At 70.0% G+C, this 57671-nt stretch carries 54 protein-coding genes, 1 tRNA gene and 1 pseudogene (1 of these 56 running past the window's edge); 37 read left to right on the top strand and 19 right to left on the bottom strand.

Translation table 11 applies throughout. The features are described 5' to 3' along the window. The 3 genes and pseudogenes from AC30CM_RS18335 to AC30CM_RS18345 form a co-directional block, all read right to left on the bottom strand. Positions 1-387: pseudogene (locus AC30CM_RS18335) on the bottom strand (hypothetical protein); the annotation flags it as partial. Positions 388-563: 176 nt separating this feature from the next. Continuing rightward, entirely contained in the window at positions 564-1199 is a 636-nt protein-coding gene (rhtB, locus tag AC30CM_RS18340) for a homoserine/homoserine lactone efflux protein (protein WP_490118332.1), read from the bottom strand. Between the two features lie 57 nt (positions 1200-1256). Further along, positions 1257-1694: a nitroreductase family deazaflavin-dependent oxidoreductase gene (locus AC30CM_RS18345; RefSeq protein ID WP_490118333.1), complete on the bottom strand. Its 438-nt coding sequence runs from the start codon at positions 1692-1694 to the stop codon at positions 1257-1259. Positions 1695-1788: 94 nt separating this feature from the next. Between AC30CM_RS18345 and hisD the strand changes: the two genes are divergently transcribed. From hisD to hisI, 8 genes are read left to right on the top strand one after another with little or no spacing between them, the layout of a single operon-like run. Beyond that, positions 1789-3162: a histidinol dehydrogenase gene (gene hisD / locus AC30CM_RS18350; RefSeq protein WP_490118382.1), complete on the top strand. Its 1374-nt coding sequence runs from the start codon at positions 1789-1791 to the stop codon at positions 3160-3162. Then, a complete protein-coding gene (locus tag AC30CM_RS18355; RefSeq protein WP_490118334.1) occupies positions 3159-4304 on the top strand; it encodes a histidinol-phosphate transaminase in 1146 nt (381 codons plus the stop codon). The genes hisD and AC30CM_RS18355 overlap by 4 nt, the downstream gene beginning before the upstream one ends. Continuing rightward, positions 4301-4921: an imidazoleglycerol-phosphate dehydratase HisB gene (hisB, locus tag AC30CM_RS18360; protein ID WP_490118335.1), complete on the top strand. Its 621-nt coding sequence runs from the start codon at positions 4301-4303 to the stop codon at positions 4919-4921. The genes AC30CM_RS18355 and hisB overlap by 4 nt, the downstream gene beginning before the upstream one ends. Then, a complete protein-coding gene (gene hisH / locus AC30CM_RS18365; RefSeq protein WP_490118336.1) occupies positions 4918-5541 on the top strand; it encodes an imidazole glycerol phosphate synthase subunit HisH in 624 nt (207 codons plus the stop codon). Before hisB ends, hisH begins: the two co-directional genes overlap by 4 nt. A gap of 6 nt (positions 5542-5547) precedes the next feature. Next, positions 5548-6294 (top strand): bifunctional 1-(5-phosphoribosyl)-5-((5-phosphoribosylamino)methylideneamino)imidazole-4-carboxamide isomerase/phosphoribosylanthranilate isomerase PriA, encoded by a 747-nt coding sequence (gene priA / locus AC30CM_RS18370; protein WP_490118337.1) that lies wholly within the window; start codon positions 5548-5550, stop codon positions 6292-6294. A 3-nt stretch (positions 6295-6297) separates the two neighbouring features. After that, positions 6298-7116: an inositol monophosphatase family protein gene (locus tag AC30CM_RS18375; protein ID WP_490118338.1), complete on the top strand. Its 819-nt coding sequence runs from the start codon at positions 6298-6300 to the stop codon at positions 7114-7116. Then, positions 7113-7904, top strand: a complete 792-nt coding sequence (gene hisF, locus AC30CM_RS18380) for an imidazole glycerol phosphate synthase subunit HisF (protein ID WP_490118339.1) — start codon at positions 7113-7115, stop codon at positions 7902-7904. The genes AC30CM_RS18375 and hisF overlap by 4 nt, the downstream gene beginning before the upstream one ends. Beyond that, entirely contained in the window at positions 7901-8248 is a 348-nt protein-coding gene (hisI, locus tag AC30CM_RS18385) for a phosphoribosyl-AMP cyclohydrolase (RefSeq protein ID WP_490118340.1), read from the top strand. The genes hisF and hisI overlap by 4 nt, the downstream gene beginning before the upstream one ends. A gap of 40 nt (positions 8249-8288) precedes the next feature. Here hisI and AC30CM_RS18390 read toward each other — a convergent pair whose 3' ends face one another. Both AC30CM_RS18390 and AC30CM_RS18395 read right to left on the bottom strand, forming a co-directional pair. Continuing rightward, positions 8289-9083 (bottom strand): ABC transporter ATP-binding protein, encoded by a 795-nt coding sequence (locus AC30CM_RS18390; protein WP_490118341.1) that lies wholly within the window; start codon positions 9081-9083, stop codon positions 8289-8291. An 18-nt stretch (positions 9084-9101) separates the two neighbouring features. Further along, positions 9102-9566 carry a peroxiredoxin gene (locus tag AC30CM_RS18395; RefSeq protein ID WP_490118342.1) on the bottom strand — a complete coding sequence of 155 codons (465 nt, stop codon included), beginning with the start codon at positions 9564-9566 and terminating at the stop codon, positions 9102-9104. Between the two features lie 127 nt (positions 9567-9693). Here AC30CM_RS18395 and AC30CM_RS18400 point away from each other — a divergent pair, with 127 nt between their 5' ends. The 10 genes from AC30CM_RS18400 to AC30CM_RS18445 all read left to right on the top strand — a co-directional run bounded on the left by AC30CM_RS18400 (position 9694) and on the right by AC30CM_RS18445 (position 20402). After that, positions 9694-11205 (top strand): anthranilate synthase component I, encoded by a 1512-nt coding sequence (locus tag AC30CM_RS18400; RefSeq protein ID WP_490118383.1) that lies wholly within the window; start codon positions 9694-9696, stop codon positions 11203-11205. Continuing rightward, a complete protein-coding gene (locus AC30CM_RS18405; protein ID WP_490118343.1) occupies positions 11202-11801 on the top strand; it encodes a TIGR02234 family membrane protein in 600 nt (199 codons plus the stop codon). Before AC30CM_RS18400 ends, AC30CM_RS18405 begins: the two co-directional genes overlap by 4 nt. Before the next feature lie 82 nt (positions 11802-11883). Next, positions 11884-12702, top strand: coding sequence for an indole-3-glycerol phosphate synthase TrpC (gene trpC, locus AC30CM_RS18410; RefSeq protein WP_490118344.1), 819 nt, complete (start codon positions 11884-11886; stop codon positions 12700-12702). Between the two features lie 73 nt (positions 12703-12775). Continuing rightward, positions 12776-14044, top strand: coding sequence for a tryptophan synthase subunit beta (gene trpB / locus AC30CM_RS18415; protein ID WP_490118345.1), 1269 nt, complete (start codon positions 12776-12778; stop codon positions 14042-14044). Beyond that, complete coding sequence (gene trpA / locus AC30CM_RS18420) at positions 14041-14826, top strand: tryptophan synthase subunit alpha (protein WP_490118346.1); 786 nt, start codon at positions 14041-14043, stop codon at positions 14824-14826. The genes trpB and trpA overlap by 4 nt, the downstream gene beginning before the upstream one ends. Next, positions 14823-17087, top strand: a complete 2265-nt coding sequence (gene lgt, locus AC30CM_RS18425; RefSeq protein WP_490118347.1) for a prolipoprotein diacylglyceryl transferase — start codon at positions 14823-14825, stop codon at positions 17085-17087. The genes trpA and lgt overlap by 4 nt, the downstream gene beginning before the upstream one ends. A gap of 74 nt (positions 17088-17161) precedes the next feature. Then, entirely contained in the window at positions 17162-17560 is a 399-nt protein-coding gene (locus AC30CM_RS18430) for a TM2 domain-containing protein (RefSeq protein WP_490118348.1), read from the top strand. Beyond that, positions 17550-17972 (top strand): DUF2752 domain-containing protein, encoded by a 423-nt coding sequence (locus AC30CM_RS18435; RefSeq protein WP_490118349.1) that lies wholly within the window; start codon positions 17550-17552, stop codon positions 17970-17972. The genes AC30CM_RS18430 and AC30CM_RS18435 overlap by 11 nt, the downstream gene beginning before the upstream one ends. A gap of 109 nt (positions 17973-18081) precedes the next feature. Further along, a complete protein-coding gene (gene pyk, locus AC30CM_RS18440; protein WP_490118350.1) occupies positions 18082-19503 on the top strand; it encodes a pyruvate kinase in 1422 nt (473 codons plus the stop codon). A 17-nt stretch (positions 19504-19520) separates the two neighbouring features. Further along, on the top strand, positions 19521-20402 hold the full coding sequence (locus tag AC30CM_RS18445; RefSeq protein ID WP_490118351.1) for an acyl-CoA thioesterase II: 882 nt from the start codon (positions 19521-19523) through the stop codon (positions 20400-20402). Here the strand turns inward: AC30CM_RS18445 and AC30CM_RS18450 are convergent. From AC30CM_RS18450 to AC30CM_RS18475, 6 genes are all read right to left on the bottom strand, one after another. After that, complete coding sequence (locus AC30CM_RS18450; protein WP_490118352.1) at positions 20391-20915, bottom strand: DUF4190 domain-containing protein; 525 nt, start codon at positions 20913-20915, stop codon at positions 20391-20393. The two genes, AC30CM_RS18445 and AC30CM_RS18450, sit on opposite strands and share 12 nt — an antisense overlap. Then, a complete protein-coding gene (locus AC30CM_RS18455; protein WP_490118353.1) occupies positions 20912-22438 on the bottom strand; it encodes an amino acid ABC transporter ATP-binding/permease protein in 1527 nt (508 codons plus the stop codon). The genes AC30CM_RS18450 and AC30CM_RS18455 overlap by 4 nt, the downstream gene beginning before the upstream one ends. Continuing rightward, a complete protein-coding gene (cydD, locus tag AC30CM_RS18460) occupies positions 22425-24059 on the bottom strand; it encodes a thiol reductant ABC exporter subunit CydD (RefSeq protein ID WP_490118384.1) in 1635 nt (544 codons plus the stop codon). Before cydD ends, AC30CM_RS18455 begins: the two co-directional genes overlap by 14 nt. Before the next feature lie 23 nt (positions 24060-24082). Next, a complete protein-coding gene (cydB, locus tag AC30CM_RS18465) occupies positions 24083-25123 on the bottom strand; it encodes a cytochrome d ubiquinol oxidase subunit II (protein WP_490118354.1) in 1041 nt (346 codons plus the stop codon). Positions 25124-25133: 10 nt separating this feature from the next. Further along, positions 25134-26672 carry a cytochrome ubiquinol oxidase subunit I gene (locus AC30CM_RS18470; protein WP_490118355.1) on the bottom strand — a complete coding sequence of 513 codons (1539 nt, stop codon included), beginning with the start codon at positions 26670-26672 and terminating at the stop codon, positions 25134-25136. 139 nt (positions 26673-26811) lie between these two features. Then, the gene (locus AC30CM_RS18475; RefSeq protein ID WP_490118356.1) at positions 26812-27384 is read right to left on the bottom strand and encodes an HdeD family acid-resistance protein; all 573 of its coding nucleotides are present in this window, start codon (positions 27382-27384) and stop codon (positions 26812-26814) included. Positions 27385-27626: 242 nt separating this feature from the next. Here AC30CM_RS18475 and AC30CM_RS18480 point away from each other — a divergent pair, with 242 nt between their 5' ends. The 8 genes from AC30CM_RS18480 (at position 27627) to AC30CM_RS18515 (ending at position 38744) form a co-directional block, all read left to right on the top strand. Then, positions 27627-28472 carry an ABC transporter substrate-binding protein gene (locus AC30CM_RS18480; protein ID WP_490118385.1) on the top strand — a complete coding sequence of 282 codons (846 nt, stop codon included), beginning with the start codon at positions 27627-27629 and terminating at the stop codon, positions 28470-28472. Between the two features lie 9 nt (positions 28473-28481). Continuing rightward, complete coding sequence (locus tag AC30CM_RS18485) at positions 28482-29408, top strand: amino acid ABC transporter permease (RefSeq protein ID WP_490118357.1); 927 nt, start codon at positions 28482-28484, stop codon at positions 29406-29408. A gap of 32 nt (positions 29409-29440) precedes the next feature. Continuing rightward, complete coding sequence (locus AC30CM_RS18490) at positions 29441-30193, top strand: amino acid ABC transporter ATP-binding protein (RefSeq protein WP_490118386.1); 753 nt, start codon at positions 29441-29443, stop codon at positions 30191-30193. Positions 30194-30204: 11 nt separating this feature from the next. Further along, a complete protein-coding gene (gene macS / locus AC30CM_RS18495) occupies positions 30205-31335 on the top strand; it encodes a MacS family sensor histidine kinase (RefSeq protein WP_490118358.1) in 1131 nt (376 codons plus the stop codon). Between the two features lie 15 nt (positions 31336-31350). Beyond that, positions 31351-32010, top strand: coding sequence for a response regulator (locus tag AC30CM_RS18500; protein ID WP_490118359.1), 660 nt, complete (start codon positions 31351-31353; stop codon positions 32008-32010). Between the two features lie 98 nt (positions 32011-32108). Further along, complete coding sequence (locus AC30CM_RS18505; RefSeq protein WP_490118360.1) at positions 32109-33932, top strand: DUF2339 domain-containing protein; 1824 nt, start codon at positions 32109-32111, stop codon at positions 33930-33932. Positions 33933-34282: 350 nt separating this feature from the next. Continuing rightward, positions 34283-36154: a cellulase family glycosylhydrolase gene (locus tag AC30CM_RS18510; RefSeq protein ID WP_490118361.1), complete on the top strand. Its 1872-nt coding sequence runs from the start codon at positions 34283-34285 to the stop codon at positions 36152-36154. Between the two features lie 475 nt (positions 36155-36629). Then, entirely contained in the window at positions 36630-38744 is a 2115-nt protein-coding gene (locus AC30CM_RS18515) for a glycosyl hydrolase (protein ID WP_490118362.1), read from the top strand. 189 nt (positions 38745-38933) lie between these two features. Here AC30CM_RS18515 and AC30CM_RS18520 read toward each other — a convergent pair. Beyond that, positions 38934-39010: transfer RNA gene (locus AC30CM_RS18520), tRNA-Leu, on the bottom strand. A gap of 95 nt (positions 39011-39105) precedes the next feature. Between AC30CM_RS18520 and AC30CM_RS18525 the strand changes: the two genes are divergently transcribed. The 6 genes from AC30CM_RS18525 (at position 39106) to AC30CM_RS18550 (ending at position 45108) form a co-directional block, all read left to right on the top strand. Next, positions 39106-39720, top strand: a complete 615-nt coding sequence (locus AC30CM_RS18525; RefSeq protein WP_490118363.1) for an ANTAR domain-containing response regulator — start codon at positions 39106-39108, stop codon at positions 39718-39720. 176 nt (positions 39721-39896) lie between these two features. After that, positions 39897-41108 carry a branched-chain amino acid ABC transporter substrate-binding protein gene (locus AC30CM_RS18530; protein ID WP_490118364.1) on the top strand — a complete coding sequence of 404 codons (1212 nt, stop codon included), beginning with the start codon at positions 39897-39899 and terminating at the stop codon, positions 41106-41108. 95 nt (positions 41109-41203) lie between these two features. Then, the gene (locus AC30CM_RS18535; protein ID WP_490118365.1) at positions 41204-42253 is read left to right on the top strand and encodes a branched-chain amino acid ABC transporter permease; all 1050 of its coding nucleotides are present in this window, start codon (positions 41204-41206) and stop codon (positions 42251-42253) included. Next, positions 42250-43464: a branched-chain amino acid ABC transporter permease gene (locus AC30CM_RS18540; RefSeq protein ID WP_490118366.1), complete on the top strand. Its 1215-nt coding sequence runs from the start codon at positions 42250-42252 to the stop codon at positions 43462-43464. The genes AC30CM_RS18535 and AC30CM_RS18540 overlap by 4 nt, the downstream gene beginning before the upstream one ends. After that, entirely contained in the window at positions 43461-44342 is an 882-nt protein-coding gene (locus tag AC30CM_RS18545) for an ABC transporter ATP-binding protein (protein ID WP_490118367.1), read from the top strand. The genes AC30CM_RS18540 and AC30CM_RS18545 overlap by 4 nt, the downstream gene beginning before the upstream one ends. Further along, positions 44326-45108: an ABC transporter ATP-binding protein gene (locus AC30CM_RS18550; protein WP_490118368.1), complete on the top strand. Its 783-nt coding sequence runs from the start codon at positions 44326-44328 to the stop codon at positions 45106-45108. The genes AC30CM_RS18545 and AC30CM_RS18550 overlap by 17 nt, the downstream gene beginning before the upstream one ends. 15 nt (positions 45109-45123) lie before the next feature. Here the strand turns inward: AC30CM_RS18550 and AC30CM_RS18555 are convergent, their stop codons facing one another. The 3 genes from AC30CM_RS18555 to AC30CM_RS18565 are packed head-to-tail and all read right to left on the bottom strand — an operon-like array spanning position 45124 to position 47093. After that, on the bottom strand, positions 45124-46320 hold the full coding sequence (locus AC30CM_RS18555) for a lipid-transfer protein (RefSeq protein WP_490118369.1): 1197 nt from the start codon (positions 46318-46320) through the stop codon (positions 45124-45126). Then, the gene (locus tag AC30CM_RS18560; protein ID WP_490118370.1) at positions 46313-46765 is read right to left on the bottom strand and encodes a Zn-ribbon domain-containing OB-fold protein; all 453 of its coding nucleotides are present in this window, start codon (positions 46763-46765) and stop codon (positions 46313-46315) included. Before AC30CM_RS18560 ends, AC30CM_RS18555 begins: the two co-directional genes overlap by 8 nt. A gap of 43 nt (positions 46766-46808) precedes the next feature. Then, positions 46809-47093: a hypothetical protein gene (locus AC30CM_RS18565; protein ID WP_490118371.1), complete on the bottom strand. Its 285-nt coding sequence runs from the start codon at positions 47091-47093 to the stop codon at positions 46809-46811. Positions 47094-47145: 52 nt separating this feature from the next. Between AC30CM_RS18565 and polA the strand changes: the two genes are divergently transcribed. After that, a complete protein-coding gene (polA, locus tag AC30CM_RS18570) occupies positions 47146-49806 on the top strand; it encodes a DNA polymerase I (RefSeq protein WP_490118387.1) in 2661 nt (886 codons plus the stop codon). Positions 49807-49827: 21 nt separating this feature from the next. Here the strand turns inward: polA and AC30CM_RS18575 are convergent, their stop codons facing one another. Next, positions 49828-50475 (bottom strand): trimeric intracellular cation channel family protein, encoded by a 648-nt coding sequence (locus tag AC30CM_RS18575; RefSeq protein ID WP_490118372.1) that lies wholly within the window; start codon positions 50473-50475, stop codon positions 49828-49830. Positions 50476-50565: 90 nt separating this feature from the next. Further along, positions 50566-51744 carry a PrsW family intramembrane metalloprotease gene (locus AC30CM_RS18580; RefSeq protein ID WP_490118373.1) on the bottom strand — a complete coding sequence of 393 codons (1179 nt, stop codon included), beginning with the start codon at positions 51742-51744 and terminating at the stop codon, positions 50566-50568. Positions 51745-51974: 230 nt separating this feature from the next. Between AC30CM_RS18580 and rpsA the strand changes: the two genes are divergently transcribed. The 3 genes from rpsA (at position 51975) to coaE (ending at position 55961) form a co-directional block, all read left to right on the top strand. Next, positions 51975-53417 (top strand): 30S ribosomal protein S1, encoded by a 1443-nt coding sequence (gene rpsA / locus AC30CM_RS18585; protein ID WP_490118374.1) that lies wholly within the window; start codon positions 51975-51977, stop codon positions 53415-53417. 116 nt (positions 53418-53533) lie between these two features. Next, positions 53534-54766 carry a zinc metallochaperone AztD gene (gene aztD, locus AC30CM_RS18590; RefSeq protein WP_490118375.1) on the top strand — a complete coding sequence of 411 codons (1233 nt, stop codon included), beginning with the start codon at positions 53534-53536 and terminating at the stop codon, positions 54764-54766. 25 nt (positions 54767-54791) lie between these two features. Beyond that, the gene (gene coaE, locus AC30CM_RS18595; protein WP_490118376.1) at positions 54792-55961 is read left to right on the top strand and encodes a dephospho-CoA kinase; all 1170 of its coding nucleotides are present in this window, start codon (positions 54792-54794) and stop codon (positions 55959-55961) included. Positions 55962-55965: 4 nt separating this feature from the next. On the opposite strand, the gene AC30CM_RS18600 is transcribed toward coaE, so the two are convergent. Beyond that, complete coding sequence (locus tag AC30CM_RS18600) at positions 55966-56646, bottom strand: hypothetical protein (protein ID WP_490118377.1); 681 nt, start codon at positions 56644-56646, stop codon at positions 55966-55968. Between the two features lie 11 nt (positions 56647-56657). Beyond that, positions 56658-57164, bottom strand: a complete 507-nt coding sequence (locus tag AC30CM_RS18605; protein WP_490118388.1) for a ribonuclease FAU-1 family protein — start codon at positions 57162-57164, stop codon at positions 56658-56660. 102 nt (positions 57165-57266) lie between these two features. Here AC30CM_RS18605 and uvrB point away from each other — a divergent pair, with 102 nt between their 5' ends. Further along, positions 57267-57671 carry the start of an excinuclease ABC subunit UvrB gene (gene uvrB, locus AC30CM_RS18610; RefSeq protein ID WP_490118378.1) on the top strand. 1755 nt of this gene lie beyond the right edge of the window, so 405 of the gene's 2160 nt are visible here — the first part of the coding sequence; it begins with the start codon at positions 57267-57269; its stop codon lies off the right edge, out of view.

Below are 57671 nucleotides of genomic sequence, written 5' to 3' on the forward strand. Positions count from 1 at the left end.
CGCCGCCGACGGCGCACCGCCGCCACCCGTCGCGGCGGCAGCCGGGCGCGAGACCGCCGCCGGGGTGGCGATCAGCGCCACCGCCTCGGTGGGTCGCGCGCTCGACGTTCCCGAAGAGCCGGACGTGCCCGGTTCGACAATGACCGCGCCGGACGGGAACACGACGGCGCGGGCGCCCGCCGCGGGCGCGCTCGCGGCGATGCTGGTCGGCACCACGATGGCGGTCAGGGCGGGGCTGTAGGCCAGGGGCCGGGGCGCTGCCAGCGCGGGCGGGACCGTGCCCGTCTGCGGCGTCTGCTCGGTGGCCGCGCTGGTGCCTGCGGCGGCTAGGACGCCGACGGTCAGTGCGGCGGTGAGCATCGTGGCGCGGTGGGTGGCCTGAGGCATGCGGTGAGTTCTCCCTGGTCGCGAGTTTCGGTCGGAGGCGGCCAGTGCCTCATACCCTTCACTTCGTAAAACGTAAACACTCGTTCACATGGATCGTCAAGGGTTGCCAAAATTCACGCATGTGTCAGTTGCCGCTCGTCCGCGGTGCGGGAGGCGTGCCGGTGAGTTGGCTGGCGTCAGGTGGTCGCGGTGCGCCGGACCAGCGACAACGCCAGTGCGGCAACGACGAACAAGCCCGAGAACGTCCGGTTCACCGCGGTCTGCTGCCGCGGCGTCCGCATCCACTGCAGCAGCCGTGCGGCCAGGCCGGTGTAGCCGGTCATGACGATGACGTCGACGACGATCATCGTGGCCCCGATCGCCAGATACTGCGGCAGCAGGGGAGCGGTGGGGACGACGAACTGCGGCAGCACCGCCAGGAAGAACACCAGCCCCTTGGGGTTGGTGGCATTGACCAGGAAGCCGCGGGTGACCAGTGTCCGCCTGCTGCCGCTACCCGCGGGACCGAGCTCCTCGCCCATGTCGTGGGCGGCCGTGCGCCACTGCCGCACGGCCAGGTACACCAGGTAGGCCACGCCGATCCACTTCACGACGTTGAACGCCACGATCGAGCTGGTGACGATGGCGCCCAATCCCAGGGCCACGAGCGCCAGCTGCAGCATCAGTCCGAGCTCCAGGCCGAGGATGCTCCAGTATCCGCGACGCACCCCGTGCACCAGGCCGGTCGCCATCGACTGCACGGCGCCCGCACCGGGCGACAGCGCGATCAGGAACGCCGCGCCGACGAACGCCAACCACATCTGCCATGCCACCCGTGCAGTGTTTCAGGGGGCGCCGCCGGCCTCAATCGAATTCCGGTGACCCCGCGGTCAGGCGATGTCGGCGACGAACGTGCCCTGGCGCTTGGCCAGCAGCCGCGGAATCAGCGGCAGGGCGGCGTCGCGCGTCCCGGCGGGCAGCACGCGCGGGTTGACCAGGTGCAGCTCGGCGCGGCCCACGCGGATGCCGGCCTCGCCTGCGGCCAGCACGTTCTTGACCCAGTTCGTCTTGCCGTGCATCAGGCCGATGGCCAGCAGGCGGTCCTTGCGGTACGCCGTGACGATCGTCTCGAATTCGGTGCCGGTGCGGCGGCCGCGATGGGTGATCACCGCGAACCCCGGCATGCGCTTGGCCAACGGTCGCAGCAGCGGGTTGACGTACTTGATCTGGAGGTTCTCCAACCGCACCGGCATGAGCATGGGCACGCCGGGCGCGTGGTTCGGGTGGTCCTTCCTGGACTGCGACTTTCCTGGCTGCGATGCGGACATGACGGCTCCAAGATTCGATTTGTACTGCTCTGGGACAATAGTCGGCGTGGACCTCGGAGTTGACGGTACGGAGCGCACGCAGCCGACGCATTCGCTGATGGCACGCATCGATCTGCGCGGGCGACACCTGTCGACGGCCGAGTTGCGTGCGGTGCTGCCGCGCGGCGGCGTCGACGTCGACTCCGTGGTGCCCACCGTGCGTCCCATCGTCGACGACGTCCGCGCCCGCGGTGCCGAGGCGGCGCTCGAGTACGGCCAGCGGTTCGACGGGCTGCGCCCCGCCGCGGTCCGCGTCCCGGCCGCGAAACTGGCCGCCGCGCTCGACGCGCTACCTGCGGACGTGCGGGCCGCGCTCGAGGTGGCCATCACCCGGGCCCGCGCCGTGCACGCCGATCAGCGCCGCACCGACACCACGACCACGCTGGCACCCGGCGCCACCGTCACCGAACGGTGGGTACCGGTGGAGCGGGTGGGCCTCTACGTTCCCGGCGGCAATGCCGTCTACCCGTCCAGCGTCGTGATGAACGTCGTGCCCGCGCAGACGGCGGGCGTCGAATCGCTGGTGATCCTCAGCCCGCCGCAAGCCGATCCCGACGGGCCGTTCCACGGTCTGCCGCACCCCACGATCCTCGCCGCGGCCGCGCTGCTCGGCGTCACCGAGGTGTGGGCGGTCGGGGGTGCGCAGGGCATCGCGCTGGCGGCCTACGGCGGCGTCGACGTCGACGGCGCCGAGCTGGCCCCGGTCGACATGATCACCGGGCCGGGCAACATCTACGTCACCGCGGCCAAGCGGATCTGCCGCTCGCAGGTCGGGATCGACTCGGAGGCCGGCCCCACCGAGATCGCGGTCCTGGCCGACCATTCGGCCGACCCCGTGCACGTCGCCGCGGATCTGATCAGCCAGGCCGAACACGACGAGATGGCGGCCTCGGTGCTCGTCACCACGAGCGCCGAGCTTGCCGACGCCACCGACGTCGAGCTGTCCGCGCAGGTCGCGACCACGACGCACCGCGACCGGGTGACCGTGGCGCTGTCGGGCAAGCAGTCGGCCATCGTGCTGGTCGACGATCTGGACGCCGGCGTGCGCGTCGTGAACGCCTATGCCGCCGAACATCTCGAGATCCAGACGGTCGCCGCCGCCGACGTGGCCGCCCGCATCCGTTCGGCCGGCGCCATCTTCGTCGGGCCGTGGGCGCCGGTGAGCCTGGGCGACTACTGCGCCGGGTCCAATCACGTGCTGCCCACGGCGGGCTGCGCACGGCACTCCAGCGGGTTGTCGGTGCAGACGTTCCTGCGCGGGATCCACGTCGTCGACTACACCGAGGCCGCGCTGAAGGACGTGTCCGAACACGTCGTGACGCTGGCCAACGCCGAGAACCTGCCTGCGCACGGCGACGCCGTCCGCAGGCGCTTCGGACAGCTGCGGCGTGACGCCCGCGAGGATTCGGGAAGGGGCCAGACCACGTGAGCCGCAGCGGAATCACGCTGTCCGACCTACCGCTGCGCGACGATCTCCGGGGCAAGTCGCCCTACGGTGCGCCGCAGCTGGACGTGCCCGTGCGGCTCAACACCAACGAGAACCCGCACCCGCCCACGCAGGCACTCGTCGACGACGTCGCCGCGTCGGTCCGCGATGCCGCGCATGAGTTGCACCGCTACCCCGACCGGGACGCGGTGGCGCTGCGCACCGACCTCGCCGCGTACCTGACCCGGCAGACCGGGGTGCCGTTGGGCGTCGAGAACCTCTGGGCGGCAAACGGATCCAACGAGATCCTGCAGCAGCTGCTGCAGGCCTTCGGGGGGCCTGGGCGCAGTGCCATCGGCTTCGTGCCGTCCTACTCGATGCACCCGATCATCTCCGACGGCACCCAGACCGCGTGGTTGCAGGTGAACCGTGCCGAGGACTTCGGTCTCGACGTCGACGCCGCGGTGGCGGCGATCGTCGAGCGCAGACCCGACGTGGTGTTCCTGGCCAGCCCGAACAACCCGTCGGGGCAAAGCATCCCGCTCGACGAGCTGCGCCGCGTGCTCGAGGCCGCACCCGCGGTCGTGATCGTCGACGAGGCGTACGGCGAGTTCTCGTCGCAACCCAGCGCGGTGCACCTGCTCGCCGACTTCCCCGCCCAGCTCGTCGTGACGCGCACCATGAGCAAGGCCTTCGCGTTCGCAGGCGGCCGGCTGGGTTACCTGGCGGCCGACCCGGCGGTGATCGACGCGCTGCTGCTGGTGCGGCTGCCGTATCACCTGTCGGTGCTCACCCAGGTCGCCGCCCGCGCCGCCCTGCGCCACGCCGACGACACCCTGGGCAGCGTCGCCACGCTCGCCGCCGAACGTGACCGGGTCTCGAAGGCGTTGACCGACATGGGTTTTCGCGTCATCCCCAGCGACGCCAACTTCGTGCTGTTCGGCGGCTTCGCCGATGCGGCCGCCGCCTGGCAGCGCTACCTGGAGGCGGGCGTGCTGATCCGTGACGTCGGCATCCCCGGCTTCCTGCGCGCCACCACCGGCCTGGCCGCCGAGAACGACGCGTTCCTGCAGGCCAGCGCCCGCCTCGCCGAGACCGAACTCACCGAACTCACCGAACCCGGCCGTCCCGTAGGAGCCTCATGACCGCCCCGGCCCACCGCCGCGCCCGCGTCGAACGCGCGACCAAGGAATCGCAGATCGTCGTCGAGATCGACCTCGACGGCACCGGCGTCGTCGACATCGACACCGGCGTCCCGTTCTTCGACCACATGCTGACCTCACTCGGTAGCCACGCCAGCTTCGACCTCACCGTGCACGCCAAGGGCGACGTCGAGATCGAGGGCCACCACACCGTCGAGGACACCGCGATCGTGCTGGGCCAGGCCCTGGGGCAGGCGCTCGGCGACAAGAAGGGCATCCGCCGGTTCGGCGACGCGTTCATCCCGATGGACGAGACGCTGGCCCACGCCGCCGTGGACGTCTCGGGCAGGCCCTACTTCGTGCACACCGGTGAGCCGGAGTTCATGGTGCACTTCACGATTGCCGGTTCGTCGACGCCGTACCACACCGTGATCAACCGGCACGTGTTCGAGTCGATCGCCTACAACGCCCGCATCGCGCTGCACGTCCGCACGCTGTACGGCCGCGATCCGCACCACATCACCGAGGCCGAGTTCAAGGCGGTCGCGCGGGCGCTGCGTCAGGCCGTCGAACCCGATCCGCGCGTCGTCGGGGTGCCGTCGACGAAGGGCACCCTGTGAGCAAGCCGTCCGTCGTGGTCCTCGACTACGGCTCGGGCAACCTGCGGTCGGCCCAGCGCGCACTTCAACGCGTCGGGGCCGACGTCGAGGTGACCGCGGACGCGTCGGTCGCGGCGGACGCCGACGGCCTGGTGGTGCCCGGCGTCGGCGCCTACGAGGCGTGCATGGTGGGCCTGCGCGGCGTCGGTGGCGACGCCATCGTGGCCGATCGGCTGGCCCGGGGCCGTCCGGTGCTGGGCATCTGCGTGGGCATGCAGATCCTGTTCGCGCGCGGCGTCGAGTTCGGCGTGGAGTCCACCGGGTGCGGGCAGTGGCCCGGCGCCGTCACGCGTCTCGACGCGCCCGTGATCCCGCACATGGGGTGGAACGTCGTGGCCGCCCCGGACTCCTCGCGGCTGTTCGCGGGCATCGATCCCGCGACGCGGTTCTACTTCGTGCACTCCTACGCGGCCCAGACCTGGGAGGGTGCCCCGGGGGCGACGCTGACGTGGGCCACCCACCACGTGCCGTTCCTGGCGGCGGTGGAGGACGGCGCGCTGTCGGCCACGCAGTTCCACCCGGAGAAGAGCGGTGACGCCGGTGCGGCCCTGCTGACCAACTGGCTCGAACAACTAGGGTGATGCGACGTGCCGACCAAGACCCCCTTGATTCTGTTGCCCGCCGTGGACGTCGTCGACGGCAAGGCCGTACGCCTGGTCCAGGGCGTCGCCGGTAGCGAGACCGACTACGGTTCCGCGCACGACGCGGCGCTGGGCTGGCAGAGCGACGGCGCCGAATGGATCCACCTGGTGGACCTGGACGCGGCGTTCGGCCGCGGCTCCAACCGCGAGCTGCTGGCCGACGTGATCGGTCGACTCGACGTCGCGGTGGAACTGTCCGGCGGCATCCGCGACGACGAGTCGCTGACCGCGGCGCTGGCCACCGGCTGCGCGCGGGTGAACCTCGGCACCGCCGCGCTGGAGAACCCGCAGTGGTGTGCCCGCGTGATCGCCGAGCACGGCGACAAGGTGGCCGTGGGGCTCGACGTGCTCATCGTCGACGGTCAGCACCGGCTGCGCGGGCGCGGGTGGGAGACCGATGGCGGCGACCTATGGGAGGTGCTGGACCGTCTGGACCGCGAGGGCTGTTCGCGCTACGTCGTCACCGACGTCAGCAAGGACGGCACGTTGAACGGCCCGAACCTGGACCTGCTCGGCGGCGTCGCCGAGCGCACCAGCGCCCCCGTGATCGCCTCGGGCGGCGTCTCGAGCATCGCGGACCTGGAGGCCATCGCCACGCTCACCGACCGCGGCGTCGAGGGGTCGATCGTCGGCAAGGCGCTCTATGCGGGTCGGTTCACGCTGCCCGAGGCGCTGGCCGCGGTGAGCCGGTAGGAGATGGCCGCCGACGACACCGATCTCGACGCGCTGGTGGCCACGGCGTCGGTGATCCTCGACGAGGCCGTCGAGCCGTTCATCGCGGGCCATCGCGCGGACTCCGCGGTCGCCAAGAAGGGCAACGACTTCGCCACCGAGGTGGACCTGGCCATCGAGCGCCAGGTGGTCGAGGCCCTGCAGACCACGACCGGCATCGGCGTGCACGGCGAGGAGTTCGGCGGCGCCGACCTGGACTCGCACTTGGTGTGGGTGCTCGATCCCATCGACGGCACCTTCAACTACGCGGCGGGGCTGCCGACGGCGGCGATCCTGTTGGGGCTGCTGCGCGACGGCGAACCGGTCGCGGGCTTGACCTGGGTGCCGTTCACCGACCAGCGGTACACCGCCGTCGTGGGACGGCCGCTGTACGTCAACGCCGCCGAGCAGCCGGCGCTCGGTACCGCGCAGCTCGCCGAGTCGGTGGTGGGTCTGGGCACGTTCAACGTGGATTCGCGCGGCGAGTTCCCGGGGCGCTACCGAATCGCGACCATGGAGCGGCTCAGCCGCCGATGCTCCCGGATGCGGATGCAGGGCGCCACCGGCATCGATCTGGCGTACGTGGCCGCGGGGGTGCTGGGCGGGGCCATCAGTTTCGGCCACCACGTGTGGGACCACGCGGCGGGGGTCGCTCTGGTGCGTGCGGCCGGTGGCGTGGTGACCGACCTCGCGGGCAATCCGTGGACGCCGACGTCGCGGTCGGCGCTGGCGGGCGCACCGGGCGTGCACGAAGAGATCCTGGACATCGTCGCGTCGGTGGGCGCACCGGAGGACTATCGATGAACCACCACGCAGGCGACGGGTTGGCCGTCCGCGTCATCCCCTGCTTGGACGTCGACGCCGGCCGCGTCGTCAAGGGCGTCAACTTCGAGAACCTGCGCGACGCGGGCGATCCCGTGGAACTGGCCGCGGTGTACGACGCCGAGGGCGCCGACGAGCTGACGTTCCTCGACGTCACCGCGTCGTCGTCGGGGCGGGCCACGATGCTCGACGTGGTGCGCCGCACCGCCGAGCAGGTGTTCATCCCGCTGACGGTCGGCGGTGGCGTGCGCTCGGTGGACGACGTCGACATCCTGCTGCGCGCCGGTGCGGACAAGGTGTCGGTGAACACCGCGGCCATCGCGCGTCCCGAGTTGCTCGCCGAGCTGTCGCGGCGCTTCGGGTCGCAGTGCATCGTGCTGTCGGTGGACGCCCGCACGGTGCCGGAGGGGGAGCCGCCGACGCCGTCGGGCTGGGAGGTGACCACGCACGGCGGCCGCCGGGGGACCGGCATCGACGCCGTCGAATGGGCCAGGCGCGGTGCCGAACTCGGGGTGGGTGAGATCCTGCTCAACTCGATGGACGCCGACGGCACGAAGGCCGGCTTCGACCTGGGCATGCTGCGGGCGGTGCGGGCGGCGGTGCACGTCCCGGTGATCGCCAGCGGCGGCGCCGGTGCCGCCGGCGACTTCGCGCCCGCGGTGGACGCCGGTGCCGATGCGGTGTTGGCCGCCAGCGTGTTCCACTTCAAGGAGCTGACGATCGGGCAGGTGAAGGCCGCGATGGCGGCCGAGGGGATCGTGGTCAGGTGAGTTCCCTGGACGCGGGCATCGCGGCCCGACTCAAGCGCAATGCCGAGGGTCTGTTCACGGCCGTGGTGCAGGAGTCCGGATCCGGCGACGTGCTGATGGTGGCGTGGATGGACGACGCCGCGCTGGCCCGCACCCTGGAAACCCGTGAGGCCACCTACTTCTCGCGGTCACGCGGCGAGCAGTGGGTCAAGGGCGCCACCTCCGGTCACACGCAGCACGTGCGTTCGGTGCGACTCGACTGCGACGGTGACGCCGTGCTGCTGGTGGTCGACCAGGTGGGCGGGGCGTGCCACACCGGGGACCACACGTGCTTCGACGCCGACCAGCTGCTGGCGCCCGAGTAGCTGCCCAGACCAGGCGAGTTCCCCAGACCAGGAGAACTCCCTAGACCAGGCGGGACGCCTTCGCCCGCGCGGACCATCGGCCCTCGTCGAACCCGACCACGACGGGATGCTCGAACGCCGTGCTGACGTGCTCGGTGGTGACGACGTCGCGCGCGGCTCCCATGGCCACGGTGCGACCGTGGGCGATCAGCAGGGCGTGCGTGGTGCTGGTCGGTAGTTCCTCGAGGTGGTGGGTGACCAGGATCGACGCCATCTCCGGATGCGAATCGTCGAGCGCGTCGAGCGTTTCCAGGAGCTGCTCGCGCGCGGCGACGTCCAGCCCGGTGGTCGGCTCGTCCAGCAGGAGCAGGTCGGGGTCGGAGATCAGCGCGCGGGCGATCAGGGTGCGTCCCCGTTCGCCCTGCGACAGCGTCGGCCACACCGAGTCGGCTCGCGCGGACAGTCCGACGGTCGCGATCAACTGCTCGGCCAGCGCCACCTCGGCGGCACTGGGCGTCCAGCGCGCGGCGAGGTCGATGGTCGCGGTGATGCCGGTGAGCACCACCTCGCGCACCGTCAGCGGATACTGCAGCCGGTGACGGGGGTTGACGTGGCCGATCGAGCGGCGCAGCGCCGCCAGGTCGGTGCGGCCCATCTGCCGCTCCAGCACGCGCACCGTTCCGGTGGTCGGAAACGTCTGTGCCGCACAGAAGCCCAGCAGCGTGCTCTTGCCTGCGCCGTTGGGGCCCAGCAGGGCCCAGTGTTCACCGCTGTGCACCGTCAGCGAGATGCCGTCGATGATCTGCTTGCCGTCACGCCGGAACGTGACGTCGTCGATCTCCAACACGGGGGTCACGGGAAGAACTCCTCGAGGTCAGCGCGTGCGGAGCACCTGCAGCGCGCGGTCGGCATGGGCGTCCATGTTGAACTCGCTGGTGTACACCTCGAGCACGGTGCGGTCGGTGTCGATGACGAACGTGGTGCGCTTGACGGGCATGAACCTGCCGAGCACGCCGCGCTTCACGCCGAAGCGGGCCGCGACGGTGCCGTCGACGTCGGACAGCAGCGGATAGTCGAAGCGCTCCTTGGCCGCGAACGTCGCCTGCTTGTCGACGGCATCGGCGCTGATGCCGACCGTGCGCGCCCCGAGGGCGGCGAATTCGCCTGCCAGATCTCGGAAGTGGCAGGCCTCCTTGGTGCATCCGGGGGTCATGGCGGCCGGGTAGAAGAACAGCACCACCGGGCCGTCGGCGAGCAACTCGCCGAGACGCCGCGGCGTACCGGTCTGGTCCGGGAGTTCGAAGTCGTCGACGCGGGAACCACGCGCAAGGATCGCCATGGCCGCCCAGGCTACGCCGCACGGGGGATCCCGGCGTGCGGTGGCGGCCGCGCACCGGGACGGCGGGGAGAATCCGGGACGACGACGATCTGGGACAATGACGTCCGTGACGATCGGCACCCACCACGTGAACGAAGCGACCACCTCGCGGGAGGACTTCGCGGCGCTGGCCGCCGAGCACCGCGTCGTGCCGGTCATCCGCAAGGTGCTGGCCGACGGCGAGACCCCGCTCTCGGCGTATCGCAAGCTGGCCGCCAACCGGCCCGGCACGTTCCTGCTCGAGTCCGCGGAGAACGGCCGGTCCTGGTCGCGGTACTCGTTCATCGGTGCGGGGGCGCCGTCGGCGCTGACCGTGCGCGACGGGGAGGCCGTGTGGCTCGGCGTGACGCCGCAGGGTGCGCCCAGCGGCGGCGATCCACTGGTGGCGGTGCGGCAGACGCTCGACCTGCTGGCCACCGCGCCGCTGCCGGGGCTGCCGCCGCTGTCGAGCGGTCTCGTCGGGTTCTTCGCCTATGACCTGGTGCGCAGGCTGGAGCGGCTGCCCGAACTCGCCGTCGACGACCTGGGTCTGCCGGACCTGCTGCTGTTGCTGGCCACCGACATCGCCGCCGTCGACCACCACGAGGGCACCATCACGCTGATCGCCAACGCGGTCAACTGGAATGGCACCGACGAGCACGTCGACCAGGCGTACGACGACGCCGTGGCCCGCCTCGAGGTGATGACCGCGGCGTTGGCCGAGCCGCTCGGGTCCACGGTCGCGACGTTCAGCAGGCCGGCGCCGACGCACCGCTCGCAGCGGACCGTCGAGGAGTACACCGCGATCGTCGAGAAACTCGTCGGCGACATCGAGGCCGGCGAGGCGTTCCAGGTGGTGCCGTCGCAGCGGTTCGAGATGGACACCACGGCCGACCCGATCGACGTCTACCGCATGCTGCGGGTGACCAACCCGAGTCCCTACATGTACCTGCTCAACGTTCCCGACGCCGACGGCCGGCTGGCGTTCTCGATCGTCGGCTCCAGTCCCGAGGCGCTCGTCACCGTCAAGGACGGCAAGGCGACCACCCACCCCATCGCGGGGACGCGGTGGCGCGGCGACACCGAGGAAGAGGACGTGCTGCTGGAGAAGGAACTCCTCAGCGACGAGAAGGAGCGCTCCGAGCACCTCATGCTGGTCGACCTGGGCCGCAACGACCTGGGCCGGGTGTGCGTGCCGGGGTCGGTGCGGGTCGAGGACTACAGCCACATCGAGCGCTACAGCCACGTGATGCACCTGGTGTCGACGGTCACCGGTCGCCTGGCAGACGGCAAGACGGCGCTGGACGCGGTCACCGCCTGCTTCCCGGCGGGCACCCTGTCGGGGGCCCCGAAGGTGCGCGCCATGCAACTCATCGAGGAGGTCGAGGCCACGCGCCGCGGCCTGTACGGCGGGGTCCTCGGCTACCTCGACTTCGCGGGCAACGCCGACTTCGCCATCGCGATCCGCACCGCGCTGATGCGCGACGGCACCGCCTACGTGCAGGCCGGCGGGGGAGTCGTCGCCGACTCCAACGGCCCCTACGAGTACAACGAGTCCGCCAACAAGGCGCGCGCCGTCCTCGGTGCCATCGCCGCGGCCGAGACCCTCACCGAACCGTGACCCGGATCGCGCAGGCACTGCTCCTGCTGGCCGGTCTCGCCCTGTGGGGGGCGTCGCGGCTGCCGTGGGTGGACGTGTCGTCGGCCGACGGGCTCGGCCGGCCCAAGACCACGACGCTCTCCGGTGCCCAGTGGTCCACGGCGCTGGTGCCGATGGCCCTGTTGGTCGCCGCCGCGGCCATCGCGGTGCTCGCGGTGCGGGGCTGGCCCCTGCGGCTGCTGTCGGTGCTGGTCGCGATCGCCAGCGGCGGCATGGCCTACCTGGGCATCGCGGCCTGGGTGACACCCGACGTCGCCGTGCGCGCCGCCGATCTGGCGCAGGTGCCCGTCGCGGCGCTCGTCGGCACGCAGCGGTACCACTGGGGTGCTGCGCTCACCCTGGTCGCGGCGGTGTGCACGCTGGCGGGTGCGGTACTGCTGATTCGCGCGGCGACCAGGGGCGGCGCGACGTCCACCAAGTACGCGGCGCCGGCCGCCCGCCGCGAGGAGGCGGCGCGCGCCGACGGCCACGCGGCGATGAGCGAACGGATGATCTGGGACGCCCTCGACGAGGGCCGTGACCCGACGGCGGAGACGAGGGGCGGTGAGACCCGATGACGGCGTGGCGGCTACCCTTCGTGGAGGAAGATTCCCGTGTAGATCGGGTGACCGGCATCTCCCGGAAGGACGACGACGGCTCATGAGTACGGGCACCGTTCTCGACTCCATCATCGAAGGAGTCCGCGCCGACGTCGCCGCCCGCGAGGCCGCGTTGAGCTTGGCCGAGGTGAAGGAAAGGGCGAAGAAGGCCGCACCGCCGCTCGATGCGCTGGCCGCGTTGAGCGCCGACGGCATTGGCGTCATCGCCGAGGTCAAGCGCGCCAGCCCGTCGAAGGGCGCCCTGGCGTCCATCGCCGATCCCGCCGAATTGGCCAGGGCCTACGAGTCCGGCGGGGCGCGGGTGATCAGCGTGCTCACCGAGGAGCGCCGCTTCCACGGTTCGCTCGCCGATCTGGACGCGGTGCGTGCCGCGGTGTCGATTCCGGTGCTGCGCAAGGACTTCATCGTCGGCCCCTATCAGATCCACGAGGCGCGGGCCCACGGTGCGGACATGCTGCTGCTCATCGTGGCGGCGCTGGAGCAGCAGGCACTCGAGTCGATGATCGACCGCACCGAGTCGCTGGGCATGACGGCGCTGGTCGAGGTACACACCGAGGAGGAAGCCGACCGCGCCCTACAAGCAGGCGCGCGGGTCATCGGCGTGAACGCCCGCAACCTGAAGACCCTGGAGGTCGATCGCGACTGCTTCGCGCGCATCGCCCCGGGACTGCCGTCCAAGGTCATCCGGGTCGCCGAGTCCGGCGTCCGCGGTACCGCCGACCTGTTGGCCTATGCCGGTGCCGGGGCCGACGCGGTCCTGGTCGGCGAAGGCCTGGTCACCAGTGGCGACCCCCGCACCGCCGTCGCCGATCTGGTGACGGCGGGTACGCATCCGTCGTGCCCGAAACCGTCGCGCTGACGTCCCGCATGGGACGCCCCGAGAGCGCAGCACACCGTCCGATGAATCGCCCGCAGCGAAGAGAAGATTGATCATGGCCGACGTTTCCGGCCCGGAGCTGCCGCGTGCGAGCGCGGCCGTCGCCGAGCCCACCCTGCACGACCCCGACGCCCGCGGACACTTCGGCGCCTACGGCGGTCGGTTGGTTCCCGAGGCGCTGATGGCCGTCATCGAGGAGGTCACGGCCGCCTACGAGAAGGCCCGCACCGACCAGACGTTCCTCGACGAGCTGGACCGGCTGCAGCGCCACTACACCGGGCGGCCCTCGCCGCTGTACGAGGCCACCCGGCTGTCCGAACACGCGGGCGGCGCGCGGCTGTTCCTCAAGCGCGAGGACCTCAACCACACCGGCTCGCACAAGATCAACAACGTGCTCGGTCAGGCGCTGTTGGCCAAGCAGATGGGCAAGACGCGCATCATCGCCGAGACCGGCGCCGGCCAGCATGGCGTGGCCAGCGCCACGGCGTGTGCGCTGCTCGGGCTGGAGTGCGTCGTCTACATGGGCGCCGTCGACGTGGTCCGGCAGGGGCTCAACGTCGCCAGGATGCGTCTGCTCGGGGCCACGGTGGTCGCCGTCGAGTCGGGGTCGGCGACGCTCAAGGACGCCATCAACGAGACGTTCCGCGACTGGGTCACCAACGCCGACACCACCTACTACTGCTTCGGCACCGCCGCGGGCCCGCACCCGTTCCCCACGATGGTGCGCGACTTCCAGCGCGTCATCGGGCTGGAGGCCAGGGCGCAGATGCTCGAGCAGGTCGGCCGGCTGCCCGACGCGGTGACGGCGTGCATCGGCGGCGGCTCCAACGCCATCGGCGTGTTCCACGCGTTCATCGACGACCCGACGGTCCGCCTGGTCGGGTACGAGGCGGCCGGTGACGGCGTCGAGACCGGCAGGCACGCGGCCACGTTCACCGGGGGGACGCCGGGCGCGTTCCAGGGTTCGTTCTCCTACCTGCTGCAGGACGACGACGGTCAAACCATCGAATCGCATTCCATCTCAGCGGGATTGGACTACCCGGGAGTGGGTCCGGAGCACGCCTACCTCAAGGACGTGGGGCGCGCCGAGTACCTGCCGATCACCGATGCCGAGGCCATGAACGCCTTCGGGCTGCTGTGCCGCACCGAGGGGATCATCCCGGCCATCGAGTCCGCGCACGCGGTCGCGGGTGCGTTGAAGCTGGGCGCCGAGTTGGGTCCGGGCTCGCTGATCCTGATCAACATGTCCGGTCGTGGTGACAAGGACGTCGAGACCGCGGCCAAGTGGTTCGGCCTCATCGACGAGCAGGAGACCCCGAAGTGACGCTGTCGCAGACGTTCGCGCGCTGCCGCGAGCAGAACCGTTCGGCGCTCATCGGCTATCTGCCGACGGGTTACCCGGACGTCCAGACGTCCATCGACGCCATGGTCGCGATGGTCGAATCCGGTTGCGACATCGTCGAAGTCGGCGTCGCGTACTCCGACCCCGGCATGGACGGCCCCACCATCGCGGCCGCGACCGAGGTCGCGTTGCGCGGCGGCGTGCGGGTGCGAGACGCGTTGCGGGCCGTCGAGGCCATCAGCAACGCCGGCGGCACCGCCGTCGTCATGACCTACTGGAACCCGGTGTTGAAGTGGGGCGTCGACGCCTTCGCCCGGGATCTCGCTGCGGCGGGCGGTGCGGGTCTGATCACCCCGGACCTCATCCCCGAGGAGGCCGACGACTGGATCGCGGCGTCCGACGCCCTCGGCCTGGATCGCATCTTCCTCGTCGCGCCGTCGTCGACCCAGGAGCGGCTCGCGGCCACGGTCGCTGCCTCGCGCGGCTTCGTCTACGCGGCGTCCACGATGGGCGTCACCGGTGCGCGCGACGCGGTGTCGAACATGGCGCCCGAACTGGTCGCCCGCGTCAAGGCGATCTCCGACATCCCGGTCGGCGTCGGGCTGGGGGTGCGCTCCCGCGCGCAGGCCGCCGAGATCGGTGCCTACGCCGACGGCGTCATCGTCGGCTCGGCGCTGGTGACGGCGCTCGGCGAGGGTGTGCCCGCGGTGCGGGCCCTCACCGCCGAGCTGGCCGACGGCGTGCGGCAGCGGGTCACCGCATGACGACGACGCTGCTCGCCTACATCCCGAGCCCCGCCCAGGGCGTCTGGCACCTGGGGCCGCTGCCCATCCGGGCCTACGCGCTGTGCATCCTCGCCGGCATCGTCGCCGCGCTCGTCATCGGTGACCGGCGGTGGGTCGCCCGCGGCGGTGAGCCGGGTGTCATCTACGACATCGCGCTGTGGGCCGTGCCGTTCGGCTTGATCGGCGGGCGTGCCTACCACGTCATGACCGACTGGAGCACGTACTTCGGGCCCGGCGGCAAGGGTTTCGTCGCCGCGTTGCGCATCTGGGACGGCGGACTCGGCATCTGGGGTGCCGTGGCGCTCGGTGGCGTCGGAGCCTGGATCGCGTGCCGGCGCAGCGGCATCCCGCTGCCGGCCTTCGGCGACGCCATCGCCCCGGGGATCGTGCTGGCCCAGGCCATCGGCAGGCTCGGCAACTACTTCAACCAGGAACTGTACGGCCGTCCGACGGACCTGCCGTGGGGCCTGGAGATCTACGAGCGGGTGAATGCGGCCGGCTTCAAGGACTCCCTGAACGGGGTGTCCAACGGCCAGCTGGTCGCCATCGTGCACCCCACGTTCCTGTACGAGATGCTGTGGAACCTGCTGGTGTTCGCGGTGCTGCTGTACGTCGACCGGCGGTTCAAGATCGGCCACGGCCGGTTGTTCGCGCTGTACGTGGCGGCGTACTGCGTCGGCCGCTTCTGGGTCGAGTTGATGCGCAGCGACTACGCGACGACCTTCACCGGCATCCGGGTGAACAGCTTCACCTCGACGTTCGTGTTCGTCGGCGCCGTCGTCTACATCATGGCGGCCAAGAAGGGCCGCGAGGCCGCCGAGACGCTACGCGGCAAGGGCGCCGAAAGCGCCGGGGAACTCGTCGACGAGGTCGGTGAGGACGTCGTCGCGGCGTCGGCCACCAGCGGCATCGTCGCCGCGGCGGTCGTCGCGGGCCGCGAGGAGCGTGCCGCCTCGGGGGCGTCGGACGCGCGGTCGGCAGAGCCCGCGCCCGAGGGTGGCTTGGGCTCGGTGGACGGCGACGACGTCCTCGCGGCCGACGCGGAGGCCGGCGAGGTGCACGAGGCGACCGTCGACGGCGCTGCGGAGGCAGCGGCCGTCGCCGAGGAGGCGGCAGCCGCTGCCGACGATTCCCGCGCCGACGAGCAGCCTGAGTCCGAGTCCGAGTCCGAGCCCGCGTCCGAGGCGGCGGCGGAGGCGGAGGATCTGATCGAGCAGGTCGAGACGGCGCCGGCGGAGGACATCGCCGAGGCCGAGGAGTTCGCCGAGGCAGGCGAGGACGCCTCCGCGGACGAGGATGCCGAGGGACGGCCCGAGGACGGTCTGGGGTCGGTCGACGGTGACGAGGTCGAGGCGGCTGAGTCGGATGCCGCACGGGCGCACGCGGTGGCGGCCGAAGGTGCCGTCGAGGCGGAGGCTGCGGCCTCGGCGACGTCCTCCGCCGGCGCCCAGGAAGCGTCAGCCGACGTCGACGCGTCCGACGATGCCGACGCGTCCGACGATGCCGACGCGTCAGCCGATGCCGTAGCGGAAGCGGCACCCGAGGACGGTCTGGGGTCGGTCGACGGCGACGAGGTCGAGGCGGCCGAGTCGGATGCCGCCGAGGTGCACGAAGCCGCCATCGCGGGTGCGGCCGAGGCCGAGGTGGTCGCCGAAGAGGCGGCGGTCGCTGCCGGTGATCCCGAGGCCGAAGGCGAAGCCGGATCCGAATCCGAGCCGCATTCGGAAGCGGCGGCGGAGGCCGACGATCTGGTCGAGCAGGTCGAGACGGCGCCGTCGGAGGAGATCGCCGAGGCCGAGGAATTCGCCGAGGCCGCAGAGGACTCCGAGGACTCCGAGGAGTCCGGTGCCGATGCCGGGGACGCGGCCAGGCCGGAGGACGGTCTGGGTTCGGTCGACGGCGACGAGGTCGCAGCGGCCGAGTCGGATGCGGCGCGGGCACATGCCGTGGCTGCCGAGGGCGTGGTGGACGCCGAGTCCAGTGCGGAGTCCACGGCGGAGGCCAGTGCTGAGTCCACCGCGGAGGCCCCGGGGGAGGCCGCTGCGGAGAGCACTGCGGAAGTCGCTGCCGAGGAGGCGTCGACAGACGTCGACGCGTCAGCCGATGCCGACGCTTCCCAGACCGACGGTGCTGCCGAATCCGAGCCGACGCCCGAGCCCGAACCCGAGCCGAAGCCCGTTGCGACGCCGGAGGCCACATCCGCTCCGCGCCGCCGGTGGAACTTCGGACGCCGCCGCTGACCGCGAGCCCGCGTCATCGGCGGGGCCACGGGCGTTCGGCTGCCTGACGGTGTCCGTCTGGCATGCTGAACGCCATGACCGAACCGCAGTTTGGTGGCCGCGACGACTGGTCGGCGAACCCGCCGCCCCCGCCGCCCGGACAGGTCCCGCAGCAGGGCTTTCCCCCGCCTTACCCGCCGCCGGGGGCGTATTTCGACCCGACGGCGCCCTACGGTCGGCATCCCGTCACGGGCGAGCCCTACTCGGAGAAGTCCAAGGTGGTCGCCGGGCTGTTGCAGCTGCTCGGCGTCATCGGGCTGGTCGGCATCGGCCGCATGTACCTCGGTCAGACGGGGTTCGGCATCCTGCAGCTCGTGGTGGGCCTGGTGACCTGCGGCGTCGGCGCGCTCATCTGGGGCGTCATCGACGCGATCCTCATCCTCACCGATCGGGTCCGCGATCCTCAGGGCCGCCCGCTGCGTGATGGCACCTGATCCGGCGCGCTCCACGGCCGGCGGGCTCGGCGGACGGTTCGCCGTGCTCGGCACGGGCGCCGTCTTCGCGGGGGCGTTGGCCTACGTCGGCCTCGCCGACCCGCACCGGCCCGGCTTCCTCTTCCCGACCTGTCCGTTCAAGTCCCTGACGGGGTGGCAGTGCCCCGGGTGCGGTGGCCTGCGGATGACGCACGACGTGCTGCACGGCGACCTCGCGGCGGCCGTGACCGACAACGTCTTCGTCCTCGTCGGTTTGCCGGTGCTGGCCCTGTGGCTGGTTCTCCGGTGGCGCCGAGGTGAACGGCTGATGCCCGTTCCGGCGATCGTGATCCTGGTCATCTGCGTGGTGGCGTGGACGGTGGTGCGCAACCTGCCCGGGTTTCCGCTGGTCCCGACGTTCTCGGGAGGATGACCGCGGGCGTCGGGGACCGCTGCGGGACGCGCGGTGACCGCGTGCTGACAGCGACTCGGCAGGCCCGACGAATCGTCATCTGAATCGATCAGGACTATGCTCCTCAACCGTGAGTAGACGCGGAAAGATCGTCTGTACCCTTGGTCCGGCGACGGGCTCCGACGAGATGGTGAAGGCCCTCGTCGAAGCCGGCATGGACGTCGCCCGGCTCAACTTCAGCCACGGTGATCACGCCGACCACGAGACCAACTACCGATACGTCCGGCAGGCATCGGACGCCACCGGCCGCGCCGTCGGCGTGCTCGCCGATCTCCAGGGGCCGAAGATCCGGCTCGGGCGGTTCTCGACGGGTGCCACCCTGTGGACGTCGGGGGAGACGGTGCGAATCACCGTCGAGGACGTCATGGGCACGCACGATCGCGTGTCGACGACCTACAAGAACCTCGCCACGGACGCCGCACCCGGTGACCGCCTGCTCGTCGACGACGGCAACGTCGGTCTCGTGGTGGAGCACGTCGACGGCAACGACGTGGTGTGCACGGTCACCGAGGGTGGCCGCGTCAGCAACAACAAGGGCCTGTCGCTGCCCGGCATGAACGTGTCGGTGCCCGCCCTGTCCGAGAAGGACATCGACGACCTGAAGTTCGCCTTGAACCTGGGTGTCGACCTGATCGCGCTGTCGTTCGTGCGCTCACCCGCCGACATCGAGCTGGTGCACGAGATCATGGACGAGGTCGGTCGGCGCGTGCCGGTGATCGCGAAGTTGGAGAAGCCCGAGGCGGTGGCCAACCTCGAGGCCATCGTGTTGGCCTTCGACGCCATCATGGTCGCCCGCGGCGACCTAGGCGTGGAGCTGCCGCTCGAAGAGGTGCCGCTGGTGCAGAAGCGGGCCATCCAGATGGCCCGCGAGAACGCCAAGCCGGTGATCGTCGCGACGCAGATGCTGGAGTCGATGATCGAGCACTCGCGGCCCACCCGGGCCGAGGCGTCCGACGTGGCGAACGCCGTGCTCGACGGCGCCGACGCCGTGATGCTCTCGGGTGAGACGTCGGTGGGCAAGTACCCGCTCGAGGCGGTCCGCACGATGGCCCGCATCGTCAGCGCGGTCGAGGAGAACTCGACGGCGGCGCCGCCCCTGACCCACGTGCCGCGGACCAAGCGCGGCGTGATCTCCTATGCGGCGCGCGACATCGGCGAGCGTCTCGACGCCAAGGCCCTGGTGGCGTTCACGCAGTCCGGGGACACGGTCAAGCGGCTGGCCCGCCTGCATACGCCGCTGCCGCTGCTGGCGTTCACGCCGCTGCCCGAGGTGCGCAGTCAGCTCGCGCTGACCTGGGGGACCGAGACGTTCATCGTGCCGCACATCCAGACCACGGACGGCATGATCCGGCAGGTCGACGAGTCGCTGCTGTCGTTGGGCCGCTACAAGCGCGGCGACCTGGTGGTCATCGTCGCAGGCGCTCCGCCCGGCACAGTAGGCTCGACCAACCTGATCCACGTGCACCGGATCGGCGAAGACGACCACGCCTGACCCCTGAAGGAGGCCGAGTGTCGCCAGCGGAGACCCGCGACTTCGACGAGCTTCTGGCGATACTCGACCTCCGCGGTGTCGGTGACGACGCGTTCGTCGGCGGTCATCCCAGCAAGAACCCGATCCGGACCTTCGGCGGGCAGATGATGGCACAGGCGTTCGTGGCCGCCAGCCGCACCGTGCCCCGTCCGCTGCCGCCGAACGCGTTGTCGGCGCACTTCATCGCCGGTGGCGATCCCACTCGGGATCTGGACTTCGTGGTGCACCGGCTGCGCGACGAGCGGCGGTTCGCCAATCGCCGGGTCGACGTGATGCAGGACGGGCAGCTGCTGGTCTCGGCGTTCGTGTCGTTCCTGGCCGGCGGCCGCAGCCTGGAGCACGGCGTCGCGGCCCCCGACGTCCCTGCGCCGCACGGGCTTCCGAAGATCAACGACGTGCTCGCCGGGTACGAGGAGACCGTGCCGCTGTTCGTCGAGGCGCTCAAACCCATCGAGTGGCGCTACACCAACGATCCGGCGTGGGTGATGCGGGACAAGGGCGGCCGGCTGGACCACAATCGCGTCTGGATGAAGACCGAGCGGCCCATGCCCGACGATCCGGCGCTGCACCACGCCGCGCTGGTCTACTCCTCGGACACCACGGTGCTGGACTCGATCATCACCACTCACGGGCTGTCGTGGGGGTTCGACCGCATCTTCGCGGTGACCATCAATCACTCGGTGTGGTTCCACCGACCCTTCCGCTTCGACGAGTGGGTGCTGTACTCGACGACGTCACCGGTGGCGGCCGACTCCCGGGGCCTGGGCACCGGTCACTTCTTCGACGAGGCGGGCCAGGTCCTCGCGACGGTGGTGCAGGAGGGCATCGTCAAGCACTTCCCCGGCGGCTCAGCGAGCTGACGGCACGGTGCTGAACTGCTGGTCGAGACGATCGGTGAGCTGACGCACGCAGCCGTCGACGGCCTGGCTGTCGGACCCGGCGCGGGCCACGCAATCCAGGTAGTCGGAGCCACCCAGCTCGTCGAACATCGAGACCCACACCGCGATGAAGGCCGCCGACAGCACGACCGCGACGACGCCGAGGACCACCCCGGCCATCGCGACGCCACCGTTGGTGGCCTCGCCGCGGCGTACGCGGCGTCGGGCCGCCACGCCGACGATCACGGCGGCGACCCCCAGCACGATGCCGCCGATCACCGACCAGAACGCCAGCAGCGCGACGACCGCGAGCACCAGCGCGGTGATGCCGAGACCGTTGCGGGGTCCGACCGGGCCCGGCGAGTAGGGCATCCCGGGGTAGCCGGGAGGCCCGTATCCCTGCGGTGGGTAGCCAGGTGGGTATTGCGGTGCGTAACCAGGCGGGTAGTCGGGCGGCTGCTGGGGCGGGGGATATCCGCCCGGATATCCGGTCATGTCTGCCGAGCGTACCCGCCCGGACGTACCTCGATCACCCGACAGGCCAGCCCCTTCGGCAGGTGATGGGTGGCCACGACGACGGCACGGTCGGCCCCGAACGGCCCACGCGGACCGAGCAGTTCGGTGAGCAGCCGGTCGGCGTCCGCGGCGTCGAGGTGCTCGGTCGGTTCGTCCAGCAGCACGATCGGGAAGTCCGACACCAGCGCGCGGGCCAGGAGCAGGCGGCGTCGCTGTCCGCCGGAGACCGCGGCCGCGCCGCCGACGAGCACGGTGGCCAGTCCGTCGGGCAGGGTTGCGAGCCAATCGGACAGTCCCACGACGTCCAGGGCGGCGTGCAGTTCGTCGTCGGTGGCGTCGCCGCGCGCCACCAGCAGGTTGTCGCGCACCGTGGTGGCGAACACGTGGGCGTCCTCGGCGAAGAAGCCCGCGGTGAGCGGGGTTTGGTGGGCGTCGGCCACGGCCTGCAGCAGCGTGGTCTTGCCCGCGCCGCTGGGGCCCACGACGGCGATGCGGTCCCCGTCGGCCACCGCGATCTCTGCCGTGGCGGGGCGGCGGCGGCGGCCCGCGGGCGCCACGTCGAGCGCCCCGAGTTCGGCGAGTGCGATGCGGGCGCGGGTCAGCGCGACCCCGGCGCCGGGCAGCGCGGTGGTCGCCTCGAACGCCGACAGCGGTAGCAGCAGCAGGATCGCGGCCGTGGTGGGCGCCAGGGCGGGGGTGACCACGAGGGCGGCGATCGCTGCTCCCAGCACGCTGGCGCCGATGGCCAGGGTGGGGACGGCGGCGGCTGCGGCGGCGGGCAGCGCGGCACGGTCCTGGGCCGCGCCCCACTCACCTTGCCGCCGTTCGGCTTCCGCGATGACGGCGTCGAGACGGCCGGCGACGCGGAGTTCGGGGCCGTGGTCGAGGGCCAGCATGACCGCCGTGTCGCGGCGGCCGCGCAGCTCGGCGGCCACGGTCTCCTCGGCGGTGGCGGCGCGGGCCGCCAGCCACGGCGCCACGACGCCCGCCGCCACCAGACAGGTCGCCAGAACGGCTGCCGCAGCGGGGGAGATGACGGCGATGGTCACCACCGAGGCCACCGAGAGGACGGTGGCCACCGCGATGGGCAGCACCGCGCGCACCACGACGTCGGCCAGCTCGTCGACCGACGCGCCCAGCCGTGCGACGAGTTCGCCTGAGTGCCAGCGCAGCACCGCATCGGGCGGCGCCGCGGCCAGCCGGGCGTAGAGACCGGTGCGGGCGTTCCCGGCGGCGTCCAGCGCGGTGTGGTGTGTGGCCAGACGTTCGCAGTAGCCGAGCACGGCGCGCGAAATGCCCAGGGCGCGAACGGATACCGCGGCGACCGCGAGGTCCAGCACGGGCGGCATCTGCCACGCCCTGGCGATCAACCATGCCGCGACGCCGGCGAGGGCCAGCGCGCAGCCCAGGGACCCCACGCCTAGTGCGACCGCCGCAGCCAGGCGGCCGCGCCGCGGCCGCAGCAGCGCCGTGGCGGCGCGTACCGCCTCACGGGTGGACAAGGGACGCACCCTCGGTCTCGGCGACGGGACCCCGCGACCCGACGACGTCGATCACGCGGTCGGCGATGGCCAGCACCGCCGCGCGGTGGGCCACGACGACCACCGTCGCGCCCGCGGCGGCGCGTCGCCGAATCGCCTCGAGCACACGGGTTTCCGTCTCGGCGTCCAGGTGCGACGTCGGCTCGTCGAGCAGGAGTACCGGAGCGGGGGAACCGAGTGCCCGCGCCAATCCCAGGCGTTGGCGCTGGCCCAGCGACAAGCCCGTGCCGCCCCGCCCGAGCACGGTGTCGCACCCTTCGGGCAGGGTGGCCAGCACGTCGTCGAAACCCGATGCGGCGCAGGCAGCGTCGAGATCGGTCAGCGGGCCGAAGGTCTCGAGGTTGTCGCGCACCGTACCCGGCACCAGGACCGGTCGCTGCGCGAGCCAGGCGACGCTGGTCCACCAGCGGTCGAGGTCGAGGGTGCTCACGTCGATGCCGCCCACCGTGACGCGCCCCGCCGTCGGGGCCACCAGCCCCAGGATGGCCTGCAGTGCCGTGCTCTTGCCCGCGCCGTTCGGTCCCGTGAGCACGGTGACCTCGCCGGGTGCGGCGACGGCGGACAGGTCGTGCGGGGCGGCGCCGTCGCGGCTGGCGACCGTCACCCCGGCAAGTACGATCGGGGCGCCGTGGGCGGTCACCGTCGCCGCACCACCGGCCGGTGCGGGCAGCTCGTCCAGCAACGCCCGTGCCGCCGCCGCGGCGGTCTTGCCGTCCTGGGCGGCGTGGAACTCCACGCCGACGCGGCGCAGCGGCCAGAACGCCTCGGGCGCCAGCAGCAGCGCGGTGAGGGCATCGGCCAGCGCGACCTCGCCGAACACCAGGCGCAGCCCGACGCCGACGGCGACCAGCGCGACGCCGAGCGTGGCCAGCAGCTCCAGCACGAAGGACGACAGGAACGCGATGCGTAGTGTCGCCATGGCCGACCGCCGGTGGGCCCTGCCGAGTTCGGCGATGCGGGGGGCGGCGCCCGCGGCGCGGCCGACACCGCGCAGCGTCGGGATTCCGGCGACAAGGTCGAGCAGGCGTGCCTGCAGCGTGCCCATGGCCGCCAGGGACGCGGCGGAGCGTTCCTTGGTGACCATTCCGATGAGGATCATGAAGACGGGGATCAAGGGCAACGCGATGACGACGACGAGCGCGGATCGCGGGTCGTAGCAGGCCATCAGGACCACCGCGGCCGGCGTCACCAGCGCGGCCAGCACGACGGCGGGCAGGAAGCGCGTGAAGTAGGGGCGCACCGCGTCGATGCCGCGCGTCACCAGCACGGCGGCGTCGTCGTGCACGTCGGCGAGCCGACGCGGTGGCAGTCCGGTCACGCCGGTCAGGACGCGCCGGTCGAGGTCGGCGATGACGGCCGTCGCCCCGCGCTGGCCGAGCCTGGCCTGCACCCACTGGGCGCCGCCGCGGACGGCCCACAGGACGGCGAGCACCGCCAGCTGGGGCGCCCACCGCGCCGGGGTGCGGGTCGCGGGGTAAGTGATGATGCCCGCGGCCAGGTGGGCGGTCAGGACGGCTGCCGCGAGCGCGCACGCCGCGACGACGACCCCGCAGCACACGGTCGCGGCGACGTGGCGGCGCACGGCGGGGGAGTCGCGCAGCGGGTTCACGGCATGCGGGTGGACAGCCCGATGGGGTCGGGGATGCGTTCAGCGGTGATGCGCTTGCGGAACACCCAGTAGGTCCAGGCCTGGTAGCCGATCACCAGCGGTGTCGCCAGCAGCGCCGCCCACGTCATGATCTTCAGCGTGTACGGCGACGAGGAGGCGTTGGCCACCGTCAGGCTGAAGGCGGGGTCGATGGTCGACGGGATGACGTCGGGGTACAGCGAGCCGAAGAGCAGCACGACGACGGCGGCGACGACCGTGGTGGTGCAGACGAACGTCCATCCGTCGCGCAGATCACCCCAGACCAGCAGCACGGCGGCCAGTTGGGCCACCACGGCGGCGCCGAGCACGAGCCACGTCCAGTCCTTGCCGTAGGCCAGCTGGGTCCATGCCCCGAACCCGGCGACGACGACGGTGACCGGCAGCCCCAGCAGCGCTGCGAACCGGTTGGCCTCGTCACGCACCCGACCGTCGGTCTTGAGTCGGATGAACACGGCCCCGTGGAAGGCGAACAGGCCGGCGGTGGCCAGGCCGCCCAGCAGGGTGTAGGCGTTGAGCACGTCGCCGAGCCCGAGGCGGATCTGCTCGTCGGCGTCCACCGGGAGACCGCGCACGATCGCCGCGAACGCGACGCCCCAGAGCACCGCGGGCAACCACGATCCCGCCGCGATCGCGGTGTCCGCCCACGCCCGCCATCTCGGATCGTCGATCTTGCCGCGCCATTCGATGGCGCAGACGCGCACGATCATGCCGAACAGGATGGCCAGCAGCGGCAGGTAGAGGCCGGAGAACAGGGTGGCGTACATCGCGGGGAACGCCGCGAACATCGCGCCACCGGCGGTGATGAGCCACACCTCGTTGCCGTCCCACACCGGTCCGATGGTGTTCAGCACGGCCCGCTGGGAGCGTTCGGGGTCGGCGGCCGGTCCGCGGCCGAACCACCGCATCAGCATGCCGACGCCGAAGTCGAAACCCTCGAGCACGAAGAAGCCGAGGAACAGTGCGGCGAGGAGGACGAACCAGAAGTCCTGGATGTTCACGGCGTGCTCCTCAGTACGCGAACGACAGGGGCGCGACGTCGTCGTCGGCCGGTGGTGTGGGGGGTGCCGGTTCGGCGTCGTGTTCCAGCGGGCCCTCCACGACGTAGCGGCGCAGCAGCCAGAACCAGATGACGGCCAGCACGGCGTAGACGCCGGTGAACAGCACCAGGGAGGTCCAGACCAGGCCGGCGCCGTGGTGGGAGACGCCCTCGGCGACGGTCAGCCGCACGTCGGGGTCGCCCGTCGGATTGGGGACCACCACCCAGGGTTGCCTGCCCATCTCGGTGAACACCCAGCCCGCGCTGTTGGCCAGGAACGGCGTGGGCAGCGTGAGCAGCGCGAATCGGGACAGCCAGCGCTGCTGCGGGATGCGGCCGCCGCGGGTGAGCCACAGGGTGACGAGCGCGAACAGCGTCGGCACGGCCATCAGGCCGATCATGGCGCGGAAGGACCAGTAGGTGACGAACAGGTTGGGCCGGTAGTCGCCGGGGCCGAACTTCTGCTCGTAGGACTGCTGGAGGTCTCCCACGCCCTGCAGCGTCACCCCGGAGAACTTGCCCTCGGCGAGGAAGGGCAGCACGTAGGGCACTTCGATGACGTGCGTGACGCTGTCGCAGTTGTTGTGGGTGCCGACCGTGAGCACCGAGAACGCGGGATCGGTTGCGGTGTGGCACAGCGACTCTGCCGACGCCATCTTCATGGGCTGTTGGACGAACATCAGCTTGCCCTGGACGTCGCCGGTGAAGAACAGCCCGAGGGAGGCGGCCAGCGCCACCAGGCACCCGAGGATGGCGGCGGGGCGATACATGGTGCGGGCGTCGGAGTCTGCGGTGTGCACGGTGTCCCCGGAAGCGACGGTGTCCCCGGAAGCGCCGGTGTCCCCGGAAGCGCCGGTGCCCCCGGCCGACGACCGGGCGGGTGCGCTGCGCACCAGCCACCACACGCACACGGCGGCGACGAACGTGCCTGCGACGAAGAACGCGCCCATGACCGCGTGCCCGAATGCGGCGACGGCGGTGTTGTTGGTGAACAGCGCGACGATGCTGGTGAGTTCGGCCCGACCGGTCTGCGGGTTCACCACCGCGCCCACCGGATGCTGCATCCAGGAGTTGGCGGCGATGATGAAGAACGCCGACGCGTTGACGCCGAACGCGACGATCCAGATGCAGGCGAGGTGGACGAGCCGCGGCAACCGGGTCCAGCCGAAGATCCACAGCCCGATGAACGTGGACTCGAAGAAGAACGCGACCAGGCCCTCCATGGCCAGCGGGGCGCCGAAGACGTCGCCGACGAAGCGGGAGTATTCGCTCCAGTTCATGCCGAACTGGAATTCCTGCACGATCCCGGTGGCGACGCCGAGGGCGAAGTTGATGAGGAACAGCTTGCCGAAGAACTTGGTGAGCCGATACCAGGCGGGGTTGCCGGTGATCACCCACACCGTCTGCATGACGGCGATCAGGGGTGCCAGACCGATGGTCAACGGGACGAAGATGAAGTGGTAGACGGTGGTGATGCCGAATTGCCACCGTGATACGTCGAGCGCGTCCATGAGCTCCATCCCCCGGGCTGCGGGTCGTGACCGGCGATCTACTACCGATCTACGACAAAGTGTAGTAGTTCGAGGTCGCCCGACCAATGGGATGAGACCAGCAGCACGTCCCTAGCCGGCGTCGCGTGGTGCCACACCCCTACGGCGCCGGCGCCGGGGCCAGCTGCTTGGTCGCCCGCCGGATCGCGAAGGCCGATGCCACCTCCATGACGCCGATCACGATGAGCGAGGCGCCGGCCAGCAGGGCCAGCGTCTGCATCGACGACAACGGCCACGCCAGCACGATCACGCCGGCGAGGAGGCTGACGATGCCGGTGAACACGTTCCAGCCGCGTCCGGGCAGGGTCGGGTCGCTGATCGCGGAAACCGTTGTGGCGACGCCGCGGAAGACGAACCCGATCGCGATCCAGATCGCCATCAGCAGCACGGCCTCGTACAGGTGCCGGAAGGCCAGCACGGCGAGGATGAGCGAGGCGGCGCCGCTGATGAACAGCAGGATGCGCCCGCCGGCGGAGACGTCGAGGCTGAAGGCGAACACCACTTGGGCCACGCCGGCGATCAGGAGGTACGCACCGAAGAAGATGGCGGCCACGGCGATGGAGATGTTGGGCCACGCGACCGCGGCCACGCCGAGCGCGACGGCCAACACGCCCGAGAGCAGAGCCGATTTCCACAGGTGGGGTAAAAGGGTAGGCGCCGCAGGGGAACTCATGGTCGAAAGTGTGGCACAGGCCTCGCGCGCGGGGCGGTTTTCGGCAGGTCCATGCCGATAACGCCGTCGCCGCCTCCGGAAGGTCGTTAATGTCTCGTTACCGGCCATGCGTGCTGGCTCCACGGTCGTTAACCTGCTCCGCTGGAGGGGACCCAAGACGGCCCTAGGTTAGAGAGAAGAGGCAACTCGTGTCAGGTGGGAAGTTCCTGCGTCTCGTTGCGGTGTTTGCCGCGTCGGGCGCAATGATCGTTTCCGGGTGTTCGTCGAGCAACGACAGCGCCGGGCCGTCGACGAGCACCACCGCCGCCAGTGCGAGCAAGGTGGACGAGATCGCGAACACGGTGCCCGAGGACATCAAGTCGTCCGGCAAGCTCATCGTCGGCGTCAACATTCCTTACGCTCCCAACGAGTTCAAGGACGAGAGCGGCAAGATCGTCGGCTTCGACGTCGATCTCATGAACGCCATCGCAGCAACGCTGGGACTGCAGGCCGAGTACCGCGAGGCGGACTTCGCCAAGATCATCCCGTCGATCCAGGGCGGACAGTTCAACGTCGGCATGTCGTCGTTCACCGACACCAAGGAACGCGAGCAGTCGGTCGACTTCGTGACCTACTTCTCGGCCGGCACCAGCTGGGCGCAGAAGTCGGGCGGCGACATCGATCCGAACAATGCCTGCGGCAAGAAGGTCGCGGTGCAGGCGACCACGGTGCAGGAGACCGAGGAGCTGCCCGCCAAGAGCAAGGCGTGCACCGACGCCGGGAAGCCGGCGATCACCATCCTGCCGTTCGACGGGCAGGACGCCGCTGCCAACGCCGTCGTCCTCGGCCAGGCCGACGCCATGTCCGCCGACTCGCCGGTGACCGCCTATGCCATCAAGCAGAGCAACGGCAAGCTCGTCGCCGCCGGTGAGATCTTCGATTCCGCACCGTACGGCTGGCCCGTCGCGAAGGGCTCACCGTTGGCGCAGTCGCTGCAGAAGGCGCTGGAGCATCTCATCCAGACCGGCGACTACAAGACCATCGCGACCAACTGGGGCGTCGAGAACGGGATGATCGACAAGCCCGTCATCAACGGCGCGATCAGCTGACGCTCGTCCATGACCGCTGACGCACCGTCGCCGCGCGACCACCCCGCCGCCATCGACGCCGTTCCGCTTCGGCACCCGTGGCGGTGGGTGGCGGCGGGCGTCATCGTCATCCTCGTCGCCCTGTTCGTCTACGGGGCCGCGACCAACCCGGCCTACGGGTGGAAGACCTACGGCGAGTACCTGTTCAACGAACGCATCCTGCAGGGTGTCGGCAACACCCTGCAGCTCACCGTCTACTCGATGGTCATCGCCATCGTGCTGGGCGTGATCCTGTCGGTGATGCGGCTGTCGCCCAACCCGGTCTTCCGCTCGGTGTCGTGGGTGTACCTGTGGATCTTCCGCGGCACGCCGGTGTACGTGCAGCTGGCGTTCTGGGGTCTGATCCCGGTGATCTACTCCAAGATCCAGCTGGGCATCCCGTTCGGGCCCACGTTCTTCACGCTCGATCTGCAGTCGCTGTCCATCCCGTTCCTGCTCGCGATGATCGGCCTGGCCCTCAACGAGTCCGCCTACATGGCCGAGATCATCCGCGCGGGCATCAGCTCGGTGCCGGAGGGGCAGCTGGAGGCGTCGACGGCGCTGGGGATGGGATGGGGCATGGCGATGCGGCGCACGGTGCTGCCGCAGGCGATGCGCGTGATCATCCCGCCCACCGGCAACGAGGTCATCAGCATGCTCAAGACCACGTCGCTGGTGACGGCGGTACCGTACGCGTTCGACGTGTACAGCATCGCCACCCGCGAGATCGCGGCCCGCATCTTCGACCCGGTGCCGCTGCTGCTGGTCGCGTCCACGTGGTACCTCGCGGTGACCAGCCTGCTGATGGTGGGCCAGTTCTACCTCGAGCGCCATTACGCCCGGGGCTCGTCGCGCAAGCTCACCACCAAGCAGCTCGAGGCGCTGGCGAAGGCGCAGATGGGAGAGGCGCACCCGTGACGTCACAGCAGCCCTCGTCCGGGACCACGCCCATGGTGCGTGCCGAACAGGTGTGCAAGAACTTCGGCGCCCTGCAGGTGCTCAAGGGCGTGACGCTGGAGGTGGGTCGCGGCCAGGTGCTGTGCATCGTCGGGCCGTCCGGTTCCGGCAAGTCGACGTTCCTGCGCTGCATCAACCACCTCGAGCAGGTCAACGCCGGCAGGCTCTACGTCGACGGTGACCTGGTGGGCTACCGCGAGCGGGGCGGCAAGCTGCACGAGATGAAGCCGAAGGAGGCGGCCGTCCAGCGTCGCGACATCGGCATGGTGTTCCAGCACTTCAACCTATTTCCGCATCGCACGGTCCTCGAGAACGTCATCGAGGCACCCACCCAGGTCAAGCGGATCAAGCGTGACGCGGCGGTACGGAAGGCCAAGGAGCTGCTGGATCGCGTGGGGCTGGCGGCCAAGGCGGAGGCCTACCCGGCGCAGCTGTCCGGTGGACAGCAGCAGCGCGTGGCCATCGCCAGGGCGCTGGCCATGGAGCCCAAGCTGATGCTGTTCGACGAGCCGACGTCGGCGCTGGACCCCGAGTTGGTGGGCGAGGTGCTCGCCGTGATGAAGAAGCTCGCCACCGAGGGCATGACCATGCTGGTGGTCACCCACGAGATGGGCTTCGCCCGCGAGGTCGCCGACGAGCTGGTGTTCATGGACGGCGGTGTCGTCGTGGAGCGCGGCGATCCGCGCGAGGTGATGAGCAACCCGAAACACGAACGGACCAAGGCCTTCCTGTCCAAGGTGATGTGACTCCTGGCGTCGTGAACGAGCCCGACCCCACCACGCCGCTGTGGCGGGCCGCCCAGGGTTTCCGTCTGCTCAGCTGTCTGTACGCACTGTACTTCCAGATCGCGGTCAATCCCGACCTGGAGCGGCGTGGTCTGGCGTGGGCGCTGTTCGGCGTCCTGCTGGCGTGCAGCGCGGGGTTCGCGGTGGCCTATCTGCGTGGCTTCGGCAGGCGCTCGGCGTGGGTCGGCGCGGAGGTGGCGGTCGTGGTCGCTTTGATGCTCTCGACCGACGTGGTGGCCTCGGATCGGTGGGTGCTCGACAACCAGTCGTGGCCCACGACGCTGTGGGCCACGAATGCCACCATCTCCGCGGCCATCCTGCGCGGCCCCGTCGTCGGAATGGTCGCGGGTGCGGTCGTGATGGCCGCGAGCGCGACGCTGAAGGGCTACGTCAGCCTCGACGTGGGACGCAACGCGACCATCGTCATCGAACTGGCGGTGGGTCTGGCCGTGGGCATGGCGGCCCTCACCGCGCGGCGCGCCCACGCGGAGTTACAACGTGCCATCCGGCTGGCCGCCGCCACCGAGGAACGTGAGCGGCTGTCCCGCGAGGTCCACGACGGGGCCATCCAGGTGCTCGCGCTGGTGGCCCGCCGAGGACGTGAGATCGGCGGGCCCACGGCCGAACTCGCCGAACTGGCGGGTGAGCAGGAGCGGGCGCTGCGGCGGCTGGTGAGCGCGGTCGACGCGGGGCCCGCCGCGGCCGGCTCGGAGGTGGACGTGGCCGGTCTGCTGCGCGCGCGTGCCTCCGACCGGGTGTCGGTGAGTCTGCCGCCGACACCCGTGCCACTCGACGCCGCCGTCGCGGCGGAACTCGTTGCGGCGGTGTCGAATGCCTTGAACAACACCGCGGCCCACGCCGGCCCGAGCGCGCGCGCCTACGTCTTGCTGGAGGATCTCGGCGACGCCGTCGTGGTCAGCGTCCGTGACGACGGTCCCGGCATCCCCGCCGGTAGGCTCGAGCAGGCGGCGGCCGATGGCCGGCTGGGGGTGTCGACGTCCATCGTGGGACGGCTGGAATGGCTCGGCGGGTCGGCCCGGCTGACGACGTCGCCGGGGGCGGGCACCGAGTGGGAACTCACGGTTCCCCGGACGGCGAGATGAGTGAGGGTGGGTCCGATGGACGGCGGTGACCACGGCTGCACGGTGATGGTGGTCGACGACCACCCGATCTGGCGTGACGCGGTGGCCAGGGATCTGCAGGAGCAGGGGTTCGAGGTGGTCGCTACCGCCGATGGCGTCGAGTCCGCACGCCGGCGTGCGCACGTCGTCACACCGGACGTGGTGGTGATGGACATGCGCCTGGCCGACGGCACGGGTGCGACGGCCACCGCGGCCGTCCTCGCGGTGTCGCCGGCCAGCCGGGTGCTGGTGCTGTCGGCGTCCGACGAGCGTGACGACGTCCTCGAGGCGGTCAAGGCGGGCGCCACCGGCTATCTGGTCAAGAGCGCCTCCAAAGGTGAACTGGCCGAGGCGGTTCGGGCCACCGCCGACGGCCGCGCGGTGTTCACGCCCGGTCTCGCCGGTCTGGTGCTGGGGGAGTACCGCCGCATCGCCCGCACCCCCGAGGCGGGCCCGCAGACCCCGCGGTTGACCGAGCGCGAGACCGAGGTGTTGCGCTACGTGGCCAAGGGGCTGACCGCACGGCAGATCGCCGAGCGGCTGTCGCTGAGTCACCGCACCGTGGAGAACCACGTGCAGGCGACCTTCCGCAAGCTGCAGGTGGCCAATCGTGTCGAACTCGCCCGCTACGCCATCGAACACGGCCTCGACGAGTAGGCGCGCGCCGCCTGCGGATCTCACCCGCCCATCCGACCCGCCCATCTCGGGTAGTCCTACTCATCCGCGCGACGCCGTCGCGCTGTCACGATGGCCGCATGACCGACCGCATGACCGAATCGGAACGGGCGCTCCTCGGCAGGGTGACCAACGACGTCGCGGTGATGGCGAGCTACGTGGCGCGGGCGTCGTCGGATCTGCGTGACCTCAACCGCCTGCTGGCGGAGCGCCGGGTCGAGCCGCTTCCGTCACCTCCGCCCTGGCCCGTCGCCCCGCAGCCCGCGGCGGCCCCGGCGCCACCCGCTGCGCCATCCCAGCGACCGGCGACGACGGCCAGCGGCCCGGCCCCGGCCCCGCCGAAGTCGGAAGGGTGGGTCGGCAAGGCGCTCGCCGTGGCCGGGGTGGCCGTCACGCTCGTCGGCGTGGTCCTGCTCGTCGTGCTGGCAGCTCAGGCGGGGCTGCTGTCCCCGGGCGTACGGGTCGCGGCTGGCGCCCTGCTCGCCGCGGGCCTGGTGGCCTCGGGTGCCCGGTTGCAGGGGCGACCCGGCGGGCGGGTGGGTGCCATCGCCCTGGCCGCGACGGGGATCGCGGCGGGTTACGTCGACGTCGTCGCGGTCACCGCGGTGTACGCCTGGGTGCCCGCGGCGGTGGGCCTGCTGCTGTCCGCCGCGGTCGCGGGCGCGGGGCTGACCCTGTCTCGCCGCTGGCACTCCGAGCGTCTCGGACTGCTGGTGTTGGTTCCCCTGGTGGTGCTGGTCCCCGTGGTCACCGGCGGCATCGATCTGCTGGCCGTCGGCTTCTCGCTGGCCCTGTCGGCGGTGACGCTGCCGGTGCAGCTCGGCCGCGACTGGGTGGCGCTGCACGGCGCGCGCACGGCCGTGGCGACGGTGCCGCTGCTGGTGGCGGTGGTCGCCGTCGACCCCGCGCACTCCGGGTGGATCGCGGCGGCCTGCGCCATCGGCGCGCTGTTGGCCCTCGTCAGCGCGCTTCTCGTGCTGCCCCACGGTCGGCACACCGTCGGCGTGGCCCTGCTGGCGGTCGTCGGCACCGCGCCCGTCCTGGGGTTGGCGACGGCCACGGATCGCAGCACGGCCGCGATCCTTGCCGCCGCGTTGTCGGCCGTGGTGCTGGGTTTGGTCCTGTTGGGACGCCGACTGCCGGGTGTCGACGAACCCGTGCGTCGCGTGTGGGCGGCGTGGGCGGCGGCGGCGGTGCTGGTGGCCGTCGTGGTGGCGTTCGACGGCGCGGTGGCCGCGCCGGTGCTCCTGGCCCTGGGCTGCGCGACGGCAGTGGTCGGCGCGTCGAGCAACGTGGCCCGTGGTGCGTCGATGACGTTCGCGGCGCTGGGGATGGTCTACTACGTCGACCTCGCGCCCGTGTCGGCGCTGCTCCATCCGACGGTCCCGTCGCCGGCCCATGCCGTGTCGATCCTGGTGAGCAGCGTGCTGGCGGCGGCGTACGTGGCGCTGACGGTGCGGGTGCGGTGGGCGCAGCGCGACGCCGACGAGGACGTGACGCGCCTTGCCGTCGCCGTCGCCGGATGCGGCCTGCTCTACGCCGTGACGACGAGCGCGGTGACCGCGGGCGTGCTCATCGGCGGCCGGGATGGCGGGTTCTACGCCGGGCACGTCGCGGCCACCGTCGTGTGGCTGGCAGTCGCGGGCGTGGCGCTGCGCGTGGCCGTGGTACTGCCGCGGGCTCGGCGGGCGCTGCCGGTCGCCGCCGGCATGACCCTGGTCGCCGCCGCGGTGGCGAAGGTGTTCCTGTTCGACCTCGCGACGCTCGCCGGGATCTTCCGCGTGGTGGTGTTCATCGTGGTGGGTCTCGGACTGCTGGGCATGGGTGCCTGGTACGCGCGCACGTTGGCCAACGGCACCGACTCCGGCGAGTCCGACGCGGGTGACGCCGTCGTCGATCGCTGACTCATGTCGCAATTGACTGGCATGCAGATAACTTCGTTTGCCTTCCTGTGCGATGGCAATGAGTTGACAGGTGTCTGTTGCCGTTGCTGCACACCTGCGACATATTGCCGCCCGCGACAGAATCCGTCGCGCCTGGTGACCGGCAACGCGCGTGAAGTGCAGCGCCAACGGCGTCCGGGCGGTGCACGTTGCTCAGACGGATCGCTGGCGCGGCCTGACAAAGCGAAGCTGACACACCCCGTACTGGTTGCCTGAGCAATCAGGAATTTCGTGGACCGAATTTGCTGACGACGCGCTACCTTGAGCACGTCACGCCAAGATCACGGCGCGCGGACGCAAGGGGAACGACGATGACGAAGACGGCGATCGCGATGCTCCGCGGATTCGCGCTCCGGGTGGTGCTGGCGGTGCTTCCCGTGGCCATGATGGCGGCCATGGTGGGTGCGCACGCCCTCGGCGGTACCCCTTCGATCCGGTCGGTCACCGTAGACGTGCGGCCAGTCGCCGAGATCAACGTCGCGAACACGACGGTCGGCGTCGCGGATTCGAGCCTCTACTTCCTCACGCCCGCGGAGATCGACCGACAACTCGACGAACTCCAGGGACTCGGCGTGCAGAACGTCCGGGTGTTCGTCCCGTGGTCGTTCGTCCAACCGACCGCAGGCACCTACGACTGGTCGACCATGGACACGATCATGAAGGCCGCCGCGGCCAGGAACATGGGCGTTCTCGCCGAGATCAACAGCACGCCGGCGTGGGCGGCGCCGTCGGGCACGCTGCCCGGCGCGGGCCAACCCGACCTCACTGCCTTCCGCCAGTTCGTCGGCGCCTTCGCCACCAAGTACTCCGACGTCGTATCGGCCTACGAGATCTGGAACGAGCCCAACTACGTGGCGTTCCACCAGCCGGTGTCACCCGAGGCCTACACGCAGTTGCTCCAGGCGGCCTATCCCGAGATCAAGAGCATCGACCCCACCGCGACGGTGGTCGCGGCGGGGCTGGGCGCCGTTCTGAGTTTCGGCGGCATCACGCTGGATCCCGTCGAGTACGTGAAGCGGATGTATCAGGCGGGCGCGGCCCCGTACTTCGACGCGTTGGCCTTCCATCCCTACCAGGAGACGCTGCCGTTCTCGCAGGGTGAGTCATATCCGCTGTCACCGTTGGCGCAGCTCGAGGCCATCAAGGCGTTGATGGATCAATACGATGCGGCCCCGGGGGCGACGGTCAGCGACAAGCTGGTGTGGGTCACCGAGTACGGCCTGCCGACGGCGAACGTGACGCAGCAGCAGCAGGCGAGCTTCATCCAGGACTTCCTGCAGAAGTGGTCGACGCTGTCGTGGGCCGGACCGGCGTTCGTCTACACCACTCGCGACCAGTACCCGGTTGGTAGCCAGAACTCCCAAAACCCCGAGTACACGTACGGCATCTTCAACAACGACTGGACGCCGAAGCTCGCGGCCGAGGTGATTCGGCAGTGGATCGCGGCCCATCCCACCCAGACGCTGCCACAGCAACCGCCGGTCGACCCGGTGGCCCAGTTCCTGCAGGCCGTGGCTCAACAGCTTGCCAACGCCGTGGCGCAGGCGTTGGCGCAGGCGCTGGCGAACTGGGCGGCCGCCCTTGCCAATCCGGCCCCGGTGACCACCGCCACCGCATCCCCCCAGGTCGCCGAGACGGCGGTGGCGGCACGCGTCGTCGCGGCGCCCGCGCTCGAGACGGCCACCGTCGCCACTGGGGGAGAGGGGGCCACCGCGGCGCCTGCGCCCGCCGCCGAGCACGCCGCCGAACCGGCCTCGCGCCCCGTCGCGGTCGAGACGACCGTGACGTCGCCGCCCGTGTCGCAGCCGGCGGTGGAGGGTGCCGGGAGTGCGGATGCTTCCGTTGCAGTGCAGCAGGATTCACCATCGTCGACGCCGGCCGTGACCGCCGGCGCGACCCCTTCCGAGCCGCAGGGGACTGTCGGGCAGACGCCGGCGCAGACGCCGTCGACCCCCAAGGCCGGCGACGCCACGCCCAAGGCGTCCGAGACGGCCCCCGCCGCGGCAGACACCGCAGGACGTCCGAAGGGCGACTCGTCGGCATCCGACGTTGCCAAGGCGGCACCCGAGCGGCAGCGTCCGTCGGCGAGCGAGCGGCCGGGTCCCGTTGGCGGGGGCAAACCGGACCAGGAGAAGGGCCCGGAGCGCGGCGACGCCGCGGACAAAAAGGGCAATTCGGACTAGACCATTGCGGCTTCAAGCAGTCGCAAATCGGCGCGATGGGCGTTCAAGATCGGCCGAAACCGTGCCGGCATTCGTTTGCCCGCCGCCTGACGCCAATATGTCGCCCTCGGTGTCAAAAATCGTGTCTGAGTTTGACAGATTTTAATCACAGCTGTGTCATTACTTGCTGAAACAGCACGGATTGGTAACGATTTCGACTGCTCTCACAACGTACTGCCAGCCAGATCAGCGCTTTGAACTGCAAAAAGTGTAGCGACGAGCGATTGTCGCTATCTTCATGCCATTGGTATTTATAGTTTTGGTATTTCGCCGTGAATGGCGTTTCGCGCACATCGACAGTCGCCAGCTAACGGCGCAATTCAAACCATTTCCCTGTTATCGTTTCGGGTTTCCGAATTTGCTGACGGCGGGGTAAATTCAGCGCACCGATTGACGGAACCGATAATTCTTCAGCCCTAGCAAGGGGGTACTCCACATGACCACACGCACGCGTCGTCTGCTGGGACAGGTCGCGACGCGCAGCGTCATCGCTGCCCTCCCGGTCGCCATGGCTAGCGCTTACGTGAGCGGCTTCGCTCACCAGGTGCCGCAGCCGCCTCGACTGGTCGCCGAGGCCGACTACTCACTGGTCGCCGAGATCGTGCAGAAGCCGACGACCGTCGGCTTCGCCGATTCGCACCTGACGGCCGCGTCGACGCAGGCCGAGGTCGACAAGGCGCTCGACGACATGTTGGCCATGGGCGTCACCAACATTCGGGTGTTCGTGCCGTGGGGCATCGTCGAACAGCAAGAGGGCACGTACAACTGGGGCGCGGTCGACATGATCATGAAGGCCGCCCAGCAGCGCAACATGGGCGTGCTGGCTGAGGTCAACGGGACGCCGCGGTGGGCGAGCACCAACCCGGACGACATCCGGACGATCCTGTATCCCGGCTCCGACATTCCCGACCTCGACAAGTTCGCCAACTTCATGAAGGTGTTCGTCGGCAAGTACTCCAGTGTGGTGTCGGCGTACGAGATCTGGAACGAACCGAACGCGTCGATGTTCTACAGCACGATCAGTCCCGAGGCCTACGCGGACATGCTGAAGAAGATCTACCCGATCATCAAGGATGCGACCACCGGCCTCGACAAGACCGCGACCGTCATCGCCGGCGGCTTGGGTGCGGTGCAGAACTCGCTGATCACGATGGATCCGGTGTCGTGGGTGCAGCGGATGTTGGCCGCCGGCGCGGGCAACTTCTTCGACGCTCTGGCGTTCCACCCGTACGAGCAGCAGGGGCCCATCAGCACGTGGCTGTGCCCCGGTTGCGCGCCCGGCATGCTGACCCCGTCGCAGCAGCTCAACGCCCTCAAGAACCTGTTGGGCGGCAAGATGATCTGGCTCACCGAGTACAACCTGCCCACCGTCCCGGACAAGTTCACCGATGCGCAACAGGCGGCGTGGATCAAGGACCTGCTCGACTGGTGGCAGAACTTCGGCGCCACGGCCGGCCCCGTCTTCCTCTACACCACGATGAAGGACCTGGTGCCGGGGGCCAATCAGCTGGGCAACGACGAGTTCTACTACGGGCTCTGGAATCTCGACGGCACCGCCAAGGCCGCCGTGCAGGTGATCACCGACTGGATCAAGCAGTGGACGACGCCGCCGGTGGTGACGCCGGGGCAGCCCGTGGTGAACCCGATCGCCGCGTTCTTCGAGTCCATCTCGAAGGCGGTCGCCTCGTTCGCCCAGGCGTTCTCGAACATCTTCAACCCCGGGGCGATCATCCAGTCGTTCGTCGAGTCGATCCAGCGGCTGTTCGGCATCGCGCCCGCCAAGCCCGCGGTGGTCACGACGACGTCGACCGCGACCGCGTCGCTGGCAGCTCCCGAGGCCAATTCGGATGTGGCTGCGGAGAAGTCGGCCACCGAGGCGTCGGCCGTGGAGGTGACGCTGAAGGCCGGTGAGATCACCAAGCTGGTGCCTTCGGCCGCATTGGAGCTGACCCCGGCCGTGCTCACGCCCGAGGTCGTCACCCCGGAGGTCACCGCGCCTGCGGTCGAGGCGCCGGTCACCGAGCCGGTCCAGACGGAGCCGACGACGCCGGCCGAGTCGACGCCGGCCGAATCCACGCCTGCGGAGCCGTCGGCAGGCTCGGGCACCGATGCCTCGACGTCGACACCCGCCAAGGGCGACGCTGAGGGCTCGGGGTCGACGGGCTCGGGTTCCACCGGTTCCGGTTCGACGGGCTCGGGTTCGACGGGCTCGGGTTCGACGGGCTCGGGTTCGACGGGCTCCGGTTCGACGGGTTCTGCCGGCACGGGCACCGGGTCGAGCGACACCGGGTCGAAGGACGGCGCGACGGGATCCTCGAGCGACTCGACCACGTCCAAGGACGCGAAGTCGTCGTCGGCGACGTCATCGGGCGCCAAGACGGCGGGTTCCGCCAAGCCCGGCGTGAAGTCGAGCGCGACGTCGGGGACCAGCACGGCGTCGACCAAGGCCGAGCCGAAGGTCAAGGCCGGTGCCGACGGCGGCGCGGAGAAGGACAAGACGGCGACGAAGAGCACGGCAGGAGCTTCGTCGGGCGCAGGATCGGAGCACTGACCGATCCTTCGAGGGGTACCGCCGCGATTCCCGTGAGGGGGTCGCGGCGGTGCCATGTCCAGGGGACGTGCGGCGCTGAAAAACGTGCGGTCCCCGGGGCGTCGAGACGTGGTTGCGCGTCAGCGTTCGTGGACGGCGCGTGGGCGGACGACGGCCCGACGGAGGTCGGTCGCTGCGGCGATCCGCGTGTGGTGCCCTCGGTGAGATTCGAACTCACACTGCACGGGTTTTGAATCCGTTTCCTCTGCCAGTTGGGATACGAGGGCCAGCGTCGTGCGGTCTCCCACCATAGAGGATGCCCGCGCGGGCGCGAAACGGCCCCGCACTCGCTGAACTGCGGCGGACGCGGGATGATGTCGGGATGACCGCATCACCGTCGGATGCCGACACCCCCGCACGCCGTGTAGTCATCGCCGAGGACGAGGCGCTGATCCGCCTCGACCTCGCCGAGATGCTGCGCGAGGAGGGGTACGACGTCGTCGGGCAGGCCGGTGACGGTCAGGAGGCCGTCGAACTCGCCGAGAGCCTCAAACCCGACCTCGTGATCATGGACGTGAAGATGCCGCGTCGCGACGGCATCGACGCCGCCGCCGAGATCGCCTCCAAGCGCATCGCGCCCATCGTCGTGCTCACCGCGTTCTCGCAACGCGAACTCGTCGAGCGGGCCCGCGACGCCGGCGCCATGGCCTATCTGGTCAAGCCGTTCTCGGTCACCGACCTCATCCCGGCCATCGAGCTGGCCGTCAGCCGATTCAGCGAGATCACCGAGCTGGAAGCCGAAGTCGCCTCACTGTCCGACCGTCTCGAGACCCGCAAGCTGGTCGAACGGGCCAAGGGTTTGCTGCAGGAGAAGCAGGGCATGACGGAGCCCGAGGCGTTCAAGTGGATTCAGCGCGCGGCCATGGACCGCCGCACCACGATGAAGCGCGTCGCCGAGGTGGTCCTGGAGACCCTCGACGCGCCCGAGGGTACGTAACGGCTTCGTTTCGAACGCCGCGGTTTACCCGCGTCGTTCAGCCGACACCCGGCTCGCATTTCCCAACAGCACGCACCGCGGCCACGCGTTGGCTATGTTCTACCGGAAGCCTCGCCGCCGCCTCGGGTGGTTGCGACGCCGCTGTCAGAACACAATCGACGACCCGGAGGTGAAACGTGCACGGTCGCGTCGCACGCAGTGCATTTGCTCTCGGCAGCGCGGGCATGCTGGCGTTGGCCATTGCCGGCTGCAGCCAGCCCGCACCGCAGGAGAACGCCTCGCAGTCCGATCTCAAGATCGTCGAGCAGGTACAGATCGACCAGAACGGTGGCGAGGTCAAGGCCGCCGAGGGAACCACGCCGGCCGATCCCGCCGGTGACGGCAAGGCCACCTGTCCGCCCGTGTCGATCGCCATGGCCGGTGCCTTGAACGGCCCCGACGCCGCACTCGGCATCAACATCGTCAACGGCGTGCAGCTGGCCATCGACAAGCACAACGCCGCCAATCCCGGCTGCCAGGTGCAGCTGAAGAAGTTCGACACCGAGGGCGACCCCCAGAAGGCCACCGCCATCGCCCCGCAGATCGTCGACGACCAGTACACCATCGGGCTCGTCGGGCCGGCGTTCTCGGGCGAGACCAAGGCCACGGGCACGGTGTTCGACCAGGCAGGCCTGGTCGCGGTCACCGCGTCGGCCACCAACCCCACGCTCTCCGAGCAGGGCTGGAAGACCTTCTTCCGCGGTCTGGCCAACGACGCCGTGCAGGGCCCGTCGGTGGCCAACTACATGAAGAACACCTTGGGCTACAAGAAGGTCTGCGTCGTCGACGACAGCACCGACTACGGCCTGGGGCTGGCCACCGCGGTGCGCGAGACCCTTGGCGCCGTGGCCGACTCGCAGTGCAACATCTCGGTCAAGAAGGGCGACAAGGACTTCTCGGCCGCCGTCACCCAGCTCAAGGGCGCCGCACCGGACGCCGTGTTCTACGGCGGCTACTACTCGGAGGCGGCGCCGCTGGTGCAGCAGCTGCGCGACGGTGGTGTGACGTCCACCTTCGTCAGCGCCGACGGCACCAAGGACCCGGAGTTCGTCAAGCAGGCCGGCGAGGCCTCCAAGGACGCGCTGCTGTCGTGCCCGTGTGGCCCGGCGACCGGGTCGTTCGCCGAGGAGTACAAGACCAAGTTCAACGCCGATCCGGGCACCTACAGCACCGAGGGTTACGACCTGGGCACGATCCTGCTGAAGGGCATCGACTCGGGAGCCATCACCCGGCCGGCGCTGTTGGACTTCGTCCGCAACTACAACGGTCAGGGCGTGGCCCGCAACTACCAGTGGTCGCCCACCGGCGAGCTGACCACCAACCTCATCTGGATGTTCAAGGTCCAGTAGGGAATTCGACGACGACGACGCGTCCGGGACACCCCAGTTCCGGACGCGTCCTCGTTCCGTAGCCGATTCCGCGCACTGCAAGGAGCCATCTGGCGATGCCGACCGAGTGCCTTGGCCACGTAGCCGGCCAGTTCACGTGTCAAGCCGCGAACATCAACTTCAACGTCGACAACCTGCTGGGCGGATTCTGGCAGTTCACCATCGACGGGCTGTCGTGGGGCGCGATCTATGCGCTGGTGGCCGTCGGTTACACGCTGGTGTTCGGCGTACTGCGACTGATCAACTTCGCGCACTCCGAGATCTTCATGCTCGGCATGTTCGGCGCCTACTTCTGCCTGGACGTCATCCTGGGATTCACCCCGAGCGGCAACGCCTACAACCTCGGAATCGGTTTGACGGTGCTCTATCTGGCCATCGCGATGGTGTTCGCGATGCTGGTGTCGGGGTCGGCGGCGGTGGGCCTGGAGTTCATCGCCTATCGGCCGCTGCGCAAGCGTGGCGCGCGGCCGCTGACGTTCCTCATCACCGCCATCGGCATGTCGTTCGTGCTGCAGGAATTCGTGCACTTCATCCTGCCCCACCTCATCGACGGCTACGGCGGGTCCAACGCGCAGCAGCCAATCGTGCTGGTGCAGCCCAAGTCCCAGTTCACGATCTTCGGTGCGGTGGTGTCGAACGTGACCATCGTGATCGTGATCGCGGCGCTGGTGCTGGCCGTGCTCACCGACATGGCCATCAACCGCACCAAGTTCGGGCGCGGCATCAGGGCGGTGGCGCAGGACCCCACCACCGCCACGCTCATGGGCGTGTCCCGTGAACGCATCATCATGACCACGTTCCTCATCGGCGGCCTGCTCGCCGGCGCGGCGGCGCTGTTGTACACGCTGAAGGTGCCCCAGGGCATCATCTACTCCGGCGGCTTCCTGTTGGGCATCAAGGCGTTCTCCGCCGCCGTGCTCGGCGGCATCGGCAACCTGCGCGGCGCACTGCTGGGCGGCTTGCTGCTCGGCATCATGGAGAACTACGGGCAGGCGCTGTTCGGCACGCAGTGGCGTGACGTGGTGGCGTTCGTCCTGCTGGTCCTGGTGCTGTTGGTGAGACCGACCGGCATCCTCGGCGAGAGTCTCGGGAAGGCGAGAGCATGAGCCAACACGACGACACGACCGGCACCGAAGCGCCGTCGCCGCAGGGCGCGTCGCGACTGCTCGCCCCGGGTGACGTGCTGCGGCAGTGGTGGGCGGAGTTGGCCCGCCCGGTGAAGTGGGTCTTCGGCATCGTGCTGTTCGCCATCCTGGCGCTGCTGCCGCTGTACACCCCCGGCTTCCTGAACACCCCGGGCATCAGTTTCGGCGGCACCATGGCGCAGTTCGCGATGATCGCGATCATCGCCATCGGTCTGAACGTCGTGGTGGGCCAGACGGGTCTGCTGGACCTCGGCTACGTCGGTTTCTACGCGGTGGGCGCCTACACCGTCGCGCTCATCACCAGCCCCGACAGCCCGTGGAATCTCATGGGGGCCAACGCCTTCTTCAGCTCCGACTGGGCGTGGCTGTCCTGTGTGCCGCTGGCCATGGCGGTCACGGCGCTGGCGGGGTTGATCCTCGGCACCCCGACGCTGCGGTTGCGCGGCGACTACCTGGCGATCGTGACGCTCGGGTTCGGTGAGATCATCCGACTGCTCGCCGACAACCTGTCCGACGTCACCAACGGTCCGCGCGGCCTGAACCAGATCGCCTATCCGCACGTGGGGGAGCGGGACGGCCTGCCCGACGGCGTGTTCTCCAACGGCAACTCCGCGGGGACGGCGAACTACGGCACGTGGTGGTTCTGGCTCGGGCTGGTGCTCATCGTCGCGATCCTGCTGCTGGTCGGCAACCTCGAGCGCAGCCGCGTGGGACGCGCGTGGGTGGCCATCCGCGAGGACGAGGACGCCGCAGAGGTCATGGGCGTCAACACGTTCAAGTTCAAGCTGTGGGCCTTCGTCATCGGCGCCGCGATCGGCGGACTGTCCGGCGCGCTGTACGCGGGCCAGGTGCAGTACGTCGCACCGCCCACCTTCAACATCATCAACTCGATGCTGTTCCTGTGCGCGGTGGTGCTCGGCGGTCAGGGCAACAAGCTGGGCGTCATCTTCGGCGCGTTCATCATCGTCTACCTGCCCAACCGCCTGCTGGGCGTGGAGTTCCTGGGCGTCAACCTCGGCGATCTGAAGTACCTGTTCTTCGGCATGGCGCTGGTGGTGTTGATGATCTTCCGGCCGCAGGGCCTGTTCCCGGTGCGCCAGCAACTACTGGCCTACGGGCAGTCCGCCAAGAAGCTGTTGCGCAGCGCCGACGACACGAAGGCGGCGGCATGACCGAGCATCCCGCAGGCGCAGAGCCGCTCCCCTCCGGCGACGCCGAGCCGGCGATCGACGAGGAACTCGCGGCGCTGCACCGCGACGTCGCGGTCGCCGAGGGCGAGACGCTGCTGCAGACCCGCGATCTCACCGTCAAGTTCGGCGGTCTCACCGCGTTGGACTCGGTGACGTTCGACATCCGGCGCGGCGAGATCCTCGGCCTCATCGGTCCCAACGGAGCCGGGAAGACCACGTGCTTCAACGCGATCACCGGGGTCTACCGACCCACGTCGGGCAGCGTGACGTTCGACGGGGCGCCGCTGGGCAAGATCAAGCGTCACCAGATCACGCGCCGGGGCATCGCGCGGACGTTCCAGAACATCCGGCTGTGGGGTGAGATGACGGCCCTGGAGAACGTCGTGGTGGGAACCGATGCCCGGCACGTGACGTCGGTTCCGGGCGCGCTGATCCGCTCGCCGAGGCACCGCAGGGAGGAGCGCGACGCCATCGAGCGGGCGGCGGCACTGCTGCAGTTCGTGGGCATCGCGCACCGTGGCGGTGAGAAGGCCAAGAACCTGCCCTACGGCGATCAGCGGCGTCTCGAGATCGCCCGCGCGTTGGCCACCGAGCCGAAGCTGCTGTGCCTCGACGAGCCCGCGGCCGGGTTCAATCCGAGCGAGAAGTCGGCGTTGATCGAACTGATCCAGGCCATCCGCGACGACGGGTACACCGTGCTGCTCATCGAGCACGACATGCGTCTGGTCATGGGTGTCACCGACCGGATCGTCGTGCTGGAGTTCGGTCGCAAGATCGCCGACGGTCTGCCCTCGGACATCCGCGAGGATCCGAAGGTGATCGCCGCCTACCTGGGAGTGCCCGATGACGAACTCGCCTGAGCCGGCCCCCACCACGTCGGCGACGCCCCCGTCGTCCGATGAGCGCCCGGTGCTGTTGGAGGTGCGCGACGCGGTGGTGCACTACGGCCGGATCCAGGCGCTGCACGGCGTCTCGCTCGTGGTGCGTGAGGGTGAGCTGGTCACGCTGCTGGGCAGCAACGGTGCGGGCAAGACCACGATGATGCGGGCCATCTCGGGCCTGAGGCCGCTGACCTCGGGCTCGGTGTGGTTCGACGGGCAGGACGTCTCCCGCGTGAAGGCGCACCGCCGCGTCACCGACGGACTCATCCAGGCGCCGGAGGGACGCGGGGTGTTCCCGGGCATGACGGTGGTCGAGAACCTCGAGATGGGTTGCTACGGCCGCAAGTTCGCCAGTCGCGCCGAACACCGCGAGCGGTTGGACTGGGTGCTCGAGACGTTCCCGCGGCTGGCGGAGCGGCGCAGTCAGGTCGGCGGCACGCTGTCGGGGGGCGAGCAGCAGATGCTGGCCATCGGGCGGGCACTCATGGCGCGGCCGCGGGTGCTGCTGCTCGACGAACCGTCGATGGGCTTGGCGCCCATGGTGATCTCGCAGATCTTCCGCATCATCTCGGAGATCAACCAGTCGGGCACTACGGTGCTGCTGGTCGAGCAGAACGCCCAGCAGGCGTTGAGCCGCTCCGACCGTGCCTACATCCTCGAGACGGGTCGGGTGACGCGCCACGGCGTCGCGCGTGATCTGTTGGCCGACGACAGCATCCGCGCCGCGTACCTCGGCGTGGCCTGACGGTCGGCCGCGGCGCTAGCGGGCGACGACCACCGACGATCCGTGCCCGAACAGACCCTGGTTGGCGGTGACGCCCACCGTGGCGCCCTCGACCTGCCGTCCGGTCGCCTGCCCGCGCAGCTGCCAGGTGAGTTCGCACACCTGTGCGATGGCCTGCGCCGGAATGGCTTCGCCGAAGCACGCCAGCCCGCCGGAGGGGTTGACGGGCACGCGGCCGCCGATGGTGGTGGCGCCGCTGCGCAGCAGCTGCTCGGCCTCGCCCTTGGCGCACAGGCCGAGGTGTTCGTACCAGTCGAGTTCCAGTGCCGTGGACAGGTCGTAGACCTCGGCAAGGCTGACGTCCTCGGGGCCGATGCCGGCCTCGGCGTACGCGGCGTCCAGGATCTGGTCCTTGAACACCCGGTCGGGTGCAGGCACCACCGCGGTGGAATCGGTGGCGATGTCGGGGAGCTCGGGCAGGTGCTGGGGGTAGCGCGGCGTGACGGTGGACACCGCCCGCACCGACGGCACGCCCTCCAGCGACCCCAGGTGCCGCCGAGCGAACTCCTTGCTGGCGACGATCAGCGCGGCTGCGCCGTCGGACGTCGCGCAGATGTCGAGCTGGCGCAGCGGGTCGGCCACCACGGGACTGGCCAGCACGTCGTCGACCGCAGACTCCTTGCGGTAGCGCGCATTCGGGTTCAGCAGACCGTGCCGCGAGTTCTTCACCTTGACGGCGGCGAAGTCTTCGACGGTGGCGCCGTAGAGGTCCATCCGGCGTCGCGCCAGCAGGGCGAAGTAGACCGGGTTCATGGCGCCGATGAGGTGGAAGCGCTGCCAGTCGGGGTCGTTCTTGCGCTCGCCGCCGACCGGGGCGAACGCGCCCTTGGGCGTGGTGTCGGCACCGATCACCAGGGCCACGTCGCAGAACCCGGCGAGGATCTGGGCGCGGGCGCTCTGCAACGCCTGTGAGCCGCTGGCGCACGCCGCGTAGCTCGAGCTCACCGGGACGCCGTTCCAGCCCAGCTTCTGGGCGAAGGTGGAGCCGGCGATGAACCCGGGGTAGCCGTTGCGGATGGTGTCGGCTCCGGCGACCAGCTGGATCTGCCGCCAGTCCAGTCCGGCCTCGGCCAGGGCGGCGCGGGCGGCGACGACGCCGTACTCGGTGAAGTCGCGGCCCCACTTGCCCCAGGGGTGCATGCCGGCGCCCAGGATGTACAACGGATCACTCATCGCAGAGCCTCCACGCGTAGGTCAGACGTTGGACGCCGTGGTCGTCGACGTACAGCGGCATGGTGGTCAGCTCCATGGTGGCGCCCACGCGCAGGTCCTCGGCCAAGGTGCCGTCGACCACCTTGCCCAACACGATCAGGCCTTCGTCGGCCAGTTCCACCGCGGCGATCGCGAAGGGTTCGAACGGGTCCCGGGCCGGGTAGGGCGCCGGCGGTGGATAGCGGTTCTCGGTGTAGCTCCACACCGTGCCGCGGCGCGACAGCGCGACGGCCTCAAGTGTGTCGCCGTCGCATCCCGGGTTCGGGCAGCCGTTGGCCCGGGGCGGGAAGACGTAGGTGGCGCACTGCGGGCACTTCGCGCCGATCAGGTGCGGAGATCCGCTCTCGTCGTGGTCCCACCAGCCCTCGATCGCGGGCGCGCTGGTGGTGTCGGTATCGCCTGGCACCCGGTCAGCGTAAACGATCCGGACGACGAAACTGCAACGTGTTCTACTCGGCGTAGCCCGGCAGGATCCACTCGGCCGGTGCGCGGCCACGAATGCGGGCAGCGATCCTGGCGGCGGCCGTCGTGGCGTCGCGCCGGGACCCGCACGCGCTGCGGACGTCGCCGGTGATGCGGGGGCGGCTGGTCCGCGCGTGGCGCACGCGCAGGGGCCGATGGACCCCGCCGCCCGGGTGCTCGTCGACATGGCCCGCAGGCGGCTGCGGCTCGGGAGCGGCCCGCCGAGCCGCGTCGGTGCCCCCGAATAGAGTGAGGACCGTGAGCCCTGCCAAGACCGCGCCGCAGACCGCCGACACCGAGGCCGCCCAGGCCAAGCCCACGTTGATGCTGCTGGACGGCAACTCGCTGGCGTTTCGCGCGTTCTTCGCACTGCCCGCGGAGAACTTCAAGACCCAGGGCGGCCTGACCACGAATGCGGTCTACGGCTTCACCGCCATGCTGATCAACCTGCTGCGCGACGAGCAGCCGACGCACGTGGCGGCGGCGTTCGACGTGTCGCGGCAGACGTTCCGCAAGGACAAGTACCCGGAGTACAAGGAGGGCCGCTCGGCCACGCCCGACGAGTTCCGCGGCCAGATCGACATCACCAAGGAGGTGCTCGGCGCCCTGGGCATCACGGTGCTCGCCGAGCCCGGCTTCGAGGCCGACGACATCATCGCCACGCTGGCCACGCAGGCCGAGGAGCAGGGCTACCGCGTGCTGGTGGTCACCGGTGACCGCGACTCCCTGCAGCTGGTGAGCGCCGACGTGACGGTGCTGTACCCACGCAAGGGTGTCAGCGAGCTCACGCGGTTCACCCCCGAGGCGGTGGTGGAGAAGTACGGCCTGACGCCCACGCAGTACCCGGACTTCGCGGCGTTGCGCGGCGACCCGAGCGACAACCTGCCGGGCATACCCGGGGTGGGGGAGAAGACGGCGTCGAAGTGGATCGTCGAGTACGGCTCGCTCGAGGAACTCGTCGCCAACGTCGACAAGGTCAAGGGTAAGGTCGGAGATGCCCTGCGCGCCAACCTTTCTCACGTCATCCTCAACCGCGAGCTGACCGATCTGGTGAAGGACGTGCCGCTGGCGCAGACGCCGGACACGCTGCGCATGCAACCGTGGAACCGCGACCAGATCCACCGGCTCTTCGACGACCTGGAATTCCGCGTGCTGCGGGACCGGCTGTTCGACACGCTGGCGTCGGCGGACCCGGAGGTCGACGCCGGCTTCGACGTTCGCGGCGGCGTGCTGGAGCCGGGCACGCTCGCGGCGTGGCTCGCCGAGCACGGCCGCGGCGAACGCTCCGGCGTGGCCGTGGTCGGTACGCACCTGGCGTTCGACGGCGACGCCACCGCGCTGGCCATCGTCGCCGCCGACGGCGAGGGCTGCTACCTGGACACCACGACGCTGACCCCCGACGACGAGGCGGCGCTGGCCTCCTGGCTCGCCGATCCGGGCCCACCCAAGGCGCTGCACGAGGCCAAGTTGGCCATGCACGATCTCGAAGGCCGCGGTTGGCAGCTGCGGGGCGTCACGTCGGACACCGCGCTGGCCGCCTACCTGGTGCGGCCCGGGCAACGCAGCTTCTCCCTCGACGACCTGTCGGTGCGCTACCTGCGCCGGGAGCTGCGCGCCGAAGACCCCAAGCAGCAACAACTCTCGCTACTCGACGACTCCGACGGCGTCGACGATCAGGCGGTGCAGACGCTGCTGCTGCGGGCGTCGGCCGTGATGGACCTCGCCGATGCCCTCGACGAGGAGCTGGCCCGCATCGACTCGTCGTCGTTGCTGGGTCAGATGGAGTTGCCGGTGCAGCGGGCGCTGGCCGAGATGGAGACGGCGGGCATCGCCGTCGACCGGACCTTGCTGGGCGAGCTGCAGAGCCGCTTCGCCGACCAGATCCGCGACGCCGCCGAGTCGGCCTACGAGGTCATCGGCAAGCAGATCAACCTCGGCTCGCCGAAGCAGCTGCAGGTGGTGCTGTTTGACGAACTCGAGATGCCGAAGACCAAGCGCACCAAGACCGGCTACACGACCGATGCCGACGCGCTGCAGACGCTGTACGACAAGACCGAGCACCCGTTCCTGCAGCATCTGCTGGCCCACCGCGACGCGACGCGGCTCAAGGTCACCGTCGACGGGTTGCTCAACGCGGTGGCCTCCGACGGTCGCATCCACACCACGTTCAACCAGACCATCGCGGCCACGGGCCGACTCTCCTCCACCGAGCCGAACCTGCAGAACATCCCGATCCGCACCGAGGCCGGCCGCCAGATCCGCGACGCGTTCGTCGTCGGCGACGGCTACGCCGAGCTCATGACGGCCGACTACAGCCAGATCGAGATGCGCATCATGGCGCACCTGTCGGGGGACGCGGGCCTGATCGAGGCCTTCAACACCGGTGAGGACCTGCACAGCTTCGTCGCCTCCCGAGCGTTCGATGTCCCGATCGACGAGGTCACCGCCGAGCTGCGGCGACGTGTCAAGGCCATGTCGTACGGGCTGGCGTACGGGTTGAGCGCCTACGGTCTGTCGGCTCAGCTGAAGATCAGCACCGAAGAGGCCAAACAGCAGATGGAGCAGTACTTCGACCGGTTCGGCGGCATCCGCGACTACCTGCGCGACGTCGTGGACCAGGCGCGCAAGGACGGCTACACCTCGACGGTGTTCGGCCGCAGGCGCTATCTGCCCGAACTGGACAGCAGCAACCGCAACGTCCGCGAAGCGGCCGAGCGCGCCGCCCTGAACGCCCCCATCCAAGGCAGCGCCGCCGACATCATCAAGGTCGCGATGATCAACGTCGACGCCGCGATCAAGGAGGCGGGTCTGCGATCGCGCATCCTGCTGCAGGTGCACGACGAGCTGCTGTTCGAGGTCGCCGACGGCGAGCGAGACGCGCTGGAGCAGCTCGTCCGCCGGCAGATGGGCGGCGCATACCCGCTGGACGTGCCGCTGGAGGTCTCGGTGGGTTACGGCCGGTCCTGGGACGCCGCCGCGCACTGAGGCCTGCGACGCCCCGACGGTTCAGTGCGGGGCACCGACGCGGGTGCGGTGTTCGTGGGAGATCAGCTCCCGAGGTCCGGTGGGCAGCCGCCAGTGGAACGTGATGGCTGCCAGCCGCAGCAGGGTTGCCACCAGCGAGCCCACGACGACGCCCAGCCATTGCGAGCCCGCGTGGTCGACGAGCACGTAGATCACCGAGCCCAGGATGGCGGGCGCCGCGTACATGTCGTCGGGTCCCATCACCATGGGTACGTCGCGGGCAACCACGTCGCGCAGGACGCTGCCCGCGACGGCCGTCACCATGCCCAGCAGGGCGGCGGCGAACCAGCTGGCGCCGTGGTCGACGGAGATGGCCGCACCCGACGTGGCGAAGAAGCCCATGCCGAGCGCGTCGAGGATCAGGACCAGCTGCGTCAGACGGATCACGACCTTGGCGAACACCGTGGTGACGATCGACACGGCGACGCACAGCGTGACGTCGGGCCACCGCTGCAGCGACGTCGGTGGATCGAGACCCAGCAGCACGTCGCGCATGACGCCACCACCGATGCCGGTGAGCACGCCGAGCACGGCGATCCCGAACAGGTCGAAGCCCTTGCGCACGCCCACCACGGCCCCGGAGGCCGCCAGGACGGCGATACCCGCGTAGTTGACGATGTGTTGGAGCACATCGCCGGACGGTACGGCCGTCGTCTGCCAACGGCCTGACAGACCGCTGTCAGGGTTGGCCGCTCCGCGGCGTCTCCGCCGCGGTCGGCCTCACACCGGAATGCGGTATGTCGCAAGCCATTGCAGTGCGGGCGCGGCGGCGCGGGCGGCGTGCACGGCAGAGAGTTCCTCGACCAACAGGGCCTGCACCCGGGCGTCGGAGAATCCCCGGTCGATGCGGTCGCGCACGAAGGCCAGCTCGACCACCTGCGCGGCGAACGTCCGGACCCGCTTGGCGGGATCCTTGCCGTGATGGCGGCGCACCTCGGCGATGGCCAGCTTCCGCGTGCGCAGCGCTCCGAGCCAGCTCGCCTCGTTGGCGGTGATGATGCCGGCGGCGACCATCCCGGGCAGCTTCTGCGCCACCACGTGCTGTTCCCGTCGCCGTCCGTGCAGTGCGAGCCCGATGCCGAGGACGAAGATCGGCACCATCCAGAGCACGTACACGCCGACGTAGGCGCCGACGCCGAGCAGCGACGACCCGTTCCACAGGCCGTGCATGACGACGGCGCCCAGATAGCCGAGCACGACGAGGCCGACCCGGGACGGCCGGCTGCGGTGCTGCATGGCCGCCCACACGCCGATCGCGGTCATCGTCGTGAACAGCGGGTGGGCGAACGGGGCCATGATCAGCCGCATGGCCGCGGTGACCAGCGAGTCGCCCACCGAGGATCCGTCGCCGATGTACAGGATGTCCTCCAGCCAGGCGAACCCGGCGGCCGTCAAACCCGCGTACACCAGGCAATCGGTGAGCGAGTTCATCTCGTGCCGGCGCCGGCCGGTCAGCATGAGCAGCAGGAAGGCGCCCTTGGCGGCCTCCTCGATGACCGGGGCCCCCACGACGAGCGAGACCCAACTCACCCCGCCCGTCTGCGCGGCTCCCGGGTTGACGTAGGTGTCGAGCCACACGCCCAGCACGATCGACGCGACGACGGCCACCGAGGCGCCCCACAGGAACGCCAGGACGAGCAGTCGGGGTGGTTCGGGTTCCCAGCGGTCCAGCCACACGTAGGTCAGCACCACCACGGCGATGGCCACCGTGGAGGTGACGAACCCGATCGCGGTGCCCACGGGGTTCACCGCCGTCAGTCCGATCACGATGAGTCCGGTGAGCAGCCCCAGCAGGACGAGCACGGCGATCGGTGCCCCGACCTCGTGCACGCGGCGTCGGAATGCGGGCGTCGGGGGCCGAGGCGGCTGGGGCGGGTGCGTCGCCGGTGGGGGGTGCACGACCAGTAACCTAGCGTCGTCGGGGCTGCGAAACGCCGCCTGAGGGGACCGGGTTTGTCCTGCGTCTACCAAGGCGAGTAGTCTCGACGGGTACCTGTGTGCGTCACCACGCGTGGCGCGGGTTCGTCCCACCGCAGGTGCAGCGCAGTACCCGGCGTCATCACCATCTTGCGCCGAACCAAGAATACGTCCCGTTCCTTCGATCAAACCTGTCCGGAGCCACCCACCACATGCCAAGCCCCTCCGTCACCTCGCCGCAAGTAGCCGTCAACGACATCGGCTCGGCTGAGGACTTTCTCGCCGCCATCGACAAGACGATCAAGTACTTCAACGATGGCGACATCGTCGAAGGGACCATCGTCAAGGTGGACCGCGACGAGGTCCTGCTCGACATCGGTTACAAGACCGAAGGCGTCATCCCGTCTCGCGAACTCTCGATCAAGCACGACGTCGACCCCGCTGAGGTCGTTTCCGTGGGCGACGAGGTCGAGGCCCTGGTCCTCACCAAGGAGGACAAGGAAGGCCGTTTGATCCTGTCCAAGAAGCGCGCTCAGTACGAGCGCGCCTGGGGCACGATCGAGGAACTCAAGGAGAAGGACGAGGCCGTCAAGGGCACCGTCATCGAGGTCGTCAAGGGTGGCCTCATCCTCGACATCGGCCTGCGCGGCTTCCTGCCCGCATCCCTGGTCGAGATGCGCCGCGTCCGCGATCTGCAGCCCTACATCGGCCGCGAGATCGAGGCCAAGATCATCGAGCTGGACAAGAACCGCAACAACGTGGTGCTGAGCCGCCGCGCCTGGCTGGAGCAGACCCAGTCCGAGGTGCGCAGCGAGTTCCTCAACCAGCTGCAGAAGGGCGCCATCCGCAAGGGTGTCGTGTCCTCGATCGTCAACTTCGGCGCGTTCGTCGATCTGGGCGGCGTCGACGGCCTGGTGCACGTCTCCGAGCTGTCGTGGAAGCACATCGATCACCCGTCCGAGGTCGTCCAGGTGGGCGACGAGGTCACGGTCGAGGTGCTCGACGTCGACATGGACCGCGAGCGTGTGTCGCTCTCGCTGAAGGCCACGCAGGAAGATCCGTGGCGGCACTTCGCCCGGACGCACGCGATCGGTCAGATCGTGCCGGGCAAGGTCACCAAGCTGGTGCCGTTCGGTGCGTTCGTCCGCGTCGAGGAGGGCATCGAGGGCCTGGTGCACATCTCGGAGCTGTCCGAGCGCCACGTCGAGGTGCCGGATCAGGTGGTCCAGGTCGGCGACGACGCGATGGTCAAGGTCATCGACATCGACCTGGAGCGTCGCCGGATCTCGCTGAGCCTCAAGCAGGCCAACGAGGACTACACCGAGGAGTTCGACCCGTCGAAGTACGGCATGGCCGACAGCTACGACGACGCGGGCAACTACATCTTCCCCGAGGGCTTCGACGCCGACACCAACGAGTGGCTCGAGGGCTTCGAGAAGCAGCGTGACGAGTGGGAGGCCCGGTACGCCGAGGCCGAGCGTCGCCACAAGATGCACACTGCGCAGATGGAGAAGTTCGCCGCCGCCGAGGCCGAGGCGGCCAGCCGTCCCGCGTCCACCGGCACGACGTCGCGTGGCGACGAGCCGCAGGGCGGCACGCTCGCCAGCGATGCCCAGCTCGCCGCATTGCGCGAGAAGCTCGCCGGCAGCGCCTAGGTAGTTCAGCGTCGAACGCCCCGACCCTCTGGGTCGGGGCGTTCGTCGTGTGCGGTCGATCGCGTGCACACATGGCTAATTGACAATGATTTTCACTTACTGTGAGACTGCTGGGCATGTCGACCAAGCAAGCCCTGGCCATGGTGTCCCTGGCGCTCCTCGCCGTCGCGTGCGGCGCCGACGGTGACACCGACGGCGCTGCGACTGCAGCCCCTTCGACGTCCGCCACGACGGCCCCACCCGTCGAACGCGGCTCGGCCACACCACGTCTCGCGCTGAGCTACGACGGCGGGCTGCTGGTGTACGACGCCCGCACCCTCGGCAAGATCGCCGACATGCCCGTCGACGGCTTCACGCGCCTGAACGCCGCGGGCAACGGCAGGCACGTATTCGTCTCTCGAGCAGGCGGATTCGGCGTCCTCGACATGGGGACCTGGACCCAGGCGCACGGCGACCACGGCCACTACTACACCGCGCAACCCGCCATGACGGATCTGAGCTTCGGCGGCGCGGAACCCGGACACGTCGTGCCGCACGACGGTGCCATCACGCTGTTCAGTGACGGCACCGGCCAGGTCGACGTCCTCGACCCCGATGCGCTGCTGGCAGGCAAGCCCGCGCAGGTGAAGACCCTGAGCCGCCCCGCCCATCACGGCGTCGCCGTGTCCCGCGCCGACGGCACTGTCGTGGTCAGTGTCGGCGATGCCGAGAAACGCACCGGTGCAACGATTCTCGATGCCAACGGCGCCCCGCTGGCCACCGCCGAGCAATGCCCGGGCGTGCACGGTGAGGCGGCCGCCGCCGACGGCGTGCTGACGCTCGGGTGCCAGGACGGAATCCTGATCGTGCGCGGCAACGACATCCGCAAGGTGGCCAGCCCGGACGCCTACGGCCGCATCGGCAATCAGGCAGGCAGCGACGAGTCCCCGGTGGTGCTGGGCGACTACAAGACCGACCCCGACGCCGAGGTGGAGCGCCCCCGCCGATTCACGCTGACGGACACGGCCACCGGCACCATCCGAGTGGTCCCCATCGACGCCAGCTACAGCTTCCGGTCCTTGGATCGCGGACCCGAGGGGGAGGCCGTCATCCTCGGTACGGACGGCTTCCTGCACGTGTTCGACCCGGTGAGCGCCGCCCGGGTGGCGCACGTACCGGCCATCGGTGCGTGGACCGAACCCGACGAGTGGCAGTCTCCGATGCCCAACCTGCACGTACAGGACGGCATCGCCTACGTCAGCGATCCGAACGCCAAGAAGCTGGTGGCGGTGAACCTCGCCTCGGGCGAGAAGGTGGCGCAGGCCGATCTGCCGCAGCCGACCATCGAGCTGACCGGTGTCGAGGGCTGAGGCCACCGCCTGACAGACTGGCGGCGTGCTGCGAATCGGTCTGTCCGGCGGTATCGGCGCCGGCAAGTCAACGGTGTCTGCGACGTTCTCGGAGCTGGGCGGCATCGTGGTCGACGGTGACGTCATCGCCAGGGAGGTGGTGGAACCGGGCACCGAGGGCTTGGCGAGTCTGGTCGCCGCCTTCGGCGAAGGGATCCTGCGCCCCGACGGGGCGCTGGACCGTCCGGCGCTCGCGGCGATCGCCTTCGGCGACGATGAGAAGCGCGCCACGCTCAACTCCATCGTGCATCCGCTGGTGGGCAAGCGGCGCGCCGAATTGATCGCAGCCGCGCCCCACGATGCGGTGATCGTCGAGGACATCCCGCTGCTCGTCGAATCGCAGATGGCGCCGTTGTTCCCACTGGTCGTCATCGTGCACGCGGACGAGGACGTGCGCGTCGCGCGGCTGGTCGAACACCGCGGCTTCTCCGAGGCCGACGCCAGGGCGCGGATCAAGGCGCAGGCCACCGAGGAGCAGCGCCGCGCGGTGGCCGACGTGTGGCTGGACAACGCGGGCACCGCCGACGACCTGGCGGACGCGGCTCGCCGCCTGTGGCACGACCGCATCGCGCCGTTCGCCCGCAACCTCGAGGCGGGCCAACCCGCGCGTCGGCCGCCCGTGGTGGTGCCTGCCGACGCCACGTGGCCGGCTCAGGCGCAGCGCATCCTGGCCCGGCTGGCCACCGCGTGCGGGCACCGGGCATCGCGCATCGACCACGTCGGTTCCACCGCCGTCGCCGGACTGGACGCCAAGGACGTCATCGACGTCCAGATCACCGTCGCGTCGCTCGACGTCGCCGACGACCTCGCGGAGCCGCTGCGCGCCGCCGGGTATCCCAAGCTGCCATACGACGCGGACACGCCGCACGACGGTGGCGACTGGCGCAAGCGGCTGTACGCGTCGGCCGACCCCGGCAGGCCCACCAACGTGCACGTGCGCGTCGACGGCTCATCCGGTCAGCGGTTCGCCCTGCTCTTCCGGGACTGGCTGCGGGCCGACGCCGACGTGCGCGCCGAGTACGTGGCGCTCAAGCGCGAGGTGTCCGCCCAGGGCCATGCCGACATGGCCGCCTACGCCGAGGCCAAGGAACCGTGGTTCGCCGGGGCCTACGGTCGAGCGCTGCAGTGGGCCGAGCGCACGGGCTGGCAACCCTGACGCGTCAGGTCGCAGGAGGCGGCGCCGCGGGGCCGGCGGGCGCCGGGGGTTCGGCGGGCGGCGGCACCGCTGCCGGGCCGCCGTCGGTGGACTCGGTGTTGCCGGTGGGGAAGTTGGTCACGGAGCCGCAGCTCAAGACGCCATAGCCGGGATCGTTGCGCTGGGGCGTGAGCCGTGGTGCCACGAACTGGTCGGCCTGGGCCACGATCTGGTCGTCGACGAGGATCTCGCAGTGCAGGCTCGCCGAGTACGGCCACTGGATCGACACCTGCATGCCGGCCTGCTGCGGGTCGGTGACGACCCCGGTGGCCTCGAAGGTGCGTCCCGGCACCATCGTGGGCGTGGCGGTGTTGAAGTCGGTGTCCGAGAGCCGGTAGGTGATCGCCGCGCCGCGAGACACGCCGTCGACGCGTGCGCGGTACACCACGTTGTGTGGTCCGGCATCGTGTGGTCCGGCATCGTGTGGTCCGGCATCGTGTGGTCCGGCATCGTGTGGTCCGGCATCGACCGGGGCCTGGCCCGCCGGCGGCGGGTCCTGGGGGAGCCCGGCACCGTCCGGCTGGACGGTGGGGGCGGGCGGCGGAGTCTCGGGATCCGCCAGCGCGGTCGGTGCCCCGTGCAGGGCGCCGAACGCCACGACGGCGGTGGCGGAGGCCACCAGCCATGCGCGTTTGCTAGCACTCATGATCGAAGACCTTACGCCGAGTGCCAGGTCAGGGGCATTTCGGTGGTCGCCAACCAGCGGCCCAGATCGTAGTCGTACCTGGTCAGGGCCTCGACGGTGGCAACGGCGGTGTGCAGGGCGCGCTGGGCCGCCGCGACGTCCAACAGCCCGGCGCGCACCGCCTCGAGCAGTTCGTCGACGTCGGTGACCGTGACGTCGCGACCCGTGCGGACCACCAGGTCCACGTAGTGGTCCTCGGCGTGCCAGACGTCGCCGTCGACCGTCACGTCGACGACGTCGAGGTAGAAGTCCTGGTCGCGCTCGTGGCCTGGACTGAAGTGGAAGATCGTCGCGCGCAGGTGCAGCGCGGGAAGTAGCCAGGATTGCAGGTAGTGGAACTGTGCCCGGCCCGGTGTCGGCCGCGCCATGTACAGTCCCCACGGCTCGACGGAGTAGACGTCGACGTCGCGCACGATGCCCTTGGGGTCGGTGTTCGTGCGGTTGGCCACGTCGAACGTCTCGCGTTTCGGCGGGTGAATGGCGGCCACGGCGTCACGGTATCGCGCGCCGCGGGGCAATGCGGCGTTCGTCTCCCGCACTGCGCTCGACCCTTGTCGGAGGCCGTGCTTAACCTGGTAACCATGGCCTTCGCGACAGAACACCCGGTCCTCGCGCATTCCGAGTACCGCCCGGTCGACGCGATCGTGCGGTCGGGTGCCGAGTTCACGGTCGTCAGCGAGTACGAGCCGGCCGGTGACCAACCGGCCGCCATCGAGGAACTGGAACGCCGGATCAGGGCGGGGGAGCGCGACGTCGTGCTGCTGGGTGCCACCGGTACCGGCAAGTCGGCCACCACGGCGTGGCTCATCGAGCGGCTGCAGCGCCCCACGCTGGTGATGGCGCCCAACAAGACGCTTGCCGCGCAGTTGGCCAACGAGTTGCGAGAGATGTTGCCCAACAACGCCGTCGAGTACTTCGTGTCGTACTACGACTACTACCAGCCCGAGGCGTACATCGCACAGACCGACACCTACATCGAGAAGGAC

Source organism: Mycobacterium sp. DHQP2018-32-09, from assembly GCF_058148405.1.

Excerpts from the sequence above, each read along its gene's own strand:
- AC30CM_RS18475 (WP_490118356.1), bottom strand. The coding sequence starts at position 27,384 with ATGAGTTCCCCTGCGGCGCCTACCCTTTTACCCCACCTGTGGAAATCG.
- AC30CM_RS18375 (WP_490118338.1), top strand. The coding sequence starts at position 6,298 with ATGGCCGCCGACGACACCGATCTCGACGCGCTGGTGGCCACGGCGTCG.
- AC30CM_RS18480 (WP_490118385.1), top strand. The coding sequence starts at position 27,627 with ATGATCGTTTCCGGGTGTTCGTCGAGCAACGACAGCGCCGGGCCGTCG.
- AC30CM_RS18345 (WP_490118333.1), bottom strand. The coding sequence starts at position 1,694 with ATGTCCGCATCGCAGCCAGGAAAGTCGCAGTCCAGGAAGGACCACCCG.
- AC30CM_RS18510 (WP_490118361.1), top strand. The coding sequence starts at position 34,283 with ATGACGAAGACGGCGATCGCGATGCTCCGCGGATTCGCGCTCCGGGTG.
- polA (WP_490118387.1), top strand. The coding sequence starts at position 47,146 with ATGCTGCTGGACGGCAACTCGCTGGCGTTTCGCGCGTTCTTCGCACTG.
- AC30CM_RS18430 (WP_490118348.1), top strand. The coding sequence starts at position 17,162 with ATGACCGAACCGCAGTTTGGTGGCCGCGACGACTGGTCGGCGAACCCG.
- AC30CM_RS18550 (WP_490118368.1), top strand. The coding sequence starts at position 44,326 with ATGACGAACTCGCCTGAGCCGGCCCCCACCACGTCGGCGACGCCCCCG.
- AC30CM_RS18395 (WP_490118342.1), bottom strand. The coding sequence starts at position 9,566 with ATGGCGATCCTTGCGCGTGGTTCCCGCGTCGACGACTTCGAACTCCCG.
- AC30CM_RS18600 (WP_490118377.1), bottom strand. The coding sequence starts at position 56,646 with ATGAGTGCTAGCAAACGCGCATGGCTGGTGGCCTCCGCCACCGCCGTC.
- AC30CM_RS18470 (WP_490118355.1), bottom strand. The coding sequence starts at position 26,672 with ATGGACGCGCTCGACGTATCACGGTGGCAATTCGGCATCACCACCGTC.
- rpsA (WP_490118374.1), top strand. The coding sequence starts at position 51,975 with ATGCCAAGCCCCTCCGTCACCTCGCCGCAAGTAGCCGTCAACGACATC.
- AC30CM_RS18535 (WP_490118365.1), top strand. The coding sequence starts at position 41,204 with ATGCCGACCGAGTGCCTTGGCCACGTAGCCGGCCAGTTCACGTGTCAA.
- trpC (WP_490118344.1), top strand. The coding sequence starts at position 11,884 with ATGAGTACGGGCACCGTTCTCGACTCCATCATCGAAGGAGTCCGCGCC.
- AC30CM_RS18485 (WP_490118357.1), top strand. The coding sequence starts at position 28,482 with ATGACCGCTGACGCACCGTCGCCGCGCGACCACCCCGCCGCCATCGAC.
- trpB (WP_490118345.1), top strand. The coding sequence starts at position 12,776 with ATGGCCGACGTTTCCGGCCCGGAGCTGCCGCGTGCGAGCGCGGCCGTC.
- aztD (WP_490118375.1), top strand. The coding sequence starts at position 53,534 with ATGTCGACCAAGCAAGCCCTGGCCATGGTGTCCCTGGCGCTCCTCGCC.
- AC30CM_RS18490 (WP_490118386.1), top strand. The coding sequence starts at position 29,441 with ATGGTGCGTGCCGAACAGGTGTGCAAGAACTTCGGCGCCCTGCAGGTG.
- AC30CM_RS18515 (WP_490118362.1), top strand. The coding sequence starts at position 36,630 with ATGACCACACGCACGCGTCGTCTGCTGGGACAGGTCGCGACGCGCAGC.
- AC30CM_RS18545 (WP_490118367.1), top strand. The coding sequence starts at position 43,461 with ATGACCGAGCATCCCGCAGGCGCAGAGCCGCTCCCCTCCGGCGACGCC.
- AC30CM_RS18500 (WP_490118359.1), top strand. The coding sequence starts at position 31,351 with ATGGACGGCGGTGACCACGGCTGCACGGTGATGGTGGTCGACGACCAC.
- AC30CM_RS18555 (WP_490118369.1), bottom strand. The coding sequence starts at position 46,320 with ATGAGTGATCCGTTGTACATCCTGGGCGCCGGCATGCACCCCTGGGGC.
- lgt (WP_490118347.1), top strand. The coding sequence starts at position 14,823 with ATGACGACGACGCTGCTCGCCTACATCCCGAGCCCCGCCCAGGGCGTC.
- AC30CM_RS18505 (WP_490118360.1), top strand. The coding sequence starts at position 32,109 with ATGACCGACCGCATGACCGAATCGGAACGGGCGCTCCTCGGCAGGGTG.
- AC30CM_RS18525 (WP_490118363.1), top strand. The coding sequence starts at position 39,106 with ATGACCGCATCACCGTCGGATGCCGACACCCCCGCACGCCGTGTAGTC.
- hisB (WP_490118335.1), top strand. The coding sequence starts at position 4,301 with ATGACCGCCCCGGCCCACCGCCGCGCCCGCGTCGAACGCGCGACCAAG.
- hisF (WP_490118339.1), top strand. The coding sequence starts at position 7,113 with ATGAACCACCACGCAGGCGACGGGTTGGCCGTCCGCGTCATCCCCTGC.
- AC30CM_RS18435 (WP_490118349.1), top strand. The coding sequence starts at position 17,550 with ATGGCACCTGATCCGGCGCGCTCCACGGCCGGCGGGCTCGGCGGACGG.
- AC30CM_RS18450 (WP_490118352.1), bottom strand. The coding sequence starts at position 20,915 with ATGACCGGATATCCGGGCGGATATCCCCCGCCCCAGCAGCCGCCCGAC.
- AC30CM_RS18540 (WP_490118366.1), top strand. The coding sequence starts at position 42,250 with ATGAGCCAACACGACGACACGACCGGCACCGAAGCGCCGTCGCCGCAG.